Below are 56,207 nucleotides of genomic sequence, written 5' to 3'. Positions count from 1 at the left end.
GTTGGGGATTGTTAATCAGAAATGCCTAATGTAAATCTTAGCGTGCACAAGTTGTGTGGGAGTCAAACTGCTACAATATCTGGTTAGGACATTCAGCAAGGGAGAGCCTCGGACATGCGGAAAATTCGTGCGGCCCACTCGGCCCTCGGAAAAACAGAGGCAGAGGCTTCGAGTTCGATCGACCGACTTTTGTTCTTTGACCGCGATCTCAATCCCGTCGAGAATTTGCTGGGCAATGAGCTGCCTGCTTCTGTCAAACCAGCAGCGTCCTTTTGGGAGCATTTTCCGGAACTGGACCAGTCGGCGATTACGCTTGCGTTACGTTCCCTGGGTGACAGTGCACAGCCTTTGCGAATATCGGGCGATCTTGGCGAGCCGGGATCGCGCGGACTGACGATCTATCGGATCGGAGATCTGTTTGCCGTGGTGCGCTCCGAGGAAAGTCTCGATGATGAGCGTGCAACCCTTCTGCACCTGGCGACCCATGATCCCCTGACCGGACTGCCGAACCGACGACAGTTCAGCGAGGACCTCACAGTATTGCTGCAGGAGGCCGCAGGCGCGAACGAGACCCTGTCTTTGATGCAGCTCGACCTCGACGATTTCAAGCCCGTGAACGACACGCTTGGGCATCCGGCCGGCGACAAGGTTCTTCAATTTGCGGCAAGGCGTATTCAAGGCTGCCTGACCAGCGATGACAGAGCCTATCGACTTGCGGGTGACGAATTCACCGTTATTTCCATGGGCTCGGGACATCCGGCCAAGGGGCAGTGGCTAGCAGAAGTTCTGGTTGCCGAATTCAAAAAGCCCTTCACGATAGATGGCATTGCCGTATTTGTTGGTACCAGCATCGGCATTTCCACCGCGCCATCGGACGGTGCAAGTCCGGAGCAACTGATGAAGGCGTCCGATCTCGCGCTCTATGCCGCGAAGAAAGACGGGCGCGGCCGGGCAAAAGCATTTGATCCCTCGATGCTTGAATCGCTGGAGCAACGCGAACTGCTGCGCCGCAGCCTTCGCATGGCCTTGGCCCAGCAGCAGTTCTCTGTCGAATACCAACCCATCTCAGAGGGCGGCTGCGTTGTCGGCTTTGAAGCATTGCTGAGATGGCACCATCCCCTGCTTGGAAAAATTTCACCGGCGGCATTTATTCCGATGGCCGAGGCCGATGGAATGATGCCGGAAATAGGAGCGTGGGTTTTAGAGCAGGCATGCCGCGAGGCGATGAAGTGGCCGCAGAACTACATCGTTGCCGTCAATTTATCGGCGGCCGAATTCCTGACCAGCGGCCTTACCGATCGGGTCTCCCAGACGCTCGACCTGGTCGGCTTGCCGCCCGACCGTCTGGAGCTTGAGATAACCGAAAGCGTGCTGCTCGAGCGGACCGTCAACAACATCGACACCCTGAATACGCTCAACGTGCTGGGGATACGAATCTCGCTTGATGACTTCGGCACCGAATATTCTTCGCTCAGCTATCTGAAGACATTCCCTTTCGACACGATCAAAATCGACAAATACTTCATCACCGATCTCGAAAGCGATCTGAAAAGCCAGGCAATCGTCCGCTGCATCGTGAACCTCGCCCATGACCTCGACATGCAGGTGACAGCGGAAGGGGTCGAGACGCCAGGTCAGGCGGAATGGTTGCGCGGCGTGGGCTGCGACAGGCTTCAAGGCTACTTGGTCAGCAGGCCGCTTCCGATCGAGGCAATTGGCGAGTTCCTCGCCAGAGCCGAAACATCCCTGAGCCACGCGCTATCATAGTGAACAATCGATTTTCGGAATCAACCTGACGCCCCGGACAAACGAATGGAGGGTGTAGTGGAAAAGGAAGCATCTCGCTTCGATGACCATGCATTTGCGCCGATGGTATCGCTGGAAATGAATACCGCCATGTTCAAATCGCGATGGCAGTTTTGCGACAGGATCACGGAATATCTCTCCGACATTCTCGGCCAGGGTCACAACGATCCCGCTCGATATTCGAACTTTCTTTCCGTCGCAGCCAACGAGCTCATTGAACTCGCTTTCCGTTCAACGGGTGAGCTGGGAAGGATACGTTTCAGTCTCTATCGGAGCGCAGCATTCAATCGGCTGAGAATTGCGTTTCCCAACGAGGAAGCATTTGGCCGCAAACAAACGGGTGCGAGATCAGGCGAATATCTGCCTGTCCCCGATACCGAGTCTGGATACTTGGTCATGAAATCCGATGGGACGGTTTTGCTCAGCGATTTGGCAACAATATTCCGCGCCGCTATCCGAATTGAGAAAGACGGCGGACAAGGGATTCAAATCATTGCGGATTTCCCCTCGGCCGAGGACTTCCGATGAACCTGCTGCTACGACCCTTCACGGTTTATTTTGATCCGACAAATCAGGAGCTGGTGCTGTCTGGCAAGATGCGGCCCGAAAGTGCCGCTGAGATTGGCGATGCTCTCGAACTGGTGCAGCAAAGTTTGGAAAAATACGGCGGGGTCGTTTACCTCAACGTCAAACGTCTGACGCATATCAACATGACTGCCTTCTCTGCCCTGTCGGATGTCCTCGCGGCAACCTGCCGGGCCAGGCCGGAACGGAAGATCGTCATCATTACGTCAAGCGTGGTGGCATGGTCGACCTCGTTATTCCAAACGCTTGCGGCGTCACAACCAAACTTGTCGGTCGAGGTCTACGATTCGGCATTCTATCCGGGCCAGAGCTTTGTCGAGGATGAGACTTTCATTCCCATTCTCCGCACCCAGACGAAAATGACATGGCGACATGAACGCGAACTGCTGCCGCGCCACGGCCTGCGTAACGGTCTTGCCATCGCCGATATCTGTTGTGGAATAGGTGATTTCGCGGCCTTGGTTCAACGGGAATTCAAACCGGCACGCCTTGTCGCGCTGGATCATTCGGTGCGCAGCCTCGAATATGCGCGCAGGGTCGCTACCGACTTCGATCTACAGGGAATCGAGTACACCTATGGCGACGCCTCGCAAATGTTGCTGCGAGACAATCAATTCGACTTTGTGACCTGCCGTCATTCGCTGCAGATTTTCAACCGTCCCGAGATGCTCCTGCGGGAGCTTTACCGCATCTGTAAGCCTGGCGGCCGCGTCTACATCACCAACGAAAAAAATTCTCATTGCCTTGGGGAGCCACATGCTGACACGATAAAATGGACTTACGAGGAGGTCGCCAAACTGTTCAGCCACTTCGACATGGATGTCGAGATGGGGCCGAAAAGCCGCCATCTCCTTGCCGATGCAGGCTTCGACAACATCAAGGTGGATTGTTTTATGGTGACGAACCTCGACGGCGATCCCCAAGACTTCGCAGACGTCATCGAAGCTTGGGAAAATGTCTACGCCGGTGAGATGGCCGTCCGGCGGGGCGACTCAATAGATTTCATTCGCAGGTTCCGGCAGGGATTCAAGGATCATGTCTTTGCCGCTCTTCACCCCAAGGGTTATGCGGGCTGGCCCATCTGGGCGGCCTCCGGGCGAAAGCCGCTGTGATGGACGCACGCTCATCGAAAAGACCGGCAAGACTGGGCTCATTTCGGGCAAAGTTCATCCTGGTCGTCGGTGGAGCCGTTCTCTTTGACTTGCTGGTCAGCGGTGGACTGGCGCTTTGGAACGTTCAGAGACTGTCGCGCGACGCAACCCTCGAAGTCGGCCAAGGTCTTGAAGCGGCAAGCCAGGAATACATTCGCACATATGCTGATTCGACCGCGGCGCAGGTAAGTTTGCTCCTGCGGCAGGTTCATAACGACGTCGGCACCTTGGCAGGGGTGCTCCAGGCGCAGATCGACGATCCCGCGCGCAATTCCGACGTCGGCGCGGCGATCGCTCGCACATCTCCCGGCAGCGTCAGCCTGTCCTACGATCAGAAGACGAACTGGTCTCAGAACGCTCCGGGCTCCGCCTCGGTTGTGAGCGTTTGGGGTTACTTGCTCGGACAAGACCATCAGCCAAGGCCCGACGTCCAGAGCGATATCCAGACCAGCGCGGTTCTCGACCTTGTTGCGCCGAGCCTGCTGCAGCGCGGTGCTTCGAAGCTGCAGATGTATTTCATCGGCTCGAAAGAACGCCCAATCTTCAGGACGGCGCCCTACACCGACCAGGCTCAGACCTTCGACCGCCTTTATCCCGGACACAACGAGGCCAATTTCTGGGACTTCTTTTTTCCCGGACTTTACGAGTCCTGGCAGGGCTGGGCCAAGGACATGAAAACGCGGCCGGTCGCGGACGATATAACACAGACGGCGCCATATACGGACGCCATTACCGGGAAACTGATCGTTTCTTTCTTTCAGCCATTGTGGACCGCCGACAGGAAGGATGTCGCCGGGACGGCCGGTGCTGACATCACACTCGACCAGCTCGCGCAAACTGTTGAAAATGTGAAAGTGGCCCAGTCCGGCTTTGGATTTCTCGCAATGTCCGACGGAAATGTTGTGGCGATCAACAGCACAGGCGAAAAAACTCTCGGTCTGCGTTCTGCGAGCGATGCGAGCGGAGCCGGAGTGACTGGACTGGAGCGCTCCCTGAAGGGAAGCGCCCAGCCTGCGATCGCAAAACTGGCCCTTGACCGCGAACAGGGCATCCAACATTTGATGTTGCAGCAGGACGGTAACGAGGTCCCCTATATCGTTATCGTCAAAAGGCTCCCTGCGACCAATCTCTGGGTCAGCGGCCCGGTGCGGCAAGAGGCGATGTCTCTTGGAGTCGTTGTGCCCGAACGAGAAATCGAAGCCTCGCTCTATGCGGCCCAGGCCAAGATTTCAGAGGCTACGAACCGGATCGTGCTCTACCAAATTCTCGCGATCTTACTGTCGCTGCTGGTTGTGACGATCGCGGTATTTGCGGCTTCGAAACGAATAACGGGCGGGATCAGTGCACTTGCAGATGCCGCCAAGCGGATTCAGGCGAAAGACTATTCGGTCAGGGTGGCCATAGCGAGCAAAGATGAGGTCGGTGAGGCTGGCGAAGCATTCAATCGGATGGCTGAGCAGATCAGCTATCACACCGAAAATCTCGAGCAACTCGTCGAAGAGCGAACTGCTCAAATCGAAGATGCAAAGGAAGAGATTTCGACGCTGAACGCACAGCTCGAGCGAGAAAATCGACGTCTTGGAACCGAGCTCGCCGTCGCCGAGAGAATCCAGCTCATGGTCCTTCCGCTGCATCAGGAGCTCGAGGAGTTTCAAGCCCTCGAGATCGCCGCCTATATGAGGCCGGCCGAAGAAGTCGGCGGCGATTATTACGACGTATTGAAGAACGGAAATCGGTTGAAGATCGGCATCGGCGACGTCACCGGACACGGGCTCGAAAGCGGCGTGCTGATGCTGATGGTTCAGTCCGTTGCCCGCGCCCTGCAGGAAGCCGGAAACACCGATGCCGTCAAATTTCTCACAGACCTGAACAGCGCCCTGTTTAAAAATATCGTCAGGACCAAAATCGACAAGCATCTCACTCTGGCGTTTCTTGACTACGACGGTAAAGAGATGATTCTATCAGGACAACACGAGGAAGTTGTGATTGTGCGGGCGAACGGCGATGTCGAGCGCATAGACACCATGGATCTGGGCATGCCGATCGGGCTGGAAGCCGATATTTCTGCGTTCATCAAAACCCGTGAGATAGCGTTCGCGACGGGGGATCTCATACTCTTGCATACGGACGGCGTAACAGAAGCAGCAAACGACGGGGGAGAACTCTTTGGCATTGAACGTCTCTGCCGCGAAGCACGTCGCTTGAAGGATCAGAGTGCTGAGAAAGTCGTTTCCGGAATTGTAGCGGCATTGATGCGCTTTGTCGGATCGCAGAAGATTTACGACGACATCACGCTTCTCGCAGTGCGGCATAGGTGAGACAATGACGCCAACGGTATACGGCAAGGAATCTCTGGCGGGCATAAGCTTAGGTTCGGCCACTCGCCTCACGTTGAGCGATGGACCTCTTCAGCTTGGATGGAAGCACTCGGGAATGACGGCGGACTTCATAGCGGAAGTCATGGCTCTGCCCTATTCACGTTCAAGGAAAGATTACACGCAGGCGCATCATGACATCGGATATCTCAGCAATGAGCTGATTGAAAATGCCGTCAAGTTTCGACAACCTGGGGAGATCCTCATTGAAGCCGGCATATTCGACGGAGCCTTTTTGATAAGGGTGAAGAACACGATCGATGGCGTGACATCGTCCCGCTTCCAGCAATTGCTGCATCGCCTCCAATCGAAAGATCCCGGGGAACTTCTTCTTGAGCAAATCGAAACCAACGCCATATCGGCAACGAGCGGTTCGGGCTTGGGATTGCTCACCCTGCTGAGCGACTACGACGCAAAAATGGCTTGGGCATTCGAAGAGAACAATGACCAGCGTATCATACTGACGACGACTGCAGCTGTGGCGATGCCGCCCTCCTCCAATCTGTGAGCGAAGAATGGAAATCAGCGACGAAAACTTCCGCGTATGGGCGGAAAGAAACCAGGTATATTTCGACGGCGTATTCCGGCTGGCCGGACCGGACGCCTATGCGCCCATTTATTCATTGATTTCGGGTCTGCTCCATGAGGGGCACAAACAGGTGACGTTCAACCTGACGGGTCTCGAGTTCCTCAATTCCTCCGGCATAAATCTGTTGGCCAAGCTGACGATCGAAGCCAGAAAGATGGGCGATCTCCTGCTCGTCATCAAAGGCACCAATCAATATCCCTGGCAAGCTAAGTCTCTGCCGAACCTGAAGAAGTTACATCCGCTTATTGATTTACGCCTGGGGTGATTGCGCCGCCGCCTCTCGTTCGGGATCTGCCTGTCGATCATTTCGACGGCGCGGACACGTTTGAAGACCCTCCATCCAAAGGACGCTGCGTACGCAATCCTTGGTTCTGACAATCTGCGATGTCTCAGCTTCCGGCCGACTGCGAAAAATCGACCGGCGGCGGATCGCCGGCTCCAAGGTTCCGGTAAAAGATCGTCCGGTGTTCAGCTGCTTCAGCCACGCCGAGCACCTACTCCCTTTTCACGGCGTGTCGCCACATCAGCCCAACCTGGCTGACGATGTCGATTTATCAAATATTTCAACTTGTTTAGGACCATAGTCCCGACCGACGTCGGACCTCGTGCCGATGTGCGATACGCAATCAGCGTCTAACCTCTCACATCTCCCTATGCAGTGCAGTTGCACCGCACTTGATGATCTGACTCGGAGGAAAATGATGCGGATAGCAACCTTAGCGTCCTTGGCCGTGCTCTCGCTGGCTCTTGCAGCAAGCCCGGCTACGATTGCCGGGATCGACATTGCCGCGCTGGCAAAAGACGGTGGGAACGGCGGGGGCAATGGTGGTGGCAACGGGGGCGGTCATGGCGGCGGCAACGGAAATAGCGGCAGTCACGGCAACGGCAACCAGGGTAGCGGTTCAACCCATGGCAGCTCTAAATCCTCAGGCGTGAAAGGCAAATCCACCGACGCAGGAAGCAAGTCCAAATCCACGAAGGCTGATGGGACCAAAACCGTCACGAAAGAAAAGAACCTGTCGGCGCAGATGGCAGGCCTGAACTCCCTGAAGCGAAATTACAGGGCGCTGATGCATACGTCGGACCCGCGCATGACCGCCATCGCGGCCTATGCCATGGCTTATGCCCAGTATGAACTCGACAATGGCATCGAGCCCGCCGCCGATGACCCTCTATTGGGGGACGAGGCGCTGGAGGACGCATTGGCTTCCGCAACGAAAACCGGCCAGGTCAGCCCGGCGGTTTTGGCCGAAGCCAAGTCCATCCTCGGGGTTGGCGAGGCGAACGGGAAGATCGATCAAATCCGCGTTTCGCTGGAGAACGCCGCGCCGGAGACATCCGAGGAATAGCCTATAAACAGGTGCGAGCAGTGTGGAGCTGACAAGTATGGCTCCGCACTAAACTACGAGAGAGCATTTCCGTTTTGTTTCAGTACGGAGATGCTCTTTTTTTCTCATGAAACACTACGCCGTGGCGATGCCTCAAGCCGCCTTCTCAGCCACCGCCTCGCGCATCGCCTGCGGCCTTCCGAGCAGGTAACCCTGCGCCTCGTCGCATTGCTCTTCGAAAAGCGTATCGAGCTGCGCCTGCGTTTCCACGCCTTCGGCGAGCACCGGAACCTCCAGGCTGCGGCCGAGCGCCAGGATGGCCCGGACAATCGCCTTGGATTGCGCGTTGCTCTCGACCTCGGCCATGAAGCTCTTGTCGAGCTTGATCTTGTCGAAGGGGAAGGCGCGCAGCGTCTCCAACGACGAGTAGCCGGTGCCAAAATCGTCGATCGCGATCGAGACGCCGAGCGCCTTGATCTCCCGCATGGTGCGCAGGGCCTTGTCCTTGTCGATGATGATAGAGCTTTCGGTGATCTCGATTTCGAGGCGTCGCGGATCGAGGCCGGTCTCCAGGAGGATGCTTGAGATGACGGCCGCCATGTCGGCATGGCCGAGCTGGATCGGCGAGAGGTTGACGGCGATCTTGTGGCCGCTGTTCCAGCCCGCGGCCGCCCGGCAGGCTTCCCGCAGCACCCATTCGCCGATCGGCAGGATCGCGCCGCATTCCTCGGCAAGGCCAATGAAATCCATGGGCGGGATGTTGCCGCGTTCGTGATGGCGCCAGCGCAGCAGCACTTCATAGCCGGTGATCTCTCCCGTCCGCACCGATTTCTGCACCTGATAATGCAGATGAAGCTCGTCGCGGTCGATGCAGGCCCAGAGATCGTTGGCGAGCGCGCGACGGCGGCGCGCGGTCTCGTCCATGGCAGCCTCGTAGAAGCAGACTTTCTGCAGCAGCGATTGCTTGGCCCGGTACATGGCTAGGTCGGCATTGGCGAGAAGCCCGTCCACGCTCTCCGCATCGCCGGGATAGATGGCGAGGCCGAGGCTGGCGCCGGTCTTGATCTCGAAGCCGTCGACGGAAACCATTCCGGTCAGCGCGCCTTCCAGGCGGCCGATGAAATCGTGGAGCGCGCTCAGATCGTCGAAGCGCTTGGTCGCGGCGAACTCGTCGCCGCCGAAGCGGGCGATGAATTCGCCCTCCTGCTGTGCCTCGCCGAGACGGCGCGTCAATTCGACAAGCACCAAGTCGCCGGTGCCGTGCCCATGCTGGTCGTTGACCTCCTTGAACTTGTCGAGATCGATACCGATGACCGCAACCCTGCCCCTCAGCCGGTCGGCGACCATCATTTCCTCGGAGACGCGCTCGCCGAACTCCAGCCGGTTCGGCAGGCCCGTCAGCGCGTCGTGCTTGGCCAGGAAGGCGACCTGCTCCTCGGACTTTACGCGATCGCTGATATCCTCGAAGGTCACGACCCAGCCGCCGTTTGGCAGGATGTTGACATTCTGCTGGATAGAGATGCCGCTTGCATATTTGTGAACCGCACTGCCGGCCCCGCCCCGGATCAGCGCCATGTTCCTGATGTAATGGGCCTCGGCCCGCGCCGCCGCTTCCGCAGGGGTCTCGGCGTGGGCGGCATAACCGACCTCGACGATCTCCCTGTAGTACATTCCCGGACGCACCGACCCTTCGGGAAATTTGAAGATTTCGAGATAGCGCTTGTTGCACAGCACCAGGCGCTCATCCGCATCGAACATGCAGATGCCCTGCCCCATGTTTTCGAGCGCGACATCGAGATTGCGGCTGACCTCCTCGATCCGGTCGGCATCCGTCTTCTGCTTGCTGTTGTCCTTGGTGATCTTCGCATAGCCGATCAGCGCTCCGATCTCGTCGTAGATCGGGTCGATGACGACATAGGCCCAGAAGGAGGAGCCGTCCTTGCGATAGCGCCAGCCCTGCGCCTCGAACTTGCCCTCGGTGCGGGCGGTCGCGAGCGCCCGCTGCGGCAGGCCGTTCCGGCAATCTTCCGCCGAATAGAACAGCGAGAAATCCTTGCCGACTATCTCCTCGGCGCGATAGCCCTTGGCGCGCTCGGCCCCGGCATTCCAGTTGCTGACCTTGCCGTCGGGATCGAGCATATAGATGGCGTAGTCGGTGACGCCCTGCACCAGCAGCTTGAAATTGCGCTCCGCCTTGGCGGTCTTGGCCTCCGAGCGCACGGCGAAAATGGCCGCCGCAAAACCCGCCGCCAGCAGCGAAAAGGTGACGGCGGCGATCGTCACCACCATGATCGCAGGCGAAAGCAGCGTCGCGGGATCGAGCGCCACAATGCCAGGCGTGACGGTGACACCCGCCATCGCGGTGAAATGCAGCGCGACGACACCTGATGTCAACAGAAGCGTCGGCGCGAGCCCGCCGAGAAGCGACCGCTCGCCCCTGACCGCAAACCGAAAGGCCGCGACCGAAAAGACGATGCCGAGAGCGAACGAGGCCGTCACGAACCCGCTATCCCATGAGATCGCTCCCGGGAATTCGATGGCGAGCATTCCGGAAAAATGCATCGACCCGATGCCGGCGCCGAAGAGCACGCCCGCCAGAATATTCGCCGTCCACCTGGTATAGGCGATCTTGGCCGCGATCGCGCCCGTCGTCGCGACGATCGCGACCAGCAGCGAAATCAGCGTCAAGCCAGCATGATAACCCACGACGACGCCGGGGTCATAAGCCAGCATCGCAACGAAATGCGTCGCCCAGATCCCAAAACCCCCAGCCGCCCCCGCCGTCCCGATCCACACCCACCGGGCAGCGCCATCGGAAGACATCGCCCGATCGAGCAGAACCATCGCGCAAAGGCTGGCGAGAAAGCAGATCAAACCCGCGAGACCGACCAGCGTGAGATTATGCTGCTCGGTGACGCACGTCAGAACGGTGAACATGGAATAGGCCCTCGATTTGAGGGGCACGCTATGGGGCGGGCGCTTAAGGAAGGTTGAAGTGGAGTGGGCGGCTGGCGGGAAAGGCGGGTGTTTGGGCGGGTTGGAGGTGGGGTTGTGGGATTAGGGTTTATCGCGGGTGTCTTGGTATGGTGAATGGATTTTCGACTGGCGCGGAGGGCGAGGCCCCGCGAAATTGGTCTTGCCCTGCCCCACCACGACCGGGTGCAGGTAGATGATATTCGTCGATCAGGCCAAGTTCGGTCAGGTTGTGGGCAAGGTCCGGGCCGGCGACTTCGATCTCCCCAATTTCACCCAAGCACCATGGTAGCGGACTTGGATGAGTTGGAATCTGGGATGTCGATCTTGCTAAGAAGTTTGTCGCTACTGGTTGGAATAATATTGGCGGCACCAGCCTTTGGCAATTGCTTAACCGCCAATCAGACCAAACAGGGCGTACTGCTAACCAGAGAAGTGCCTTTCCTTTCCGTATTCTACAAGCCGAACGGTCCAGGTCTCACCGAACAAAAGCTGGTGGAGCGTAACCGTTCACTGCAGCCGGTGTCGGCCGTATATTTACATCCCCTGCTCGTCGAAAAGAGAGTTGGTCCCAATGGGACGCATGAGCTGAAATACGCGAATGCGGTTGCGTTGGACGACCTACCACAGAAGAAGAACTGGCAATCCGACACTACGCTTTTCATCAATGGCAAAAAATCCGTTTCGGGCACTACTTTTATGAGATTCGACGGCTTGGGAGAGGAAACGATTGCATCTTGTTCCTACAAAGTTTGGGCCATCAATAGCCGTCTGGAACTGACGGGATTGCCTCCGATTATTTTCGAACAATACTATTCCCCCGAGCTTCATCTCGTTCTTCGTTCAGTACGGCTAGGCCCCTCCGGCCAGCCGTTGAGCGAGGTTCGATTTGATCGGTTCCAAATTGGCTGGGGCAACTGATTGATCGTGAGGTCAAGCTGCCAGCACCCCGCATGCCTGGGTTGATGAGATGACGAAATACTGGAAACTTCAGGGCTGAAGTGAGTACCAGGCGGAGCATCAGCAAGATCAAGAACCATATCCTGACGATTGGGTAGCTATCCAACGCGCCTTTATAGATAGCCTGTAATTTTGCGGATTGACCACGATCGATGGTCAGTTGCCTTAGTTTTCAAGGCAACTGGTCTTTCGAACGAGATTCTGCACTTGTGCCCAGGTGCGGTCAGGTACACCGCCTGTTGAACACGCGGGTCCACTTTCCGTCACCGCCATTCAATATGCCGCAACCTCACCCCTCCAACTCCACAATCGCACACCCATACCCGTCAAGCTCCAGCCCCCCCGTCACCCTCTTCTCCCCATCCAGCAGATCCCGCCCGGCAGGCACCCCACCCACAGTCACCGCCTGATCCGTATAATTCTGCACAAACAGCAGCCGCCGCTCCTCGTTCATCCGCATCGTCACCTCCACGCCCTCGGGCAGGCCGCCGACCAGCGGTTCGATGCCGGCGGGGGCGAACAGGCGTTCGGTCAGCGCTTCGGTCAGATCAGGCGTGAGATAGGTGCCGAGATAGACGACCTGCCCCTTGCCGAGCTTGCGGGAGGTCGCCATCGGCTGGCCCTCGGCGTAGCGGTTGGACCAGGCAGCGATCACCTCGACGTCGGGGTCGATGGTGAGGTTTTCGTAGAAATGGCCGGCCGTCATTTCGCGATTGCCGATCTTGAAGCGGCGCTGGCGGCGGTTGCTTTCGGCCGGTTTGTTTGGGGGAATGACAAGGCCGCCCGAGCGCTCCATCACGTCGAAGAGGCCATTGGCGCCGGGGGCTGTCAGACGGCCGAAATCTTCGACGCGCACGCCCGTCAGTCTGGAAAGCGCAGTGCCGGGAGCCGTTTCGCGGATGACGTGGTTGTCTTCGTTGCGGGTGCCGGTGCGCGCGCCGATGACGACGGTGCCGCCTGCTTCGGCGAAGGCTTCGAGCCTGGCCGTCCATTCGTCCTTCCACATCACCCAGTGCGGAACATAGAAGAGCTTCAGCCTGGAAAGATCGTCCTCGGGATGAATGAAGCCGCAGGCAATGCCGCGGTCATAGCAGTATTGGTGCAGCAGGATCGCATCGTCCTGCGGGCTCGGCAGGCCGATCGGATAGGTCTTGTGGGCTTCCTGATTATCGAAGTCCGATCCGGCAATGCCGACATCCATACGCACATAGGTGCCGAGGATCTTGGGCGCTAGTGCCGTCATCTCGGTGGCGAAGCGCTTGGCCTCCTCATAGCGATGGCGGCCGATATCGTCATGGTCGATGATGCCCATCCAATAGATCTCGGCGCCGAAATGGGCCGGCCGCCAGCGGAAGAACATCAGGCCGTCAGCACCATGAGCAACCGAGGAAAGCGCCATGCGACGCAGCTCGCCCGGCTCCGGCGTCAGCGTGCAGAAGCCCGGCTGGCTGCCGAAACCCGACTGCTGCTCGGGCACGATGTAATTGCCGGAGAAGCCTCGGCAGATATCGAGGTGCAGCGCCTGAACCTTGGCGTGATTGCCGAGCCGCTGGAACTCGTCATAGAGCATCGGATAGATGTCGTAGCCGACGAAATCGAGATCGGTCGAGAACTGGCCGCGAAAGTCGATATCCCGCAAGCCGCCGAGATTGTGGAAGACGAACCAGGAGGGTTTGACGGCACGCAGGATCTCCACCTGGTCATGCTGGAAGCGCGCCGTCGAGAAGGCGAGGAAGCGGTGATAATCCTGCAGGTGGCCAGGGCTCGGGAAGGTCGGGCCGAACTCGATCGGCAGCACCACCTGGTCGAAACTGTCATAGGCCGTCGCCCAGAAATCACCGCCCCAGGCCGTATTGAGCTTGGCAATCTCGCCATATTTGCCGGCAAGGAAGGCCTGGAATTCGGTGAGCGTCGCTTGGGAAAAGCTCTCCGGCATGCTGGTGTTCAGCTCGTTATCGGTCTGCCAGCCGACAACAAAGGGATTGTCGCGATAGTGCTCGGCCATCGCCCTGGTGATGCGCTTGCTGTGTTCGCGGAAAACCGGGCTTGCCGTGTCGCAGTGCTGGCGCGAGCCATGGCTCATCGGCCGGCCCTTGCCGTCGACCCTTAGAATTTCAGGGTGTGCCGCCGTCAGCCAGCGCGGAGGGGTCGCCGTCGGCGTGCACATGATCGTGTCGATGCCGTAGCGCCCGAGCATGGCGATCGCGCGGTCGAACAGATCGAAGTCGAAGGTGCCGAGCTTCGGTTCGAGAATGTGCCAGGCGAATTCGGCCATTCTGACCACGTTGAAGCCGGCTTTCGCCATGCGCTCGGCGTCGCGCTCCCAATAGCTTTCATCGACATGCTCGGGATAATGCGGAGCGCCGACTAGGAAGCGGTCAGTCTGGACGGGGTTCCATACGGAGAGGGTCTTGTCGGACACGGTGGTCTTTCCTGTGTTTATCGGTCGAGGATGGTCTTGCGGGCGCTGATCGTGCGTCCGCCGTCGGGCGAGAAGAGATAGAGTTCGCTGGCGTCGAGCTTCAGCGCGACGTTCTGATCGGCGGCAAAAGGCGCGACATAGCTGAGCTGCACCGTGATGTTGCCGGTGCCGCTCTCCGAGGCGACGGTCCTGAGATTGCCGGCGTCGATATAGAGAATGGTCTCGCGGCCGAGATGCTCGACGAGCCGGACCTGACCGTTGATCGCCCCGCTTTGGCTGCCGTCGGCGACCACCGAGATGTTCTCCGGCCGCACACCCAGCGTCAGGTTGGCGCCTTTCGCCAGCGCTGTCGCCTCCGCCAGTTCCACCGTCACCGGCACAAGGCCGGGCGCCGAAACCGTGACATTGCGGCCGGACACCTCATCGACGGTGACGCCGAGGAAGTTCATTCTGGGCGCGCCTAGGAAGCCCGCGACGAAGAGGTTGTCGGGGTTGCGGTAGAGCTGCAGCGGCGAGCCGACCTGCTCGATCACCCCCTGGTTCAAGACGACGATCCGGCTTGCCATGGTCATGGCCTCCACCTGGTCGTGGGTGACATAGACCATGGTGGCGCCGAGTTCCGCATGCAGGCTGCTGAGCTCGACACGCATCTGGGTTCTGAGCGCGGCGTCGAGGTTCGACAGCGGCTCGTCGAAGAGGAAAACGTCGGGCGAACGGGTGATCGCCCGGCCGATCGCTACGCGCTGCCGCTGGCCGCCGGAGAGCTGCTTCGGCCGCTTCTCCAGCTGGTCGGTGATCCTCAGGATCCGGGCGGCGCGTGCCACGGCCGCCTCGATCTCGGCCTTCGGCCGTTTGGCCATCCGCAGGCCGAAGCCCATGTTCTCCGCTACCGTCATGTGCGGATATAGCGCGTAGGACTGGAAGACCATGGCGATGCCGCGGTCGCCCGGTTCCTGCTTGGTGACGTCGCGGCCGTTGATCAGGATCTGGCCGGAGGAGATCGCCTCCAGGCCGGCGATCGACTTCAAAAGCGTGGACTTGCCGCAGCCGGACGGGCCGACCATGACGATGAACTCGCCTTGCGCGACGGAAAGATCGATACCGCGCAACGCATGATAAGCGCCGTAATTCTTGTTGATCTCACGGAGTTCGAGACTGGTCATGCGTCCTGGCTCTCTGCTGTTGAAACTGGAAAATCGAAGTGCTGGATCATCCCTTCACCGCTCCCATGGTCAGGCCGGCGATGAAGTGCCGCTGCATCAGGAAGAACATGATGACCGGCGGCACGGCGACGACGATCGTGCCTGCCGAAATCAGGTTCCAGGCCGAGACCCATTCGCCGCGCAGATTGGCAAGGCCTGCCGTGACCGGCTTGACGTTGTCGCTGACGGTCAGCACCACGGCCCAGAAGTAGTCGTTCCAGATGAAGGTGAAGATCAGGATGGCAAGTGCCGCCAGCGCCGGCCGCACCAGCGGGATCGCCACGTGCACGAGCGTCTGGAAGGGAGAGGCGCCTTCGGCGCGGGCCGCCTGGAACAGTTCGTCGGGAAGTGCCGCAATGAAATTGCGCATGAAGAGTGTCGCAAAGCCTGTCTGGAAGGCGACGTGGAAGATGATCAGCGCCGCCGTCGTGTCGATCAGATCGAGCTGCACCATCAGGTCGCGCACCGGGATCATCATGATCTGATGCGGCAGGAAATTGCCGCCGACGAACAGCGCAAAGATCAGCATGTTGCCGGGAAAGCGGTACCGCGACAGCACGTAGCCGGCGAGCGTGCTGAGCGCCAGCACGCCGATCACCGAGGGAACGGTGATGATCAAGCTGTTGAGGAAGTAGCGGGCCATCGGCGTCTGCGTGAAGACATCAGTATAATTGTCGATCACGCCGATGCCGGTCGGCCATCCCCACAGATTGCCGCCCATGACATCCTCGGTCGTGCGGAAGGAGGTCAGGATGATCGCAAACAGCGGGCAGAGCCAGAGCAGCAGCACGATGACGACGGCGAGCACATAAAAGCGTCGCTGCCAGACTGCGGCTTCGGGAATAGGACGAGGATACATCAGCCTCCCCTTTCTTCGGTGCGGATGATGCGGCTGAGGTACCACGCGATGAAGGCGGCCATGATCACGAAGAGCACGGAGGCGATCGCGGCGCCGTAGCCGAAGCGATAGGAGAAGATCGACTGCTCGAACATCTGGTAGGCGAGAACCGAGGACGAGCCGAACGGACCACCGTTTGTCATCACCGACACCATGTCGAAGGATCTGAGCGCGCCGACGACGGTGACGGCAATGGCGATGAAGGTGACCTGGGTCAGTTGCGGCAGCACGATGTGCCACAGCATGTTCCAGCCCCTCGCCCCGTCGACACGGCCGGCCCCGATCAGCTCTTCGCTGAGATTGTTGAGACCTGCGAGATAAAGCACCATGCAGAAGGTGATCTGCGGCCAGAGTGCTGCAATCACGATGGCGAAGGTGACGAAATGCTCGTCGGAGAGAACCGCCGGCGCCGTCGCTCCAAAGGCCTTGAAGATCAGCGCGAGCAGCCCGAATTCCGGCGTATAGACCCAGGTGAAGACGACGCCGACGGTGACCGAGGCGAGCACCAGCGGGATGAAGAACAGCGATTTCAGAAAGCGCATGCCGCGGATTTTCTGATTGACCAGCAGCGCGATGGCGAGGCCGAGCGGCGGTGCCGCCATGAACATGACAAGCCAGATCAGGTTGTTCTTCAGCGACACGTAGAATTGCGGATCGTCGTAGAGCTCGACGTAATTGCCAAAGCCGATCCACACCATCGGGCCGAAGCCGTCCCAGTCGTGCAGGCTGATCCAAAGGCTCCGGGCGGCCGACAGCAGGATGACGGTGAAAAACAGCAATATCGCCGGCGCGATGAGCAAAGTCGGGGTAAGCCACCAACGCTGGCGGCGCCATAATGTCTGCATTTCAGGAGCCTCGTTTACGACAAAAGCAAGCGGCGAACTGCCCCTCATCGGGCTGCGCTGGTCGGGCTGCCCCTCATCCGGCTGCCGCCACCGACCGGGGTCGAGCCACGGGTCTCGACCCGTCCTTCGGACCCACGCTCGCGGGGCGAAGGGACGAAGCCACAACCTCTCCGCCGCCCGCACACGTCTCGCAGGGCACGTCCCCTCTCCCCGTCAAAACGGGGAGAGGCTAGGGTGAGGGGCAACCATGAACGCCAGGACGAGCGGCCGACGTCAGATCTTGTAAATCCGCTTACGCGTGCCCTCGAGGCGCGTCAGGATCGCCTTGCGCCGTTCGGGTTTGGCCATGAATTCCTGGAAGCCGACGAGGCCGGCCTGCGCCATGTCGGGGTCGCTGTCACGGTCGTAATATTGCGACGTGCCCTCTACCGTTTTCATCGTCTCGACGGCAATGTTGACCAGCGGGTCCTTGCTGGGCGGCAGGTCGTGGCGCGGCGGCACGTTGCCGCCCGGCTCCAGATAGGCCGCCAGATTCTCAGGCTTGTAGAAATAGGCGAGGAATTCGCGCGCGCCCTGCTTGTTCTTGGCCTTCGCCGGAATATGGATCGAATTGACCGAAAACTCTTCGAAGTGGCCGACCTTGGAATCGAGCACCGGGAAGGTCGCATAGGAGAGCTGCGGCAGATCGTCGGCGGTGAAGGCCGAGCGCAGGAAGGCGCCCAAGTTCATCATGCCGGCCTTCTTCTGCGCCAGCAGCGCCGCGGCCTCCTGCCAGCCGAAGGACGTGTGGTTGGCCGTGAAGAAGTCCTTTGATATCATCGCTTCCCACTGGTCGAACACGGCCGTCAGCGACGGATCGAGATAGCTCATCTCGCCATTCATCAGCGCCATGTGCTTGTCGAGGCCGTTGATGCGCAGGTTCATCTGATCGAACCAGCCGGCAGCCGGCCACAATTCCTTGGTACCGATCGCAACCGGCGTAATGCCCGCCGCCTTGCACTTGTCGCCATAGGCCATGAATTCCTCGGCGGTCTTCGGCACGGTCAGCCCATGCTGCTCGAACACATCCTTCCGGTAGAACATGCCCCAGAGCGTGCCGCCTGTGGGAAGGCCGTACTGCTTGCCGTCTTCGGTAACGGCCCCCGCCGTCGCGCCGAGCACGTCCTTGTACTTCTCTTTCTCGAAAAGATCGGAGATGTCGTCGAATAGGCCGCGCTTGACGAAGGCGCGCATGCGATTTCCCGAAAACCAGGAGCAGACATCAGGCGCGCCGGCGACGAGATAGTTGCGGATGGCCGTCTTATGGGCCTCGTGATCCATATTGTTGATGACGACGTTGACGCCGGCTTCCTTGCTGAAGCCCGCGGCGATTGCCTTCAGCGCATCGAGCGCGGCCCCATTGTTTTCGGCCGAGATCATCGTGACCTCTTGGGCCTGCGCGATCGCGGGAATTGGAAAACTGCCGGTGACCGCAGCGGCAGACACGATGCCCGCACCCTTCAGGAAGCTCCTGCGGGTGGCTGACGGAAATTGCTTCGAAAATGCCATTGAATTCCTCCCAGTTGATCGATCGACATCTCCCGACCGCCGCCTCCTCCATGAAACGACCGACCAGGCTTTCAACGCTGCGATCCACCCCAATTCCAGCGATAATCCGCCTGGCTGAGTTGATCCGCGGCCGAACTTATGCATAGATCTTTGCAGCCCGCAATAATTAATTTACAAAATTAAGGAATGCAAAGTGAAGCTCAAAGGCGACCAGACCACGGCGAGAGCCATGAACCGACGCCTCATCCTCAACCTCCTCAGGCGCGAGGGACCGAGGAGTCGCGCCGACATCGCCACCGTCATCGGCTTGAGCCCGGCGGCCGTGACCTTCGTTGTTTCAGACCTGCTGGAGGAAGGCATCGTCGTCGAAGGCAAGACCGTACCCGGCCTCACCGGCCGCCGACCGATCCCCGTGGATATCAACTACGAACACGCGCTTGCCGTCGGCTTCAAGCTGATGGTGGATTCGGTGGAATGCGTGGCGACCGACCTCGCCACCAACCCCATCGCCGCCATGCGCGTAAGCCTCGACGGCCATGAGCCCGAGAAGGTCGCCGACCTGTTGGCGGGTACCGTGCCAGAACTGGTGAAGCTCGCCGGCCGTCCCAACGCCAAGCTCGCCGGCATCGGCATCTCCATGCCGGGCGTCTTCAACCACGAACAGACCGCCTGCGTGCGCAGCCACCGCTTCAGCTGGGACAACGTCCCCCTCGCCTCGCTGGTCGCAAACCGCGTGCATGTCCCGGTCTGGCTGGAAGACGATACCAACGCCTATGCCATCGCCCAGCAACTCTTCGGGCTCGGCCGCCAACATCGCAACATGGCTGTCCTCGCCGTCGGCGTCGGCATCAGCTGCGCGCTCGTCATCGACGGCAAGCTCTATCGCGGCGCAAATGGAGCGGCCGGCAAGTTCGGCCATACCCTCTTCGAAGAGAACGGCCGGCTCTGCGAATGCGGCAAGCGCGGCTGCCTGATGGCCTATCACTCCGAAGCTTCGATGCTAAGGCGCTGGCGGGAAGCAACTGGCCGAGACGAGCTCGATCTGCCAGAACTCTGCAAGGCGCTCACATCAGGCGACCCCACCGCCCTCGCCCTCGTCGCCGATTCCGGCCGCGGCATCGGCACCGCCCTTGCCAATCTCGTCAACATCACCGATCCCGAAGTCATCGTCGCCGGCGGCGAAGCCGTCTCCCTCGGCGATCCTTTCCTGGCGCCGCTGCGCGAGGCGCTGGCCGCCCGAACCTTCAGGACCGCGCCACCGCTTTTGCCCGACTGGGAAGACAATTCCTGGGCAAGGGGTGCCGCCGCCCTGGTGACGCAGAAGATCTTCGACTTTGAATCGTCGGGTGGGGTGACTGATATTGCGACGCTGGGAGGGGTTAGGTTGAAAGCGCCGGGGTCTTCGTCGGCGGCTTGAGCGATGAGGTCATTGCTGCTGGCGAACGTGTGGCTTCGGCAGCTTACGAATACAGTGAAGGGATCACTGGGTGGGAAGTTCCCGTGGTCGATTGCAATTCGCGCTCGCGCGACTAGTTTTTATACTGGGCCACGCTCCCCTCGGTGGCAAAGAGAAATGACCGTGAGCAAGCCATGTGCCGAAATATAAAACCACTGTTCAATTTCGATCCGCCAGCGACGGATGAGGAGATTCATGATGCCGCGCTGCAGTTCGTACGCAAGCTGAGCGGAGCGACCAAGCCGTCGAAGCGCAACGAGGTTGCGTTCGAACGCGCGGTCGGTTCGATCGCTGCTTGCGCCCGCGAACTGCTCGATTCACTGGAGACGTCTCAACCGCCTCGCGACCGCGAGGAAGTAGCGGCGAAGGCCCGCGCGAGAATCGCGATCCGCTTCGCGTAAGAAAAGTCCCGTCCTCGCAGGAGGTAGGCCTGCAGATACACTGTCTTACAAAAATGGGGGTTTCCAGACACATCCCTGGTTCAATCATCGACTGAAATACCGATGCGGCCGATGAGCCGAAAATGGTCAATTCAGAAGGATGCAACGATGAAAATGATCCAGGCTATCGCACTCGCCCTTGTTCTCGGCGGCGCAGCAGCAGCACAGGCAGAACAGCCGCTGCAGCGCACTGATCTCATAAGGAACGATATTGACGTGCCCGGCCACGAGGCTATTCAGGTCCGCGTCGATTTTGCTCCCGGCGTTCTCGCCCCCAAGCACTCGCATCCCGGCGAAGAGATCGCATTCGTCATCGAAGGAACATTGGAATACCAGCTCGAAGGCGCAGAGCCGGTGACCCTGAAAGCCGGCCAATCCTTGTTCATTCCATCAGGCGTCGTTCACTCGGCGAAGAACATCGGCAGCGGCAAGGCGTCGGAATTGGCGACCTACGTCGTCCGCAAGGGAGAGACCCTCGTCGTGCCTGCGAAGTGAGACCACATCAGCATTGAACCGCCGGCACGTAAAGCGCTCACGCTCGGACCTTTGGTCCGAGCGCCCGCTAGGTGACGATCTCAGAACTCGTCCCACTGGCCGCTCGCCAGCGCCGCGTTGCCCTGTGTCTGATACGCCTTGGCGACCCTGGCCTTGAGTTCGCGCGCGGGAGACCCCGCATCCGTCGGCTTCGCCGGCGCCAGCCTTGGGGGAGCGGAAGATGCGGACCTCTTGCCGATATGGAATTGGCTGAGCATTTCCGCGATCCGTCCGATCTCCCGGACAAGAGCATGGCTTGCGGCCGTGGATTCCTCCACCACGGCGGCATTTTGCTGCGTGCCCTGATCCATGGCATTGACGGCCATGTTGATCTCGGCAAGCGCGGTCGCCTGTTCGCGCGCCGCCTCGACGATCGAGCCGATATGATGGTCGATCTCCTTGACCTCATCGACGATGACAGCCAGCGCTTCTCCCGTTTCCCCAACCAGCGAAACGCCTGTCTTGACCTGCTCGCCGGAGGTATTGATCAATTCCTTGATCTCTTTTGCCGCCTTGGCCGAACGCTGGGCCAGCTCGCGGACTTCCTGGGCGACGACGGCAAATCCCTTGCCGGCCTCACCGGCGCGCGCGGCCTCGACGCCGGCGTTCAGCGCCAGCAGGTTCGTCTGGAAAGCAATCTCGTCGATCACGCCGATGATGCTGGAAATCTCACGCGATGAACTGTCAATCGCGCCCATCGCGGTAACCGCCCGCTGGACGATCTGGCCGGATTTTTCCGCACCGGCGCGCGCCTTTGAAACCAGCTGCCCCGCCTCCTCCGCGCGCCTGCTGGAATCCTTGACGGTCGTGGTGATCTCTTCGAGCGCGGCCGCAGTCTCCTCGATGGAAGCGGCCTGTTGCTCGGTGCGCTTGGCAAGCGCGTCGGCGGCGGAGCGAATCTCCTGCGATCCGGCATGGATCTGCGACGCGGCGGAATCGATCTCGCTGATCGTGCTCGTCAATTGATCCAGCGCGTGGTTGAAATCGTCACGCAGTTGGTGATAGGCGGCGGGCAGGTCATCGGTGATGCGATAGCTGACATCCTTGGCGACGATGGCGGACATCGCCTTGCCGAAACAGTCACTCACAAGCTTCTGCTCGCTCGCAATCGCTTCCGCCTGAGCCTTCTGCTTGGCGATTTCCGCTTCGTCGATATAGACCGAAATGGCCAGATCCATATCGAGCATCACGGCCTTGACCAGACTTGCCAACGCCTTCGCGAAGTCCGCCGGCTTCATGGTTTTCTTGGAAAACATTCTGCCTTTTGGAAACATCTCCTCGACAGCGCTCTTGATCAGGTGGTCGACAAGGATGGCGTAGCCGCCGATATACCATCTGGGTTCCAAGCCGATACGCGCGTGAACGGTGCCGATGGTACGGACCTTGGCGACGTAGTCCTCATTGAAGTTGCCATCGGATATATTCGCCCAATGCCCCACCTGGGCGCCCTTGGCTCTGGCAATATGCTCATCCGACGAAAAGAAGCGCTTGACCTCGGGGCTGTTGCGCAACTGCGCATAGAATTTGTCGAGACCATGCGGCAATTCCCGCTCGATCAGCGCTTTCAGCGAACGGATCCCGGCACGCCCTTGCTGGTCGAGCCCCATGAATTCGAGGCGACGTTCGATATTCCGGTTTTGCGACCCGGCATCGGCCTGTCCGGGTGTCGGGTGCCCATGAGCCTGATGACCAGTGGGGGCATGGAAATAGTTCGACATTGGCACCTCTTAGAGACAAAACTTCGGTAACCGATGTGGCGCGGGAATCCGTCTCCGAAACCCTTATTCATAGCAGCTTTTCGTGCAGACCCCGCCCATCGGACAACCGCGAATTGACGGCCGGCATGGTTTGGAAAGAGTAAATTCCCTTGATAAAACACAATTATTCAACGCCCTTTGGATACACACGCGGATTTTGGATGTTCTTGCGCAAAGCGGGCATTATCGAGAGGAACGGGGACCGACGGTCCGCACAGACTGTGGATGCCAAGCCCTTTCAATGATACCCGTTCGCCTCGGCCAGCCGCAGCAGCTCGTCATTTTCGTCTGCGACGCCTTCCGTCAGGCGGGCAGCGGCAATTACGGGAAGCCAGGCCAGGATGGCACCGACCTCCACCTCGGCCACGGTGGACGAAAACAGGTGAGCGAAATTGTCGAAACACGCATAGGACGAACGGATCGCTGATGCCTGTTATAGAGAACTTGTCGGGCCACGATGGAGGGTATTCAGTCCGAAGCTCCAACTACGAGGGGAACGTCGGCCATGAAGACCGCCATCATATTCGACTGTGAATTTCTTTGCCTCGAAGGCTCGCAGCGCAGATTTTGGTGCGCGGCCCACGATCCCGATCCTGTCATTGCGCAGATCGGAGCCGTCAAGCTCGGACTCGAAGGCGAGTTTCCGATCCTTGGCACGTACAAGTCCTACGTCCGGCCCGTCGACCGCTTCGGCAAGCGGTATCCGCTCGATCCATACTTCACCCATCTGACCGGCATCACCGAAGAGGATATCGACGCCCATGGCGTGGCGCTGGAGGATGCGCTTTCCGGTGTCGACAGCTTCTCGGGCGGCGCCCGGTTCTGGTCCTGGGGTAAGGATGAGATGAACATGGTGGCCATCAGCTGCTATGTCGCAGGCATTCAGCCTTCCATCCCGGCCCGCCGGTTCGACAACGCCGTCAAGCTTCTCATCGCAGCGGGCATGCCGATCGAGGATTTGGCAAAGACGCCCAGCAACAAGCTGGCCGACTACTACAACGTCGACCATCCTGCCTTGCAGGCGCATGACGGGCTCGACGACGCTCTGTCGCTATCGTACACGCTGCAGCATCTGATGAAGATCCGGAAATTGCAGCCCGAGGTTTTCGATCGGCTCTGAAGGCACGAGACACCAAGGGCTTGAAGCAGCGCCCGGCCAAACGGCGGGCACTGCTTTCTTAGGGCGGGCAGCTTATTGCTGCTGTTGCGCTGGCGCTGCCGGCGGCGTACCGATCTTTTCCAGAACCTTCTTGGCCAGGGCCGGGTCGCTCTGCGCGGCGGTCAGGATCGAGGAATATTCCTCGACGGAGATGCCGTTGGAGGCTTCGACGGTATCGACCATCTGCTTCTTGGCTTCATCCTGTAGCTTTTGCTTGGCAGCCTCGTCCTTCGTCGCGCCGATCTTGGCCGAATATTCCTGGCGGACCTTGTCGACCTGCAGATAAGCAACGGCAAAGGCCTCGATTTTCTGATCGCTGACGGGTGCGGCCGCGCCGTTGCCACCGGTCTGTCCCTGCATCGGCGCCTGGCCTTGTGCCGGCGGCTGCTGTTGCGCCTGGGCCATATCAACAGCGAATGCCGGGCTGAAAGCAAGCAGGCTGAAGACCGCAGCGGTCATCGTTGCGACGGGTGTGTAACGAGTGATCATATTCGTTCCTTTTCACGTGCATGATTTGAGCGGCAGCAGAACCGCCTCGGTCGATCGCTCAGCCGTTGGGGCTGGCGAGGTCGCGACGATGGAACCTTTAAGAGGGCACGGTGCGGCGGCAACGGGGCGATTTGCTGACGATTGAGCGGCGGCTTTGTGACCGTCGACATGTCGGCTGGTGGTCACCGCACCGTCACTTCCAACCACTTGCCGTGACCGGAGCAACCGCTACCGCGCAAACCTGCGGGCGCCGGCCACGCACAGAATGACGGCGACCGTGACGGCGAGCATGGCCCAGGTCACGGGCTCGTGCAGCAGGGTGGCAGCAAGCGCCAGGCCGAAGAATGGCTGGAGCAGCTGCAGTTGGCCGACGGCGGCGATGCCGCCCTGCGACAGGCCGCGATACCAGAAGATGAAGCCGATCAGCATTGAGAACAGCGAGACATAGGCAAGGCCGAGCAGAGCCGGCGTTTCGATGCCGGAGAAGCTCGCCGGCCTGTAGAAAACCGCGACCGCGACCATCACCGGCAGCGACAGAACCAGCGCCCAGGAAATCACCTGCCAGCCGCCGAGTGTGCGCGAAAGCCTGCCGCCTTCGGCGTAACCGAGGCCGCAGACGATGATCGCCGCCAGCATCAAGAGGTCGCCGACCGGTGACGCCGTTAACCCTTGCGCCAGCGCGAAGCCCGCCACCAGCGCGCTGCCCAGGATGGAAAACAGCCAGAATGCCGGCTTCGGCCGCTCTCCGCCGCGGATCACGCCGAAGATCGCCGTCGCCAGCGGCAGCAGGCCGATGAAAACGATCGAATGGGCCGATGTGACATGCTGCAGCGCCAGCGCCGTCAGCAAGGGGAAGCCGACCACGACGCCGAGCGCGACGACGGCAAGGGAGAGGATATCGCGCCCGCTCGGCCGTTTCTCTCTGAAAGCGATCAACAGGCCGAGGGCGAGAATGCCGGCGATCGCCGCGCGCACCACGGTAAGAAAGACGGGATCGAACTGCATCACCGCCACGCGCGTCGCCGGCAGCGATCCGCTGAAGATCACCACCCCGATAAAACCATTGATCCATCCCGATGCCATGCGGTCCATGATGCGCTGCACTCCTTCTTTTCCCAGCTCTTATCGGCCAACGGCGATGGTCACGACAGTGACAGTCTGATACGATTTCGTGAAACTGTAATGGTGCGGAAAGCAATACAGATGAATGAAGGACGCACGCGCGTGGAGATGGTCGTCGCGACGATCAGGCAACGTATTGCCGGGCGCAGCCTGACGCCGGGCGCAAGGCTGCCGTCCGTCCGGGGGCTGGCGGCGACGTTGAAGCTGTCGACATCGACGGTCGTCGACGCCTATGAGCGGTTGGTCGCCGAAGGCGCGATCCTGGCAAGACCGGGTTCGGGGTTCTATGTCGCCAACCAGGCAGCCCCATTTGCGCTTGCGGAGAGCGGACCGAAGCTCGACCGCGCCGTTGACCCGTTTTGGATATCGCGGCAATCGCTGGAGGCTGATGAAACGGACCTGAAGCCCGGCTGCGGCTGGCTGCCACCCTCCTGGCTGCCGGGGGAAGGCATGCGCCGCGGGCTGAGGACGCTTGCCCGCGCCGACGGGCCGGCCCTCGCCGACTACGGCTCGCCGCTCGGCCTGCCGCAACTGCGCCAGCTGATTTCGCGGCGCATGGGTGAACGGGGGATCGAAGCCTCCCCTGAGCAAATCATGCTGGCTGATTCCGGCACGCAGGCAATCGATCTGCTCTGCCGTTTCCTGCTGGAACCCGGCGACACGGTGCTGGTCGACGATCCCTGCTATTTCAACTTCCATGCGCTGTTGCGCGCCCATCGGGCAAAAATCGTCGGCGTCCCCTACACCCCGTCCGGTCCCGATATCGAACTGTTCGCGCAAATCGTCGCCGAAGAGCGGCCGCGGCTCTACATCACCAACTCCGCCATCCACAATCCCACAGGCGCAACGCTTTCCCCCGTGACGGCCCACCGGCTTCTGAAATTCGCCGATCAGTTCGACCTGACCATCATCGAGGACGATATCTTTGCCGATTTCGAATATACGCCGGCGCCCCGCCTTGCCGCCTTCGACGGGCTCGAGCGGGTCATTCACATCGGCAGCTTCTCGAAGACCCTGTCGGCCTCGGCGCGCTGCGGTTTCGTCGTGGCGAAACCGGAATGGATCGACGGCCTGACAGATCTGAAGATCGCCACTTTCTTCGGCGGCGGCCGGCTGACGGCGGAACTGGTGCTGAACGTCTTGAGCGACGGCAGCTATCGCAAACACATGGAGACGCTGCGACATCGGCTCTCCCGGGCGATGAGCGAGGCCTCGGCCAGGCTGAAGGGCTTAGGCATAACGCCCTGGCTGGAGCCCCAGGCCGGAATGTTCCTCTGGTGCCGGCTGCCCGAGGGCATCAATGCGGCTGATGTGGCGCGCGCCGCACTGGAAAGGAGGATCGTTTTGGCTCCCGGAAACGCGTTCAGCCTGTCGCAAACGGCAACCAATTTCATGCGCTTCAACGTGTCTCAGACGCTCGATCCGCGGGTGTTCGAGGTGCTGGGTGATGCACTGGCGGGACGAGGATAATGGAGGTAGGAGGCACAGGCTCAAGCGCCTTCTTCTCACTGCGTCCAGGCCCTCTGGAGAGCAGCCCCCCCCAACGCTTACTACTAGGGAGTGGCATTCACCAACGCCCTCATCATTGAGGCGCGGAGTCCGCAGGGCGGAGCCTCCTGCAGAGCACCACTGAGTGAGGCTCTCTCGGTCTCCGCCCGCAACCATCAAAACGACCGATGAACTGCCTTGTCGTTGGCAAGGCGCGTCACGCAGCCTTCGAGCTTGGCGAGCAGCAGATCGAAGTCGAGCGGCTTCGTCAGATAGTCCGCCGCTCCGCCGCGCAAGCCGGCAAGCGTGTTTTCCCGGTCAGTGAGCGCCGTCAGCAGGATAAAGGGAATGTTGGAGAGCTCGGGGTGGTTGATCTGAATTTCCGCCAGAAGCTGGTGCCCATCCATGACAGGCATCGAAATATCGCTGATGACGATGTCGGGCCATTTCGACAGGATCATTTCCAGCCCTTCGGCGCCGTTCGAGGCCTCGAGCGTCTTGTAACCGGCTTCGCTCAACTCTTCGACGAGGAGGTTCCGGATCTCGACTTCGTCTTCTATGCACAGGACTGTAACCATGAGCTCTTCCTTAAGCTGCGACTTGTTGATCCGACAATAGGAACTCTATTGGCAGAAGAATGGTAAATGTTGTGCCCTTGCCGAGTTCGCTCGTCACCTCGACCGTGCCGCCATGTAGTTCGACGACCTGCTTGACGACGTTGAGACCGATGCCGGTTCCGGCAATGCCCGTCGCGCTGCGGGCGCGGTAATAGGGCTGGAACAGCTTCGGCAGATCCTCCGCATCCATGCCGATGCCGCTGTCGGAGATAGCGATCTCCACCGTTTTCTCGTCGGCCCGGGCGCGAACATGAATGTCGGGCGCGTTGGGCGAATATTTGACGGCGTTCGAAATCAGGTTGGTGAAGACCTGTTCCATGGCGCTGCGGTCGAATGTCAATACATCGGGTATCGGCTCGAGATCGAGATGGAACACATGCGAGCGGCTGAGCTGACGCTGTCTGTCGCAGCAGGTGACGAGCAGGGCTTTCAGATCGCCTTCGCTGCGCTTCAGTGTGATCTGTCCGGTTTCGAGCCGGCCGCTGGCGAGAATGCTCTCCATCAGATCGACCATGCGCACCACCGCACTGCGGATCACCCCGGCTTTTTCGTGAACGTAATCACCGCTGACATTGGTAATCGAGCGGCAGAGCCGCTGGGCAGCGGCGTCGATGATGGCAAGCGGCGTGCGAAACTCGTGCGACGCCATGGCGACGAACTGGCGCTGGAGCGCATTCACCTGGCGTTCGTGCACCAGCAGGCGGTCCAGTTCCTCTCTCTGCCTTTCGATCTCGGCCGTTCGATCGGCCACCATCTCTTCCAGATGGTTGCGGTGGTGGGTGAGCTCTGCCTGGCTGTCCAGCAGGGTCAGCGAGGTGCGATGCAGACCTCGTCCGAGCCAGAACACGACGGTGATCAGCAGCGCCAAGCAAGCGAGCCCTGCCGGCGCAATCTGTTTGAGCAGCATGAATCCGGGCAGGATGGGCGGCCACACGAGATAGCCGATCGTGCCGCCGTCATGCGATGACACAGGCACTTGCGCCCGCTCGTCCTCACCTTTCGAAGGCGCGAAATGCAAACCTTCGAGCCGCGCATGATGGGCGATGCTTTCGGCAACTTTTCCATCGATGAACTTGACCGAGACGGCAATGAACTCCTGGCCGGCCTCGATCTGCATCCTGGCCGAGCTCGGCAGAATCGGACGCGCGCTGGCAATTGCCGGCCTATCGCCGATCATGATCGTGCGAACCGTAGCCAGTTGACCGAGCGCTTCAGCGCCGGGCTTTGCAGCTCGATCGACGAGAACGGCGCGCATCTCTCCGGCAAGAGCGGTCATTTCCTGGCCGTCGTCGCTCGCGTACCGGGGCGGCATGGCATCCGCGCCGTCGCGAAACGCAAACATCAGGCGATTGGTATCGTCGAAAATATAGGTCCTGTCGTGCCCGAAATACCGGCTCGTCCACTGGCCGACATTGTCGAGCAGCCATTCGTGGTTCCGCTGTTTGGCATAAAGAAAGGCGTCATCCCATTTGGTGACGCTTTCCTGTTCCCGGGGAAGCGCTGCGATCTGCTCTTCCAGTCCTTGGCCAACGAAGTCGGCCTGCCGGCGCAGCGAGAGATCATCGACCTTCATTGCGGCGAGCCACGCAAAACCGCACAGCAACACGGCCGCAGCGCAGGTGAGCGTCACCAGGACAAACGTAATGTGCGATGTGAGTCTGACCTTCAATACCTGCAACCTTTTGATGGCGACTGCCGCCGAGAAATTGACACGCAAAGGTTGACGGACCGTGAATTATGCGCTCCCGTGCAGGTCCGCAACATGTCTCCTATAGGCATTTCACAATCTTCGAAGGAGAAGCGTATGAATGCTCCCGCATCGCTGGAAACGTCGGATATCAGGATCGAACCGATCGCTGCCGCCCACATCGATAGCTTTCATCACGCACTCGACGTGGTCGCGCGGGAGAAAAAATACCTCTCCATGCTGGAAGCAACTCCCCTGCCGCAGACGCGGGAGTTCGTCATGGGCATGATTGCAAAAGGCAATCCGCAATTCGTCGCCACCGCTCACGACCAAGTCATCGGTTGGTGCGACATCAGCCGGCATTTTTTCCCGTCGCACGCCCATCGCGGAAACTTGGGAATGGGGATCCTTCCCGCCTATCGCGGCAAGGGTCTGGGACGAAGGCTCATCGAGACGACATTGAAAGCGGCTGAAGAAACCGGTTTTGCGCGTGTTGAACTCGATGTTTACGAGGACAATGCCCGTGCTATCGCTCTCTACGAAAAGGTCGGATTTGCACGCGAAGGCATCGTCCGGCGTGCGGCGTGCATCGATGGACGGTTCGTCGATGCGATCAGCATGGCGCTTTTGTTCGACGGCCGCGACTTCTCATAGATCCGGGTATCGCCGTCGATTTCTGAACAAATTCGCGCGAGCCCGGCTGACCATCATTTCGGCCTGGCGTCGGAACAAATGCCGTTCCGCGAATGAGCCCGGTCCACTCCCGCTATCTGGCGAAAGCCTCGAACGGATTCTCGTGGGTCAGGCGCATCAAGGTCCCGTCGTCTACGCCCCGCCGTTTCAACTCGGGCAGCAAGACCGTGGAAAGATGGGTGTACGGCTTGGGTGTCCCGCCCATCGGCAGTGCCGGATCGAACCAGCCCCGGTCATGGCTCAACAACAGGCGGTCGCCGCAGCCGGCCTCCAGCACCTTGATGACCAGATCCGCCACCTCGTTATCTTCGGACCGGCCGACATGGTCATACTCGATCCAGGCGCCTCGCTCGGCCACGGCGACGTTATAGGCGAAGTCCTTTTCTTCCTGCGTATGGATCGAGATGAATCTGTCGGCCCTGTAGCCCTCCGCCTCGATGACATCGAGCTGATCCATGACGACCCGTCCCCTGATCGTATGACTGCCGATGACGGCGTCTGTCTGCGCCGCGGCGCGCGCGGCCGCCCGCAGGATTTTTGTCTCGAGCGCCGTCATGCCGTCATCGCCGGCACTGAGCTTGATCCAGCCTGCCTGGAACCCGGTCTCGTCGATCTGCTCTGTCAGCTCGCGAAGCATCCATACCTCCAGTTCCTTCTCGGAAGCATGGCGGACCCATTCGGGAATCCAGGGTTCACGGTAATTGCCGGTGGGAACGACAATCGGAAAATCCGTCGCGAGCGACACGGCAAGATCGATATCCGCACGGCGTCCGACGCCGCCCGTCGAGCATTCGACCAGTGCCGTCACCCCGAGTTTCTTGATCCGTTCGATTTCGGGGGCCATCAGCCGAACGACGTCTTCAATGTCTGCTTCGGCATAACCGGGCTGGTCCGGCGTCCTGAGGTCGACGAAGACGTGCTCGTGCGGGAGGATCATCCCAAGTTCGGATTTGCTCTTAGGCCCAAGTGTCGTGCGCAGATATTTCAAAGTCTCTCCCCGCGGTCATGCCGCTTGCGTCGAGCCCTCGACCGCCCCCGAAGCTTCGACACTGCCGCGAAAGTAGATCGTCCCATGACGAAATCAATCGCTCACTCGACCGAAATTCTTCCGGGCTTCACGCCGGCCGGCGCACCGCGCGGATCTTGCCACTGCCGCCTCCGCCACAGAAGAAGCGGTCGGCACCGTCGGATTCGAGGCCGGAGACGCCGGTGCCTTCGGGCATGTCGAGCCGTTCCAGCACCTCTCCCGTTTCCGGGTCGATGCGCCTGACGTCGCTGTCGTCGCCCTCCCAGGTGCCGTGCCAGAGCTGACCGTCGACCCAGGTGACGCCTGTCACGACGCGGTTGGATTCGATGGTGCGGAGGATCTTGCCGGTCTCGGGATCGATCTGGTGGATCCTGCGGCCGCGATGCTGGCCGACCCAGAGCGTGCCCTCGGCCCAGGCAAGGCCGGAATCGCCGCCATTGCCAGGCGCCGGGATGGTGGCGAGGATACGGCCGGTCTTCGGCTCGATCTTGTGAATGACATCCTCGGCGATCTGATAGAGGAATTCACCGTCGAAGGCCGTCCCGGCATGGGATGCAACCTCGATCGAGCGCACCACCTCGCCGCTTTCGGGATCGAGCGCGTTCAGGCGGTCGCCCGAGGCAAACCAGACGTGCTCGCCGTCGAAGGTGACGCCATTGACGCGCTCAGCGCCGGGAAAAGGTCCATATTCACGCAGGATATTCGCAGCCGATTTCTTCATCTCTTCCATCCCTATGGTTCGGGCATCACAATCAGTCAGCCCACACTAATCGCTGGGCAGCGGTCCGGGGAGTAACAAGATCGTCGGGAAACCCGGCAGCGGCGGGCTCATCCAGCGCCGCGCCCGCCCGCGCCCCAGCGATTGCACCTTGCCTTCGCCCGCAAGGGAATCCAGTGCCCGCTGCACGGTGCGGGGGCTGGCGGCGAGCGCGATCGCCAAGGCCGAGCTCGACCAAGCCTCGCCATCGGAGAGGAATGCGAGCACTGCCCCATGCTGACCTTCGACGAGCGGCGCCAGCACCGCGATATCCCGGGCGCCACGCGGCGAAAGCGCAAAGCCGCGCTTCGTCGCTGACACCTCCGCCAGTCCTCGCAGTTCGGCCCGCAGCCGGCCAATCTCGACCCGCAGCCTGGCGCGATGCGATTCATCGGCGTGTTTGCCGCGGAAGGCGCGCGCGATGAGCGTTCCCCGTGTCACATCGCCCGGCCAGGCTTCGGCCAGCGTACGGGCAAGCGCAAACAGCACCGGCCGCGTCGCCAGCGAGACGGCGGCGCCCGCATTCCACACCACATGGCGGCAGGCATCGACGACGAGCGTGCCCGAACCGAGCAGCGCTTCCACCTCGCCGAGCAGCAGCAAGCGCTCCTGGCCGCGCGACATCAGCCGCGCCGCTGGCGTGTCGAGCACGAGGGCCGCAGTTTCGACCTCCGCCGTCAAAGCCTGAATATCGGCCGCACGCGCCGCAAGCCTTGCCCGGGCGAGCGCCGCACGCGCCGCCTGCGTCTGCAGGCGCCGGACGGCGATGCCGGCGGCCACCAGCTCGTGGGCAGTCCGCAGGGCCGGCGGCAGCGGCGTCGGATCGAGTGCTGCAAGCGCGCGTTCGGCCTCGTCGAGACGCCCGATCAGCACCAGCCTGCGAATGGCGACATTGCCCGCATGCGCGGCATTGACCCTGTCGCCATGCGCTTCCAGCACTTTGCGCGCCGCTTCCAGCGCCTTCGGCGGCCAGAGAAGATCGCGCGAGACGAGCGCGATCTCGGCCTCGGCAACCACGCAACGCGCCCGCGCCACCGCCTCCCGCGGGCCGAAGGCGCGCGCAGCACTCTTCAGCAGCGCCTTGGCGCGGACGAGATCGCCGAGCTGCGCCATCGCGATGCCGCGCAGCGCCAGCGCCGGCGCGTCGTCACGCAACGCCACCCGCTTCAGCGCGCCGAGCGCATCACCCGATGCCAGCGCCTGCGCCGCGGCTGTGATCAGCGAGTCCATTCAAATCCCGTCACACTTGTCACTCCCGCCATTCCCCGGCCCAGCCGTAATCTGTTCAGGACCCGGCAACCAATTCGCGCCGGATGCTACGACGACAGACAGGCAAAGGAGAAGACCCATGACGACACAGCTGAACGCAACACGGCAGCAATGGCTGACGGCAAGGCTCGACCTGCTCGAAGAGGAAAAGGCGCTGACCCGGCAGAGCGACGCGCTGGCGCTCAAGCGCCAGCAATTGCCGCGTGTGAGAATCGATAAGGAATACCGCTTCGATACGGACGACGGCAACGTCTCACTGAAGGACCTCTTCGGCGGCCGCTCGCAGCTTCTCGTCTATCACTTCATGTTCGGGCCCGATTATAGCGCGGGATGCCCCTCCTGCTCCTCGATCGCCGACGGTTTCAACGGTTTCTTCGTCCACCTCGAAAACCACGACGTCGCCTTCTGGGTGGTTTCGCGTGCGCGACTGCCCAAACTTCAGGCCTTCAAGCAACGCATGGACTGGAGTTTTCCCTGGGCCTCCTCCTTCGGCAGCGATTTCAACGGCGATTTCAGCGTCTGGTTCTCTGCCGAGCAGCAGCACCAGGGCGGCATAGAATACAACTACCGCCGCGAGCTCCCCGCTCCCGAACCGCTCGCCGGCAAGACCGTGCAAGAATGGCAGTCGCCCGGCAGCGAGGGCCCGGTCGCTCAGATCGCCGCCATAACCGGCACCGATGTCGCGACCTACACCCGCGACCGGCCGGGCGTCAGCGCCTTCGAGCTCATCGATGGCACGGTCTACCACAGCTATTCCAGCTATGCCCGCGGGCTGGATGGGCTCTGGGGCATGTACCAATGGCTCGACCGCGCCCCCAAGGGCCGCAACGAAACCGGCATCTGGTGGCGCCATCACGACCGCTACGGCAAGGAGTGACTGCGATGCTGCTTTCCACCCCCACCCCGGAGAGAGGCGACGGCAACGCCGAATGGCTCTCGCTGGCCGCCGCCGCAGTCGGATCAACTGATAAGCCGAGCAGCAGTGTGGCTAGCGCCGGCGGCCGGCTCGCCGCCCACGCCGCCGACTGGCTGGCATTCGCCGCCGCCCCAACATTCGCGATCATGGCGCTGCTGACGGCAGCAACCGGCAGCACCGACATGATGTGTATGACAACGCCTGATGCCTTCCCGATCGGGGGAATGGTGCCGATGTACCTGCTGATGGGCGGTTTCCATCTAACGCCCTGGCTGCGGCTCGTCGCCGGCCGGCAGGGCCGGAAGTGAGGATTCTGCCGCACCCCATGGAAAAGAGAGATGGGGTAGCGCTCTCGCCAAACTTCTGCTGACGGAGCGCGGCGGAGCGGAAAGGATTCCTTGCTCCGCGCTGCAAGTTCATGCCCTCACCTCGATAAAGTCGATCGGCCCGCCGGCAACCTCGTCGTCGAAGACCGCGCAGGAAAGCTTGCCGCCGAAGACACAGCCGCTGTCGATGTTGGTGCGGTTTCCTGTCGTCACCGGGTTGGACAGTGACGGCGTATGGCCGTGGACCAGGTGCTTGCCCCAATAGTCGCTGGATTCACCGGGAGGGAACCGCAACCACAGAAGATCGTCCTCGCTCTGCCGTTCCAGCGGAAACGCCGGATCGACGCCGGCATGGACGAAGATGCGATGCCGGTCGACATGCATGAGCGGACGATCAGCCGCCCATTGCAGATGCTGGGGCGGAACTCTGCCGCCATAGGATATTTCGGTCTCGAGCCCGCCATTGCCGAGCCATACGGCTCGGCTGCCGCTGTCGGCATAGGCAGCGACCATCATGTCCTCATGATTGCCTTTCAGGCATATCCATCGCCATGGGTCGGCCGTGCCGGCAATGATGCGGTCGAGGACGTTTTTGCTGTCAAACCCGCGATCGATATAGTCGCCAAGGAAGACGACTGTCCCTTCAGGCGCATAGGTTTCGACCCGATCGATCATCCTGTTCAGCGGATCGATGCAGCCATGGATATCGCCTATGGCGAATGTGTAGCGCATGTCGCATTCTTAACGCCTGTCGAGAGCCAGGTGAAGTCCGCACCACCGATGCCGACAGAAAATCCGACTCCCTCTCAGCCGCTTACCGCAATTCCTTCTGCTTCCGCTTGAAGAAAGCGGCCGGCGAGATCGGTCATGCAGCACGCGTCCAGCCCGGCTGGCGCGAAAGCGTCATCAGAGCGGCGGACGATTGCGGCTTACCGAAGAAGTAGCCCTGGCCCTCCTCACAGCCCATCTGCGCCAGCATCTGCCATTCCGTCTCGGTCTCTATCCCCTCTGCCACGACCTTGAGCCCCAGCCCGTGGGCAAGCGAGCCGACCGTCGCGACGATCGCCAGGATCTTGGGATCGTCCGCGATCTTCCTGACGAAGGACTGGTCGATCTTGAGCTTGTCGAGGGGAAAGCCGGCCATATAGCTCAGCGACGAATAGCCGGTTCCGAAATCGTCGAGCGCGACGGCAATGCCGAGCGCTCTGAGCTCCGAGATGACCGACATGATCTGCTCGCTGCCGTCGACAAAGGCGGATTCGGTAATTTCGAGATGCAGGCGCGAGGCCGCCAGGCCGCTTGTCGCCAATGCAGCCTTGACCTCTGCAACCAGATCCGGCCGGGAAAACTGGATCGGCGATACGTTGACGGCGAGATTGAGTCGATCCGGCCATTCGGTCGCCGCCCGGCATGCTTCGGCAAGCGCCCAGCAGCCGAGATCGCAGATGAAACCGCTGGCTTCGGCGACCGGAATGAAATCTGCCGGCGAAACCAGCCCGAACTCCGGATGCTTCCACCGCAAAAGAGCTTCAGCGCCAACCAATTTGCCCGTCTTGAGGTCCACCTGCGGCTGATACAACAGGAAGAATTCGAGACGATCGAGAGCAGCGCGCATCTGCCGCTCGAGCAACCGCGATTGATGCTGCCGCAGGGCGGTTACCGGATCATGAGCGCGCCATCCGCTGCCAGCCACCCGCTTGGCGTCGTCGAGCGCAATCTCGGCATGCTGAATCCAAATGTCGGCGTCACCGTTGCGCGCCGCGCTGGTGCAGATCCCGAGCCGGGCGGCGACATGGATCATCGTACCGCCAAGCGCGAACGGCTCTCGGAAAAGATCAAGGATGAACTGCGCACACCGCTCCTGACCGCACTCCACGGACGCCGGGATGACGGCCGTGAAGACATCGCCCCCCAGCCGCCCGACGAGGCTGATTGCACCCTCCGCCTCCATCCGCGCGGCGACGGCCCGCAAAAGCTCATCCCCGACATCCCGTCCCATCGCCGTATTCAGGACGGAGAAACGGTGTAGCCCCAGCGCGATCACATGGCATTCACCCTCGAGCCGATCGAGGCGACGGCGGAATTCGCGCCTGTTCATCAGACCGGTCAACTCGTCGAATTCGGATAGACGCTGAAGCTTGTCCTCGTACCGCCGGCGGGCGGTCATATCCCTGACGATCAGGCTGCCGATGAAGGATTTCGCGGCGACGATGCCGGATTCGCCGGGCCGTTCGACAGGCGAAATGGTGATCGCGGCCTCGAGATGCTTTGTCCCTCTCTCGGTTTGAAGCGAAAAACGCGCGTTGCAGGCGTGGATTGTGCCCGGCTGCGCCATATAATCCGAAGCAAGCTTGACGATGCGATGAACGAGAGGGGGCGGGATCATCGCATCAAGCGTTCTGCGCCTGTCAGCCTGTGGCTCCAAACCCAGCATCGCCGCGGCCGAGGCGCTTTCGTTCAGAATGCGGAACTGGTCGTCGAAGGCGATGACGGCGTCGACGCTGTCAGCCACGATCCTCTCGAGCAGCCGGCGCGTGTTGCGCTGCTCGGCCTTGGCAAGCTCGACCAGAAACCGGCCGAAATCGACCTTCTCGTTCAACAACAGCACGAGACCGGCAAGAAGAATGATCCACGGCCGCACCGTGTGAAGGATGAGAGCGTGATCCTTCTGAAGAAGGAAGGCCGTCACTTCACCGGCGGCGACGATGGCAAGGGCAAACGCGACGGCATGGGCTGCGGGCCGGCCGCGCATGCCAAGGGCGAGCGCAATAATGGCTGCGGCAAAGAGAAGCTCCAGCGGCATCTGGTCGATGTCCTCGAGCAGCCGCTTCTGCAGGATCGTTTCGGAAGCGAGAATATGCAGCATTGCCCCGGGCAGTGCGCCATAGACCGGGACGGGGAAAATATCCTTCAGCTCGCTCGCATAGGCGCCGACAACCACCGAACGCCCTTCCAGATCGGGCCTACCGACCTTCCCGGCAAGAACATCCGACAGCGAGAATGTCGGGACGCTCGCCGGGGCGATCGAATAGTCGATCGGATAGGAGCCTGCCGCCCTGTCGAATTTCGCCAGCACTGCGGCAACGCTTTGCGTCGGCTGATTGTCGAGAGTATCGCCAAGTGCAAACCGCCTGACCGTGCCGTCGCCGTCGAGGCCGACATTGGCGAGGGAAAGCCAGGCATTGTCGGCGAGATCCGGAATCGGCCGCGTCACCACCGTCTGCGATCCGGCCTCGGCGCCGAGATATTGCTTGAAGACCGGCAGGATCACGCCGCCTCCGGCTTCAGTCAGAGCCTTGGCCAGCCGGCCATCCTCGGCAAAGTTCGACGGCGTGCTGAAATCGACGTCGATAAAGACGTCGCCTGCGCCTACCGCAATCAGCTTGTCAATGAGCTCGGCATAGAGGCTGCGGGGCCACGGCCAGGTGCCGACCGCATCGAGGCTGCGCTTATCGATCGCGACATAGACAATATTTCCGGACGCCGCCCGTGGCGCCGCGCTGAAGCGCCAGCTCACCAGGGCATTGTCGAGATAATTCACAAAGGGCAGGATTTGCCCCGAGAGCGGCAGGCCGATCATCATCAGGATGAATAACAGCCTGACTGGGCGCAAGCGCGACAGCCGAAAGCCACGACCGCCCTTCATCAACGATGGAAACCTCTCACACCGGCCGACGGGGAAACTTCAGTCGTCATCGTTTCCCTTGCCTTTGTTCTTGTCCTTTTTGTCGCTTTTGTCTTTCTTATCTTTCTTGTCCTTATCCTTGCCGCTCCCGATTCCATTGTTGTCGCCGTTGTCGCTGTCATTCCCGACAGCGTTTCCTTGGCCGTCATCGTTGCCGGCTGCATTCTCATTGCCATTGCTGGAGCCATTATCGGCGCCGTAGCGATTGCCATTGCGGCCTTCATTGCCGAAGGAGTGGGAAGCGCTATCTCGGTCGCCGGAGCCGACGCTATTGGAAACGGATGAAGATGCGCCGGATGCCTTCGAACTCTCTGTCTCCGCCTGCCCGTTGAGGGTCGTCGCGCCGACGGCAGGCACTCGCGCCACCGACGGGGCGACCGCGGTCACCACAGGCGTCGAAACGTCGCCCGAAACCGTCATCCCTTTCACACCGTCGACGGATGCGCCCTGCCCCGGCCCGACATTCGCCCTTTGACCGCTCGCAAACGAGGTCACCTGCACCAGGCCGCGGTTGACCGTAACCTCAGCCGCGGATTTCGAGACGGAAACGCGGAAATTCGTCCCCTTCACAACGGCCGCCAGGAAAGGCGTCTGGACTGTTGTATGCGGCTTGCTGCGTTTCTCGATCTCCAGATCGAGCACACCCGCCTGCTCGACGACCTCCGTCTTCCTCTCGCCAAAGCTCGAGGTGAAGATGCCGGCGACGGTGTTGGGTTGAAACGAAATGCTTTCGACGCCGCGCACCAGCTGAACGCGTCCCCTCGGCCCGGTCGCGATCCAGGCGGTGTTGGGGATGATGTCTCCCGCTCGAACCGCTACCCAGTTCCGCTTGTCGACGGTGAAATTCACCTGCTGGCTGGCCTTGGCCACTTGCCAGTCACCCTCAGCGGCATTCGCGGACACTATCGAAGAAAAGAAAAGCACCAGAAAAAACGAAAAAGCGCGAAACATATAATCTCCCAAATACCAACCGATAAAACCACTATCTCCTTAATTTCATTTGAATGATTCCAGAAAAACTCTCGCGAATCCGGCGATTCCCGACCTTCGCCGGCGAAGTGCGGGTGGGCGGCGTATTTTTTCCAGAGACAATGTGGGTGATTTTACGTCACCATGGTCTCGAATGATAGGACGCAGGCCGACACTGCATAGCAAACAAGCCACCCCGCTCAAACCGAGCAAAGTCTCTTCTCAGATCGGCTTAATTTCACCCCAGACAATTCTGGTAGCGACAACGAAACTCAACTGATCATCATCCGAATAGAAGCGCAGCAGGTCGGAGAGTTCGGCGTCAAAGCTTGCGATGCGGTCGCCAAGTTTAGACGGCGCGAAAGTATCCCGCGAATGCTGGCAGGAGACGAAATCCGCGACGCTCTGCTGAAAGGGATGCTCCGATACGAAGCGTTCGCTGCCATAGAGATTGAGATAGTTCTGGTAGCTTCGCACGCCCTCGGACCTTTTGTCGTGATCGAAAGGCTGACCCGTAACCTCTGGGACCCACTTCCCCAGGAAAGAATGCCAGTCCGATTGCCACGGAGGCTCGAACGGGTCGTCTCCGGAAATCACGGCCATGACATGGCCTGGCGCGGCATTTGCCAAAAGATGCGGAAACAACCTGCTATGATCCATCCAGTGGATGCTTGCCGCTGCGACCGTCAAATCGAAAGGACCACCTTTGACCGGAAAGTCCTCGGCAAAACTTTCTATCCAGCGGATATTCTGCGCGTTGCCACCCGGCAGCGACCGGCCGAGAGCGATCATATTCTCGGAAGGATCGACGGCCGTGATGGTCGCAAACGAACCTGTCAGCGGGCGGGAGATTTTTCCCGGCCCGCAGCCGATATCCAGGAGATGCCCTGTCCGCGGGGCGATTGCCAGAAGCTTTCGAAAGACGGCATCGGGGTAAGGTGGACGATACCGATAATTTGCGACAACGTCGGTTTCCGAAAAGGAGGAGCTTCTGTGCTGATCCATCAAAACTCCAGGCTCTCCCCACGGTGAGTGGTGTGTAGCACATGTTTATGTCGAGGATTTAGCGCTAGGTAGTGATCCACCCTAGTGGTCAACCGGGTGAGTTTCTGCTTGGCGCAGACACATCTGATCAAGGTGCGCACATCACCCCATCCTCCGTCATTCCTGTGCTTGTCACAGGAATCCAGCGCGCCCAGGTCCCTGGGCGCGAGAGACTTTCTTGCTTGGATGAGAGTCATTCACGGCGCAGACGCGCCGTGGCTGGATTCCTGTGACGAGCGCAGGAATGACGGAGGAAAGGGCACGCGACACTCTGTAGAGATAGCGGAAGATAGCGCGTCAAATGCCGGATAAGTGATACGCCACATCCCCCCGCTTCCGATTGTCTTCCGGCCCGAAACTATGCCATGACCCATCCACCATGAGATGCAACGGAAAAGGCGCGGCATGAAGAAGATCGGTTTCCTCTCGTTCGGGCACTGGACGCCCTCGCCCCAATCGCAGACGCGCTCGGCAGGCGACGCGCTGCTGCAGTCGATCGATCTTGCCGTAGCGGCCGAAGAGCTCGGGGCGGACGGGGCGTATTTTCGCGTGCATCATTTCGCCCGCCAGCTGGCCGCGCCCTTCCCGCTGCTATCGGCCGTCGGCGCCAGAACCAACCGGATCGAGATTGGCACCGCCGTCATCGACATGCGCTACGAGAACCCGCTCTATATGGCCGAAGATGCCGGTGCGGCCGACCTCATTGCCGGCGGCCGTCTGCAGCTCGGCATCAGCCGCGGTTCGCCCGAGCAGGTGATCGATGGCTGGCGCCATTTCGGCTATGCCCCGCCGGAAGGCCAGAGCGAGGCCGACATGGCCCGGCACCATGCCGAAGTCTTCCTCGAAGTGCTGCGCGGCGAAGGTTTTGCCAAACCGAATCCGCGGCCGATGTTTCCGAACCCGCCCGGCCAGCTGCGCCTCGAGCCGCATTCCGAGGGCCTGCGCGAACGCATCTGGTGGGGCGCGAGTTCCAACGCCACTGCCGTCTGGGCAGCCAAGCTCGGCATGAACCTGCAGAGCTCGACGCTGAAGGACGACGAAACGGGAGAGCCGTTCCACGTCCAGCAGGCCGACCAGATCCGCGCCTATCGCGCGGCCTGGAAAGAAGCCGGCCACACACGCCAGCCGCGCGTCTCGGTCAGCCGCAGCATCTTCGCGCTGGTCGATGACCGCGACCGCGCCTATTTCGGCTACGGCAACGACGAGGGTGACAAGATCGGCTTCATCGACGAGAAGACCCGGGCGATCTTCGGCCGCAGCTATGCTGCCGAGCCTGACGCCCTGATCAAGCAGCTCGCCGAGGACGAGGCAATCGCCGAAGCCGACACGCTGCTGCTGACCGTCCCCAACCAGCTCGGCGTCGCCTACAACACCCATGTCATCGAAGCGATCCTCACCCATGTTGCCCCGGCGCTCGGCTGGCGCTGACGTTCAAACCCGCCTGTATCTCGTGCGGAATTCACGAGGACTGCAGCCCTCGCGTTCGTGAAAGACACGCGAAAAATAAAACGGGTCATCCAGGCCGATCATGGCAGCAACCGTTTCGATCTTCTCGTCGGTAGTTGCCAGTAGCTGTTTGGCGTGATCCATGCGCGCCCGAAGCTGAAACGCCTTGGGAGGCAGCCCCGTCTCGAGCGTGAACCGCCGGCGCAGGGTGGCCGGCGAGATGCCGTGCTCGGCGGCGAAGGCAGCGAGATCCAACGGCTGCATCGCTCGCTGCCGCAGCGTTTCCACGATTGCGGCCATGTCGGGCCTTTCCTGTCGTCGATCGCCCGCGACACTTGCCGCCTGTCTGGCGGCTGAGATGACGATGCGATGCAGCATCAATGCCGCCGACGCCTGTCCGAGGTTGGTATCGTCAAGCAGATCGGTATGAAGCTTGGCGAAGAGCCGCGCGACGTCATCGAGATGATGCAAAGCGACGACCGGGTGCCGCTCGGCGATGAGCCTCAGCCGCACGAAGTCCCGCGTGAAGGACCCTTCGAAAAGCGCCCAGCGCTCGTCCCAGCCTGCTTCATCGGGGCCATAGGAATGGGCGCGGTTGGGAAACAGCCAGAAGAGGGCCGGCCCCGCCAAGCTCAAGCGGCCGCTGGCGGAGGTTTCCAGCCAGCCCTGCCCGCGCTCCACCAGCACGATGGCGAAACTCGGCAGTTTCCGATCCCTCACCGCATGATGGGCATGCTGCCGGCCACTGCCGGTGACCGCAAGTCCGCCGGCCGCGCCGAGCGGTGACCGATAGATGGCCTCGACGTCTTTCATGGTGAGCGAAAAGTCCAGCTATGATTTTCCTCTATGTCGGTTGTCCCAACAGATCAGCTAACGAATGGCGAGCCAACTCAAGCGATGGAAGGCTGAAATGTCAATTACCGCCGAAACGATGCAAGCCCGAAAGCCGGAATTTCCCCTTGCCGCCCACGGCAAGACCTTGCCTGCGGAGCGGACGGGCTGGCTCGCGCCGACCGATCCCGCCATCGGCGTCGACGCCATCCGCCGCCGCTACCAGGACGATGGTTATGTCTGGCTGAAACGCCTTCTGCCGCGGACCGATGTCCTCGATTTTCGCCGCTGGGTCTTCGAACGGCTTGCCGAAACCGGGCTGGTCGAGCCCGGCAGCGATTTTTCGCTGGGCATCGCGTCTGCCGCCGGCTTCGACAGGAGCCTGGCGGACCGGCGCCTGATGTCGCTGGTCCGCTCTGCCGCCTATGAAGGCTTCTGCGCGCAGCCGCCGCTTGCCCGTTTCATGGACGATTTCCTGCAGGGCATCTCTTATCTGCACAAGCGCAAGATCATGCGTTTCGTTCAGCCGGGATCGCCAACGGCCACACCGGCTCACTATGATCTCGTCTATCTCCGCGGCGGCACCAGACGCCTGGTGACGGCCTGGATTCCGATCGGCGACATCCCCGCCGAGATGGGTGGCCTGGTCTACCTCGAAGGCTCGCACGCGCTGGGCATCAAGATGGAGGCCGAGTTCCGGGCCGCAAGCGGTGATCTTTCTCCGGAAGAGCGGATCAGCGCCTATAACCGCCACATGGCCGAAGGCGGCTGGGTCTCGAAGGATCTCCCTGATATGGCGGAGCGCTTCGATACTCGCTGGCTCGCCGCCGATTATGAGGCCGGTGATGTGATGCTCCACTCGCCCTACATGATCCATGCCTCGACCACCAACCAGGACTGCAGCCGACGGCTGCGCCTCTCCACCGACATAAGATATCAGAATGTCGACGACGAGATCGACGTCCGATGGAACAACCATTGGAGTCTCGGCGACATGCTGTAGCGCGGTTCGACGGCCTCATTGGGCACAGCCCCGGCTCTGCCGGCGTATCATCCGGTATAGGCGACGGCGCTGCTGCGGAAAGGCGAGGCCAAAAACGCCCGTCAGCGTGGTCGCGGCGGCCGTTGTTGACCGGCAATCCGGTGTGATGGCCGCTATGGCAGGTTGATTGACGAACGGACGTCGACACAGAAGCGAAGCGCCCGGACCTTACTGCCGCGTCGGACGTTGATGCTGCGAACCTTGAATCTGTCGCATGACTGACCGAGGTATGCTGTAGCCGAACCGCTCGAGTGACCTGATGCCGCGTACGAACCTGAACGATATCCTGATCTTCATGGCAGTCGTCGATGCCGGAAGCTTTATCGCCGGCGGCCAGGCCATGGGCCTATCCCGTTCGGCGGCAGGAAAGGCCGTCATCCGCCTCGAAGACCGGCTTGGCGCGCGCCTGCTCAACCGTACGACGAGAACGCTGGGCCTGACCGATGAAGGCCGGATGTTTTACCAGCGCGGGCTGCAGATCCTCGCATCGGTCGACGAGGCGGAGGCGAGCGTGGCGGGGCAGAGCGGCACGCCGCAAGGTGTTCTCAGGCTCACCGTTCCCGATGCCTTGGGGCGGCTCGTCGTGCTGCCCCTGCTTGAAAAATATCTTCGGGCCTGGCCCGACATCCAGGTCGAAGTGAGCTTCACCGATCGCCCGGCCGACATCGTCGAAGAAGGCTCCGATCTGGCGATCCGGATCGACGCGACGGCGTCGGATACCCGCCTGGTCTCGCGCGTGATCGCCACCTATAAGGCGCGGCTCTGCGCGTCGCCGTCCTACCTGACTGAGCGCGGGGAACCGCGCAATATCGACGACCTTGCGGCCCACGATTGCCTGATCTTCGCCAGCCGCCATCAAAGGCAGGGCTGGCGCTTTCGCGGCGAAGGCGGCTCCTGGGTCAAGGCGCAGGGCCGCAGTCGCCTGAGGCTCGACAGCGGAGAGGCGATCCGCGACGCCGCGCTCGCGGGGCTTGGCATCGCGCTGCTTCCCGATTTTCTCGTCGCCGACGATCTTACCGCCGGTCGCCTCCGGCAGATCCTGCCCGACCTCGAAACCGACGACGCAAAAATCGTCGCCCTCTATCCCGACAAACGCCTGCTGGAACCGCGTGTCAGCCGCTTCATCGATCTGATGGTCGAGGAGCTTGGGGGCCAGGTACGCGACCATGACGCTAGCTCTCGGTGACAGCCTTGTCGAAGCCGCGGAAACTTTTCAGCGCCAGAGGAAAGAGGGTTGCGGCGAGATAGGCGAACCCGGTGAGCGAGAGCGCTGCGGCAAGGCCGATCATGCTGATCAGGGCGCCGCCGAAGAGGCCGCCGAACGGGATGAGGGCAAAGCAAAGGGCGGCGTTCATTGCGGTGACGCGGCCGATCAGCGGCTTGGGGATGCGCTCGAAGATCACCGCCGACAGGATCGGATTGAGGAAGCCCGAGGCAAATCCAGCGATTGCCAGGGTGAGGAAGATGATGGGGAGCGGCGCGTCCAGCGCAAGAACGAGAAAACGCGGAAATCCGGTCAGCAGGAAGGCCACCGTATAGACCATCAGGCGCGGCATCCGCTCGCCGATCGCAGCGGCAATCGCCGCGCCGGCGATCGAAGCGCCGGTGAAGGCCGCAAACATCGCCCCCAGCAATTCCGGGCCATGGCCCGAACTCTGCGTCCAGACGGGCAGCAGCACCGCCCCATAGGCCTGGTCCAGCAGATTGGTGGTCGCCACCATGATGACGATGCTGACGAGCACCGCATCGCCGCGCAGAAAGCACCAGCCTTCCCTGAGATCGCCGAGATAGGAGGACATTCCGCCCGGCCGAGTCTCGGGCGTGCCTCGCGGCGCGGGCATGCATTGCAGCCTTGGCATGCGTTGCAGCCTGGGCATACTTTTCAGCCCGGGGATGCCTACCCCCACAATCAGCGCGGCGGCGGCGAAGGTGACGGCATTGACGACCAGCGCCTGGCCCGGGCCGATCAGGCTGATCAACGCACCGGCGCCGGCCGCACCTACCGTGGAGGCCAGCCGCTCGATGGCGCCAACGACACCGGTCACCCGCTCAAGCGGCACGGCCGCCAATTCGGCGATATCAGGCACCATCGCCTGCTTGGCGGCATCGGACGGACCGCGTAGCACACCCATGGCAAAAACGATCGGTAGCAGTACCTGCATACCAAGCAGCCCGAGCCGGTCGAGCAGCGGCACCAGCATCACCACGGCCACCGAGGCGGCGTCGCAGACGACAGCGATGCGCTTCGTGCCGACGCGGTCGATCAGCGGCCCACTGAGCGCCTTGGCGGCGACATAGGGCAGCATTTCCATCATCGCCGTCAGCCCCGTTAGAACCGGGTTGCCCGTAGCGACCAGCACCAACCAGGGAATGGCGATGGTCGACAGCCGTGTGCCGGAAAGCGAAAGCGTCTCGGCGGCGGCAAGCGCCAGGAAAGGCCCACCCCTTCTCATGACCCGCCATCCTCCTCGCTATGCGGGAGCCGGCCCGGATAGGGAAAGGCGTGTAGCATGATCGAGAAAGGCACCATGCCCGGAGCGGTCGCCTCGCCCAAAGGCGGAGCCACCCGCATTGCTTCGAGGATGATGTCGGTCAGCTGCCTGGTCAGGACCTCGGCCTGTTCCGCCGTCATCGGGATGATGACGTCGTTGGCAGCGCTCGCCTTGCGCCATTCCGCCGGCAGTTCGGCATACTCCTCCAGCGCCTGCTGCATCTGGCCGACCTGCAGGGAGAGTACCGCCTGGTTGAAGGCGAGGTCGAGGTCAAGCGCTTCGCCCTCGGCCTCGCTTGCCGGCACCGAGGTGAGTTCGTGGCTGGCGCGCCACCAGCGGTCGCGCCGCGAAGCATGCGGCGCTTCCTCGATGAAGCCGTATTGGGCGAGCTGGCGCAGGTGATAGCTGGTCGCGCCGCTGTTCAGCCCAAGCCGCGCTGCAAGCTGTGTCGCCGTGGCAGGCCCGTCGATCCGCAGCATGCCGAGCATGCGCAGCCGAACCGGATGCGCCAGCGCCTTCAAGGCGGTCGGATCCGGCACGACGCGACTGACGGTGCGCGGTGCGGTGACGGATTGAACAGGCTGTGGGCGCGGTTTTTTCATGCGCGAAGCCTACTATTGCAAAGACATCTTTGCAAAGCTTTCTTTGCAATAATAGATGCCTTGCGCGTGGCTCAATCCGTCGGCAGCGTGAACACCGCACAAGGGTCGGCAATGCCCCGCAAGGTATGCTCTCCCAGCGGCATCAGCGCGGTCGTCGTATTCGCTGCCACGGCACCCGAGATCAGCACGCTTCGGCCGAGCGGCTTGCACAGCCCCTCCAATCGACTGACCAGATTGACGGCGGGGCCGATGGCGGTGAAGTCCAGCCGGTCGGCCGCGCCGATATTGCCCCACAGGATCTCGCCGAAATGCAGCGCCGCGCCGAAGGGCAGCGGCGCCAGCCCCTGCGCCTGCCGCAGTTGGTCGAGATGGGCCATGCCCGCCCGGCTGGCGGCGACCGCGCGAAGGGCGGCCTCGCAGGCTTCGCGATCCCCTTGGGCTGCATCGCCTTCGCCCGACGCAACAGTGACCGGAAAGATCGCCAGCACGCCGTCGCCGATGAACTTCAGCACCTCACCGCCGAAGGCATGCACTGCGCCGGCGACGCGGTCGAACCAGGCATCCAGCGCTGATATCATCACGTGAGGTTCGGTTACCTCGGAGAGCGCGGTGAAGTCGCGCAGATCGGCGCAGAGAAGCGCCGCGCGGATGGTCTCGCCGGTGCCGCGGGCAAGCGCGCCGGCCTGCACCCGGGCGGCACTGCGCCGGCCGAGATAGGCTTCGAGCAGCGCGGCCCGCGCCTCCCGCGCCGCCAAAGCGGCGAGCGGCGCTGCGGCAAAACGCGCGACCTCGCAGAGCAGGCTGGCTTCGGCCGGAGCGAATGCACCGCCCCCTGCCCCGTCGGCAATCCCTGCCCAGCCGAGTAGCGGGCTGTCCGATGCCTGTTTGTCCCGCGGCGGCCCGATCCTTGCCTCCCATACCGGCCCCAACCCGGCGAGCCACTCGCGCCCGGCCTCACTTTGCGGGGCCGCGGCGAAGGCCAATGCCTCGATGACGGCGCCGGTCTCGGCCCGCCACAGCCAGGTGCGCCGCGCGATGATCGGATGCGGCACCGAAAGCGTCAGCGCCCCGCCGGAAAGCGGCAGGCCATCGGCCAGCAACCGTCGCCCGAGCTCGGCCAGAAACCGTTCGGGACCAGGCGAGGCCCCGGCCTCGTCAACCAGCCAGGCAAGGGGAGACGGCAGATCCATCGCTCAACATCGCATGCCGACGTGGACGTCCGCAAGGATATCGCCGGGGTGATCGCGGAGACGTTTTTCAGCGACCAGTCCGACGCCTGTAAAAGGCGTCCGCATCGCCTGTCGAAAACCGTCCAGCGCGGTGGAAAACAAAAAATAAACACTTTAAACTTGCGCGACTTTGATTCCATTATAGGATCGTTCGTCATCGTGTGATTGAGGGGTACGATGGGCACGATATTCTGGCCGAAAGATCCGCTGGATGGGGATGACATGACGCTGCTGACGTCGATCCTCCGGCGATGGTGCGAAAGATATCAGGTCGAGCTGACGGCGGAGGAGAGCAGCCGCAAGGCGAAGGAACTCGTCGAATGGTTCGAATTCGGCGTCAAGGATCCTGTTGAGCTTGAAGAACTGATCGACGGCAAGTACTGGCTCGTCAGCAGTATTTGACCATATCGGACAAATCCAGAGAACGCTGCCTGTCAGCGTCGGCGAAGCCGTTTCATCAGAAAAGGCCGGGCGAAAATCGCTCCGGCCTTCGTCCATCTCGATCTCATGCATGTCGCCCAAAAGCGTGCAGCGGTTTTGGGACAACCACATGCATAAATCAAAGACTTAAAGCGCGTCGCATGACTCCGGTTTGACGCGACGCGCTTTAAGCGAGACGTTTAGTCATCATCCCGCCAACGACGGTCGCGATCCCAGCGCCTCTCATGGCGCCAGCGCGGGCCATCCCAATCCCGGTGACGCCGCTCCCAGCCCCAGCGGGGCGGACCACCGTAGAAAGCGACTGGCGGCGGGCGGCGCCAGTTTCGCCGGCATTCGCCCCAGCGGGTCAGGTGCCAGCCGCGACCGCAGGCATAGTCGACCTTCGTCACATTGCTCTGCACATTGATTGTTCCAATCGGCATCGCCTCAGCTGTACCGATCGAGAGGCTGCCGGCAAGCAAGGCAGCCGCGATAGAAAGTGCCTTCATCGAGAACTCCATTTCAATCCAGCCGCAATCACTTTAGGAGCGCCAAATTGAACTGGAGATGAACTGCGCGTTCATGTTTGCGGGAGCAAAAGAAGCGCTTTCGGACAGCCGATCGCAGCGCCGGCCGGCAGTATTCCCCGCTGCGGCAAACGCTTCCGGGCACCCTGCTGCCGGCGCAAAACCGTTCATGTCCTGCCGTAAAAAGGATCGGGACCCGGATCACGCCCGGCGGCGACCTCGGTCAGCCGCCCGAGATAATGGGCCCAGCCTTCCGCATGGCCGGCGCATTGATCGGCGCTGGGCAGGCCGCTATGGGTGAGCCGCAGCAGCGTTCCGCCGCCCTGCTCGATCAGGTCGATCTCGACCAGGCTCGATCCCGGCGGTACCACTTCGCTGCCGTCCCAGCCGAAACTGTAGGCAAGGCGATGAACCGGCACCACCTCGCGAAACGAGCCGCGCGCAAAGCGGGCGCCGGTGACATTGACGAGATAGAGCCCGCCCGGTTGCGGCTCTACCTGCGCTTCCGTTCCCATCCAGCGCAGGATCTTCTCCGGATCGGTCATCAGCGCAAACACCGCAGCCGGCGGCGCCGCGATATGCGCCTCGCGGTGAACGACGAAAGATTCTGGCATCACTCCCTCCCATGGTGGCTGTCGCCTGCCCCGCCTCGGGCGAAGACGGCGTATCCTGTTCCGTTATGTTGTTCCGACGTGGATGTCCTCACCCGAGCATGTAGGGGCAAGCCCATCCTCAGCAAGAGGCATCGGCTGTTCGCCATCGACGGAGAAACGAAACCGCCACTTTGCGAGCCTTGATCCGCATCGACAGATTCATCGATCACGAAAGCATTTCCGACCTATTGCCAGCCCGCCGCCTTCCCCCTATTGTCGCCGCCGTTCTCAGGGCGGGGTGAAAGTCCCTACCGGCGGTATGCAGTTTCGATTGCGAGCCCGCGAGCGCCTTCTTAAGGAAGGGTCAGCAGATCAGGTGAGATGCCTGAGCCGACGGTCATAGTCCGGATGAAAGAGAACGTGCGTTCCTGCCGCCCTTGCGGCTGTCGGGAACGTTCGTGATCGCCTTGGGTGATGTGTCTGTTCGCCAAAGGAGATTACCATGACACCCACCCGCTACGCCTTCGTCAAAGCGAGCTGGCACGCCGACATCGTCGACCGCGCCCTTGATGGCTTCTATCAGCTCGTTCCGCCCGAGCAGGTCGATGTGTTCGATGTTCCCGGCGCATTCGAGATGCCGCTGCTGTCGCGCGATCTCGCCGCAACCGGGCGTTATGGCGCCGTCATTGCCGCCGCCTTCGTCGTCGACGGCGGCATTTACCGCCACGAATTCGTCGCGCAGGCCGTCGTCGATGGGCTGATGCGCGCCGGCATGGATACCGGCGTGCCGGTGCTGTCGGTTTCGCTGACGCCGCATCAGTATCAGGAAACCGAACACCACAAGCAGATCTACCGTGCGCACTTCATCGAAAAAGGGCGCGAGGCAGCAAAGGCAGCCCTGACGATCGGCAAAACCCGCGCCGCTCTCGCCGCGTAGTAGGATCCATCTTCCCGAACGCGGCTCGATGAGCCGCAACACAAGAGCGAAGACGGCGGGAACTAACCCGCCGCCTCACTGGATCGACTGACCTTGCCACCCCGCGGGTCGGAAACGACACGCCCAAGGGTGGGGAACGACACGCCCAAGGGTGGGGAACGACACGTCCGCGGATCGGAGCAACAGGCCTTGTGTCGCAGCGGAATCCGCCAATACCGGCCAAATCCGACAGAATAATTGATTCGACGGCCCGACCGCGCTGTGGTCCACTGACCGCTGACATGTATCGCCATTCTTAACGCATCCCAAACCCCATGGAGCTGAAGATGAGCAATGCACTGCGCAGCGAAACCCCCATGCAAACCCCAAAATCACAGCCTGTCGACACCAAGCTCGAGGTGGTCGTCATCCCCGTTTCCGATGTCGACCGCGCCAAACGTTTTTACGACGGCTTGGGTTGGCGGCTCGACGCCGACTTTGCAAATGACGCCGATTTCCGTGTGATCCAGTTTACCCCGCCCGGCTCCGGCTGCGCGATCATCTTCGGCAAGAATGTCACTGCCGCAGCCCCGGGTTCCGCCCAGGGACTCTACCTGGTCGTCTCCGATATCGAGGCTGCCCGTCGCGATCTGATCGCCCGCGGCGTCGAGGTCAGCGACGTGTTTCATGACGCTGCCGGCGTCTATGCCGGCAGGGACGAGCCCTATCTGTTCGGGCGGCTGCGCATCGCCGGCCGCGATCCCGAACATCGCAGCTACCGCTCCTTCGCCTCGTTCAAGGATCCGGACGGCAACGGCTGGCTGTTCCAGGAAGTCACCACGCGGCTGCCCGGACGCATCGACGCCGACGAAACGAAATTCACGACTTCCACCGAGCTTGCGGCAGCACTGCGCCGCGCGGCAACCGCCCACGGCGAACACGAGAAGCGAAACGGCGGCAAGCACGACGAAGGCTGGCCGGACTGGTACGCCGAATACATGGTCAGCGAACAGGCCGGCAAGCAGTTGCCGCTATAGGCACGGGCTCCAGCGTCATCGCAGACGGCAACATCGTTTGACAAGCGTCTCGGCACGCATCGCGCCGAGACGTTTTATCGTGTCTGCCTTCCTCGTAGCGGCTCTCGGTTCAGACACCCTCGCCGCCTCGTCAGCCGACCTCAGCCGCCATACCACATCCGCCGCAGCAGGTGATCGCCGCGGACGAGTTGGTGAAAGAGCGCAGCGCCGGCATGGAAGACCAGCAGGCCGACAAGCAGCAAGGCGCCTAACCCATGCGGGCCACGCGGCGGATAGGCAGTGAAATCAGGCAGCATGGCGCCGGGTGTCCCGAAGACGGCGGGGGCGGCACCGCTGAGGATCATCATCCCGATGCCGCTGGCGACCATGCCGAGAATGAAGACGTAAAAGGCGACGTGGACAAAGCGCGCGAGGCGCGCCTGCCAGCGAGGCGATGCCTTAACCGGCGCAGGCTTGCGATCAAAACGCCACCACCAGACAAGGCGAAGAGCCGTGAGAAGCAGGACGATGACCGCCACCGGAATGTGGAAGCGCAGCAGCCCAGCCTTGGTCGCCGCGTCCACGGCGTTGGCGGCCCGGAAGCCGGAGCCGAGCAGCGCCAGGATCAGAACCGCGCTCAGCCAGTGGATCGAGATCGCTATTGCGCCATAGCGATCAGGCCTGCTCTTCAACATCTCCATTTCCTTCCAGTTTGCTGCGCAGCGCCTTCATGACGGCGTGCGTGGTTTTGAGATCCTCGACCTGAAGCCCTTCGGAGAGCATATCGACCCACGGCGCCTGCAGGTGCATGGCGGTTTCATATGCCTGTTTTCCCTTGTCCGTCAGCACGACGAGCTGTGCCCGCCGGTGATGCGGATTGGGCTGGAACGCCAGAAGCCCTTCCTTGTCCAGATCGTTGACGATGCGCTGGACGTTCTGGCGGTTGGCCCCCATGTCGCGCGCCAGCCACGCGACTGGCTGCGGCCGATCTGCCGTGGCCACAGTGCCGAGGACATGCCATCGGGCGCTCGTCAGACCGAGCCCCTCGACGAGCTTGTCGCCCGCGTTGATCATCCGGTTGTTGAGCCGGAAGAGATCCAGAATGAGGTCGGTCAAGGCTGTTCCAGCCGGGCTTCGCTGAGGTCTTTGCATTTGTCACCATGTACCTATATTGACATTATGGTGTCAAAGGAAATATGTATCCTTATCACCAGATTGACATCATGTAACCAATTCAGATGGAGCCGACCATGTCACTCATGCGTCCGATGGACCCCGCCTTCCCGATCGATCGTCAAATCGCGCTCGATGCTTCCGCGATCGTCCTCATCAATCTCTTCACGCTCGACAAGGCCGACGAGCAGGCCTTCCTTGAAGCCTGGCAGGCCGATGCGGCCTTCATGAAACGCCAGCCGGGCTTCATCTCGACCCAGCTTCACCGGGCTATCGGCGAAAGTCCTGCCTATCTCAACTATGCCGTCTGGGAATCGACCGCCGACTTCAGGGCGGCATTCTCGCATCCAGAGTTCAGGGCAAAGCTCTCCTCCTACCCGTCCTCGGCCGTTGCCTCCCCGCACCTCTTCCAGAAGGTCGCCGTGCCGGGCATCTGCGTCGCCTAGGAAGCCCGTTCCCTGAGAGCGGGCACATGGATCTTCGCGGTCCGGTCCCTCGACTCCGCGCCAGAAGGTCTCATTGAGATGTGGAAGACATCTGCGACATTATCCAATCGGAAAATGCGAGCATGGCTGCCGTTGGCGGCCTTGATTGAAGTCGGGTCAGCCAATAGCTCCCCAATGATATCGTCGTGGGAAAGGGTTGGTTTAGAGCCCCTGACGACAGGTGCCTGGAAAACATCGACGGCGGCGCCAGAGCGATTCCCAATCCTTGCAGCGCCGCCTCCGTCATGGCGACGGAAGAGTCGAAAACGATGCCTGCGTTGACCTGCGCCGCCGGAGGAACATCCGCTGCCGCAAACCAGGTGCTCCACTCGTCGGCCCTGTAACTGCGCAAAAGCGTCGCCTCGAGTAGGTCTGCGGGCGACCTTAAACGCTCCGCCAATTTGGGGGTGCAGAGTGGAGAGAGCGGAGCGTCGAACAGACGCGAGGCTTCCGTGCCGTGCCAGGAGCCGCTGCCAAAGCGAATGGCGAGATCCAGTCCTTCAGCGGCCATGTCGACGCGATTATTGTTTGTCGAAATGCGCACGTCGATGAAGGGATGACGCTGTTGAAAATCCGGAAGCCTTGGCAATAACCAGCCGACAGCAAAGGTTCCGACGACGCCCAAAAACAGCAATTCCCGAACCTGACCGGCTTCAATCCTGTCCAGCGTGATTGCCATTTGATCGAAGGAAGTGGTCAACGTCGGCAAAAGAGCTTCACCTTCTGCGGTGATTTTCAGGCCCCTTGGAAGGCGCTGGAAAAGGGCAACGCCCAATCGCTTCTCCAGGCTTTTGACCTGCTGGCTGACAGCGGCCTGGGTAACACAAAGCTCGATCGCGGCGCGGGTGAAGCTGAGATGTCTCGCCGAAGCTTCAAAGGCCCTCAAGCCATTCAAAGGAAGGAATTGCCGAACCATTTTAGCCATAGATTTTCTTGTGTTTCCTCCGAGATATCATCGTTTGCCGCCACAAAACAGTGCCGCTAAATGCCATGCTCATGCGCCCTTTGGCGCTGAGAAAGCTGCTTCCAGAGGATGAAAAAATGAAGTGTGACTGGCTAGGAATTCTATCGGCCGCATTGGTCTCGACATGCGTTTCTACAAGTGGCTTTGCGGCCGACGAGATGAAGCTCAAAGCCATCTCGGACGCTGCGATCAAACCGGTCATGGACAAATACGGCATCCCCGGCATGGCCGTTGCCATCACCGTCGACGGCGAGAACCACATCTTCAATTACGGTGTCGTCTCGAAGGACACCGGCAGGCCGGTCACTGCGACCACCATGTTCGAACTGGGATCGATCAGCAAAACATTTACGGTGACCCTGACATCCTACGCGGAAGCGATCGGCCGACTTTCACTGTCGGATCAGGTCAGCAAATATCTTCCGTCGATGAAGGGAAAGCCTTTCGGCGAAGTCGCGCTGATGAATTTGGCCACGCATACGGCTGGTGGGTTTCCGCTGCAGGTTCCCGATGACATCAAAACCGAAAAACAACTGATCGACTATTTTAAAACCTGGCGCCCCTCATACGAGGCTGGGACCCATCGAACTTACGCCAATCCAAGCATTGGAATGCTTGGATATATAACGGCGAAAAGCATGGATGAGGGTTTCGTCGCTTTGATGGAAGGCAAATTGTTTCCCTCCCTTGGATTGAAAAGCACGTTCATCGATGTGCCGAAATCGCGAATGGCGGACTATGCCCAAGGCTACAAGCGGAGCGGCGATCCCGCCCGGATGGCGTCGGCATCTCTTTCATCGGAAGCCTATGGTGTCAAATCGACAGCGAGCGACATGATCCGGTTCGTCGACGCGAACATGGGCCTGGTCAAGCTGGACGAGACGTTCCAGCGGGCGATCACGAATACGCATCGGGAATACTTCGATGTCGGCGCGATGACCCAAGACCTTATTTGGGAGCAGTATTCCTATCCCACCACGCTGACGACGTTGATGGACAACAATTCCAGCGCGATGCTGAAGACCATTCCCGTCAAGCAACTGACGCCTGCAGCGGAGCCGCGCGACGATCAATGGATCAACAAAACCGGCTCGACGAATGGTTTCGGCGCCTATGTGGCCTTCATCCCGAAAGAGCGGATTGGCATCGTCATCCTGGCCAACAAAAACTATCCCAACGAGGATCGCGTCTCTGCCGCTTACCGAATACTGACTGATATAATTTCGGCGCCCTGACCCGGTAGAGCATGATGCCGAAAAGTGTGCGCGGTTTTCGGACGACATCCGGTTCTGGCATCAGCGGTCGAACATGTCCCGCCATTGCTTCTCACCGATCAGGCAGTCGGCACCCGTCTCGCCGCCGGCGGTTTTCTGCACCGTCGCCGGCGGGGAAAGGCCGCTGATCTCCAGCACCAACTTGCGGCGCACGGCAACGGCAAAATCCTCGATCTTGCGGACCGGCAGCACGAAGGCGCCGGGCCCGCCGATCACGCAGTCCGCATAATATTTGTCGAGCCCGTTGGGCGCATCGGAAGGTCGCAGCATGATGGCCAGGCCGTTGATGATCATGCCTGCTTCCACCGCCTTGTCGCGGGCGGGGCTGACGGGATTGCCCGAATTGTTCGGCCCGTCGCCGGAGACATCGATCACCTGTCGTCTGGACTGAAAGGGACTGGAAACGATCATGCTGGCGCCCTGGGCGATCGCGGTGGAGATCGATGTGCGCCGCTGCGTGGCAATCGGCCGGGCTTCGAGCTTGTCGGCAAAAGCGATCGCATCCTCTTCCGTCTCGATCACCTGCCAGTCGATCACCGAATCCTGGACGACATAACCGGCCCATTCGAAATAGCTGATGGCGATGCGGCCGGTCAGCCCGCCCTTCACCGCGTCGATGAATTCCTTGTGCTTGAGCGCTTCGACATAACCCTCGCGCTGGATGCCGATCTCCTCGAAATCCATCGACCGCGAGGTGTCGACGGCGAGCACCAGCGTCGCGTCGACCTCGCTTCCCCCCGCCTGCGCGGCCGGGACGAGGCCGGAAAGACCCATAAGCACCGCAAGTGTCGTCAGCATTGGCAATCCAATCCCCGCACCATCCAGGCCAGCGAACTCTAACACAGCTTGGCCGACGCAGGATGCCCGGCCGTGCGCCCAGCTTCAATTTTCGGTGATGGAATCGAAAGCCGTCAATGCAAGGGAAGCCACAAGGGGCTCTTCCATGTTTTCAGCGCCTCGAGAAAGACCTGCAACCGGGAGGGCAGGAAGCGGCGCGTGGGATAGACGGCATGCACGAAAATTTCTTCGGACGACCAGTCCGGCAGCAGGCGGATAAGCTCGCCGCTTTTGATCTGCTCG

The 56,207-nt window shown here is 61.1% G+C and carries 53 protein-coding genes, 2 pseudogenes and 1 riboswitch (1 of these 56 running past the window's edge); of the genes and pseudogenes, 25 read left to right on the top strand and 30 right to left on the bottom strand.

What is annotated here, in order from left to right; genetic code table 11:
• The first annotated feature begins 114 nt into the window (after positions 1 to 114).
• From EEQ99_RS09125 to EEQ99_RS09090, 8 genes and pseudogenes are all read left to right on the top strand, one after another.
• Positions 115 to 1,767: a putative bifunctional diguanylate cyclase/phosphodiesterase gene (locus tag EEQ99_RS09125; protein ID WP_047610640.1), complete on the top strand. Its 1,653-nt coding sequence runs from the start codon at positions 115 to 117 to the stop codon at positions 1,765 to 1,767.
• 57 nt (positions 1,768 to 1,824) lie between these two features.
• Positions 1,825 to 2,334, top strand: a complete 510-nt coding sequence (locus tag EEQ99_RS09120) for a hypothetical protein (RefSeq protein WP_127430260.1) — start codon at positions 1,825 to 1,827, stop codon at positions 2,332 to 2,334.
• Positions 2,331 to 3,503 (top strand): class I SAM-dependent methyltransferase, encoded by a 1,173-nt coding sequence (locus EEQ99_RS09115; RefSeq protein WP_047610642.1) that lies wholly within the window; start codon positions 2,331 to 2,333, stop codon positions 3,501 to 3,503. The genes EEQ99_RS09120 and EEQ99_RS09115 overlap by 4 nt, the downstream gene beginning before the upstream one ends.
• Entirely contained in the window at positions 3,503 to 5,860 is a 2,358-nt protein-coding gene (locus EEQ99_RS09110; protein WP_047610644.1) for a SpoIIE family protein phosphatase, read from the top strand. The genes EEQ99_RS09115 and EEQ99_RS09110 overlap by 1 nt, the downstream gene beginning before the upstream one ends.
• Before the next feature lie 4 nt (positions 5,861 to 5,864).
• A complete protein-coding gene (locus EEQ99_RS09105; RefSeq protein WP_028758184.1) occupies positions 5,865 to 6,425 on the top strand; it encodes a slr1658 superfamily regulator in 561 nt (186 codons plus the stop codon).
• Between the two features lie 7 nt (positions 6,426 to 6,432).
• On the top strand, positions 6,433 to 6,771 hold the full coding sequence (locus tag EEQ99_RS09100) for a slr1659 superfamily regulator (protein ID WP_028756789.1): 339 nt from the start codon (positions 6,433 to 6,435) through the stop codon (positions 6,769 to 6,771).
• A pseudogene (locus EEQ99_RS09095) lies at positions 6,771 to 6,881 on the top strand (GFA family protein); the annotation flags it as partial. The gene EEQ99_RS09100 and the pseudogene EEQ99_RS09095, both read left to right, overlap by 1 nt.
• Positions 6,882 to 7,207: 326 nt before the next feature.
• Complete coding sequence (locus EEQ99_RS09090; protein ID WP_097542240.1) at positions 7,208 to 7,855, top strand: hypothetical protein; 648 nt, start codon at positions 7,208 to 7,210, stop codon at positions 7,853 to 7,855.
• A 132-nt stretch (positions 7,856 to 7,987) separates the two neighbouring features.
• Here the strand turns inward: EEQ99_RS09090 and EEQ99_RS09085 are convergent, their stop codons facing one another.
• Positions 7,988 to 10,771, bottom strand: coding sequence for a bifunctional diguanylate cyclase/phosphodiesterase (locus EEQ99_RS09085; protein ID WP_127430259.1), 2,784 nt, complete (start codon positions 10,769 to 10,771; stop codon positions 7,988 to 7,990).
• Between the two features lie 120 nt (positions 10,772 to 10,891).
• Positions 10,892 to 11,075: pseudogene (locus EEQ99_RS09080) on the bottom strand (dihydrofolate reductase family protein); the annotation flags it as partial.
• A gap of 50 nt (positions 11,076 to 11,125) precedes the next feature.
• Here EEQ99_RS09080 and EEQ99_RS09075 point away from each other — a divergent pair.
• Complete coding sequence (locus tag EEQ99_RS09075; protein WP_127430258.1) at positions 11,126 to 11,728, top strand: hypothetical protein; 603 nt, start codon at positions 11,126 to 11,128, stop codon at positions 11,726 to 11,728.
• A gap of 328 nt (positions 11,729 to 12,056) precedes the next feature.
• On the opposite strand, the gene EEQ99_RS09070 is transcribed toward EEQ99_RS09075, so the two are convergent.
• The 5 genes from EEQ99_RS09070 to EEQ99_RS09045 all read right to left on the bottom strand — a co-directional run bounded on the left by EEQ99_RS09070 (position 12,057) and on the right by EEQ99_RS09045 (position 18,682).
• Positions 12,057 to 14,189: a beta-galactosidase gene (locus tag EEQ99_RS09070; protein WP_127430257.1), complete on the bottom strand. Its 2,133-nt coding sequence runs from the start codon at positions 14,187 to 14,189 to the stop codon at positions 12,057 to 12,059.
• Between the two features lie 17 nt (positions 14,190 to 14,206).
• Positions 14,207 to 15,352, bottom strand: a complete 1,146-nt coding sequence (locus tag EEQ99_RS09065; protein ID WP_127430256.1) for an ABC transporter ATP-binding protein — start codon at positions 15,350 to 15,352, stop codon at positions 14,207 to 14,209.
• A gap of 46 nt (positions 15,353 to 15,398) precedes the next feature.
• Entirely contained in the window at positions 15,399 to 16,250 is an 852-nt protein-coding gene (locus EEQ99_RS09060; protein ID WP_127430255.1) for a carbohydrate ABC transporter permease, read from the bottom strand.
• A complete protein-coding gene (locus tag EEQ99_RS09055) occupies positions 16,250 to 17,134 on the bottom strand; it encodes a carbohydrate ABC transporter permease (RefSeq protein WP_127430254.1) in 885 nt (294 codons plus the stop codon). Before EEQ99_RS09055 ends, EEQ99_RS09060 begins: the two co-directional genes overlap by 1 nt.
• A gap of 273 nt (positions 17,135 to 17,407) precedes the next feature.
• Positions 17,408 to 18,682, bottom strand: coding sequence for an ABC transporter substrate-binding protein (locus tag EEQ99_RS09045; RefSeq protein ID WP_127430252.1), 1,275 nt, complete (start codon positions 18,680 to 18,682; stop codon positions 17,408 to 17,410).
• A gap of 193 nt (positions 18,683 to 18,875) precedes the next feature.
• Between EEQ99_RS09045 and EEQ99_RS09040 the strand changes: the two genes are divergently transcribed.
• The 3 genes from EEQ99_RS09040 (at position 18,876) to EEQ99_RS09030 (ending at position 21,073) form a co-directional block, all read left to right on the top strand.
• Complete coding sequence (locus EEQ99_RS09040; protein ID WP_127430251.1) at positions 18,876 to 20,099, top strand: ROK family transcriptional regulator; 1,224 nt, start codon at positions 18,876 to 18,878, stop codon at positions 20,097 to 20,099.
• A 173-nt stretch (positions 20,100 to 20,272) separates the two neighbouring features.
• The gene (locus EEQ99_RS09035) at positions 20,273 to 20,539 is read left to right on the top strand and encodes a DUF2277 domain-containing protein (RefSeq protein WP_127430362.1); all 267 of its coding nucleotides are present in this window, start codon (positions 20,273 to 20,275) and stop codon (positions 20,537 to 20,539) included.
• Positions 20,540 to 20,686: 147 nt separating this feature from the next.
• Positions 20,687 to 21,073 carry a cupin domain-containing protein gene (locus EEQ99_RS09030; RefSeq protein ID WP_063475218.1) on the top strand — a complete coding sequence of 129 codons (387 nt, stop codon included), beginning with the start codon at positions 20,687 to 20,689 and terminating at the stop codon, positions 21,071 to 21,073.
• An 80-nt stretch (positions 21,074 to 21,153) separates the two neighbouring features.
• On the opposite strand, the gene EEQ99_RS09025 is transcribed toward EEQ99_RS09030, so the two are convergent.
• Positions 21,154 to 22,830 carry a globin-coupled sensor protein gene (locus EEQ99_RS09025; RefSeq protein WP_127430250.1) on the bottom strand — a complete coding sequence of 559 codons (1,677 nt, stop codon included), beginning with the start codon at positions 22,828 to 22,830 and terminating at the stop codon, positions 21,154 to 21,156.
• A gap of 544 nt (positions 22,831 to 23,374) precedes the next feature.
• Here EEQ99_RS09025 and EEQ99_RS09015 point away from each other — a divergent pair.
• Entirely contained in the window at positions 23,375 to 23,989 is a 615-nt protein-coding gene (locus EEQ99_RS09015; protein WP_028756802.1) for a 3'-5' exonuclease, read from the top strand.
• A gap of 72 nt (positions 23,990 to 24,061) precedes the next feature.
• Here the strand turns inward: EEQ99_RS09015 and EEQ99_RS09010 are convergent, their stop codons facing one another.
• A complete protein-coding gene (locus EEQ99_RS09010; RefSeq protein WP_028756803.1) occupies positions 24,062 to 24,517 on the bottom strand; it encodes a DUF4168 domain-containing protein in 456 nt (151 codons plus the stop codon).
• A gap of 228 nt (positions 24,518 to 24,745) precedes the next feature.
• Positions 24,746 to 25,609 carry a DMT family transporter gene (locus EEQ99_RS09005; RefSeq protein WP_127430361.1) on the bottom strand — a complete coding sequence of 288 codons (864 nt, stop codon included), beginning with the start codon at positions 25,607 to 25,609 and terminating at the stop codon, positions 24,746 to 24,748.
• A gap of 90 nt (positions 25,610 to 25,699) precedes the next feature.
• On the opposite strand from EEQ99_RS09005, the gene EEQ99_RS09000 reads away from it, so the two are divergent.
• Positions 25,700 to 27,109, top strand: a complete 1,410-nt coding sequence (locus EEQ99_RS09000) for an aminotransferase-like domain-containing protein (protein ID WP_127430249.1) — start codon at positions 25,700 to 25,702, stop codon at positions 27,107 to 27,109.
• A 194-nt stretch (positions 27,110 to 27,303) separates the two neighbouring features.
• Here EEQ99_RS09000 and EEQ99_RS08995 read toward each other — a convergent pair whose 3' ends face one another.
• Positions 27,304 to 27,705 (bottom strand): response regulator, encoded by a 402-nt coding sequence (locus EEQ99_RS08995; protein WP_003560657.1) that lies wholly within the window; start codon positions 27,703 to 27,705, stop codon positions 27,304 to 27,306.
• Positions 27,706 to 27,715: 10 nt separating this feature from the next.
• Complete coding sequence (locus EEQ99_RS08990; RefSeq protein ID WP_127430248.1) at positions 27,716 to 29,461, bottom strand: sensor histidine kinase; 1,746 nt, start codon at positions 29,459 to 29,461, stop codon at positions 27,716 to 27,718.
• Between the two features lie 87 nt (positions 29,462 to 29,548).
• Between EEQ99_RS08990 and EEQ99_RS08985 the strand changes: the two genes are divergently transcribed.
• Entirely contained in the window at positions 29,549 to 30,085 is a 537-nt protein-coding gene (locus EEQ99_RS08985) for a GNAT family N-acetyltransferase (protein WP_127430247.1), read from the top strand.
• Positions 30,086 to 30,197: 112 nt separating this feature from the next.
• Here EEQ99_RS08985 and EEQ99_RS08980 read toward each other — a convergent pair whose 3' ends face one another.
• From EEQ99_RS08980 to EEQ99_RS08970, 3 genes are all read right to left on the bottom strand, one after another.
• A complete protein-coding gene (locus EEQ99_RS08980) occupies positions 30,198 to 31,112 on the bottom strand; it encodes a phosphotriesterase family protein (protein WP_127430246.1) in 915 nt (304 codons plus the stop codon).
• Positions 31,113 to 31,239: 127 nt separating this feature from the next.
• Positions 31,240 to 31,872, bottom strand: coding sequence for a Vgb family protein (locus EEQ99_RS08975; RefSeq protein WP_028758212.1), 633 nt, complete (start codon positions 31,870 to 31,872; stop codon positions 31,240 to 31,242).
• 45 nt (positions 31,873 to 31,917) lie between these two features.
• A complete protein-coding gene (locus EEQ99_RS08970; protein WP_097542226.1) occupies positions 31,918 to 33,138 on the bottom strand; it encodes a helix-turn-helix domain-containing protein in 1,221 nt (406 codons plus the stop codon).
• A gap of 118 nt (positions 33,139 to 33,256) precedes the next feature.
• Between EEQ99_RS08970 and EEQ99_RS08965 the strand changes: the two genes are divergently transcribed.
• Together EEQ99_RS08965 and EEQ99_RS08960 are read left to right on the top strand one after the other, a co-directional pair.
• On the top strand, positions 33,257 to 34,054 hold the full coding sequence (locus EEQ99_RS08965) for a DUF899 domain-containing protein (protein WP_127430245.1): 798 nt from the start codon (positions 33,257 to 33,259) through the stop codon (positions 34,052 to 34,054).
• Between the two features lie 5 nt (positions 34,055 to 34,059).
• A complete protein-coding gene (locus EEQ99_RS08960; protein WP_047611722.1) occupies positions 34,060 to 34,401 on the top strand; it encodes a hypothetical protein in 342 nt (113 codons plus the stop codon).
• A gap of 108 nt (positions 34,402 to 34,509) precedes the next feature.
• Here EEQ99_RS08960 and EEQ99_RS08955 read toward each other — a convergent pair whose 3' ends face one another.
• The 4 genes from EEQ99_RS08955 to EEQ99_RS08940 form a co-directional block, all read right to left on the bottom strand.
• On the bottom strand, positions 34,510 to 35,151 hold the full coding sequence (locus EEQ99_RS08955) for a metallophosphoesterase family protein (RefSeq protein WP_063473335.1): 642 nt from the start codon (positions 35,149 to 35,151) through the stop codon (positions 34,510 to 34,512).
• A 133-nt stretch (positions 35,152 to 35,284) separates the two neighbouring features.
• Positions 35,285 to 38,032, bottom strand: a complete 2,748-nt coding sequence (locus tag EEQ99_RS08950; protein WP_244604777.1) for an EAL domain-containing protein — start codon at positions 38,030 to 38,032, stop codon at positions 35,285 to 35,287.
• Between the two features lie 72 nt (positions 38,033 to 38,104).
• Entirely contained in the window at positions 38,105 to 38,974 is an 870-nt protein-coding gene (locus EEQ99_RS08945) for a FecR domain-containing protein (protein ID WP_244604776.1), read from the bottom strand.
• A gap of 321 nt (positions 38,975 to 39,295) precedes the next feature.
• Entirely contained in the window at positions 39,296 to 40,078 is a 783-nt protein-coding gene (locus tag EEQ99_RS08940; RefSeq protein WP_097542221.1) for a class I SAM-dependent methyltransferase, read from the bottom strand.
• Between the two features lie 444 nt (positions 40,079 to 40,522).
• Here EEQ99_RS08940 and EEQ99_RS08935 point away from each other — a divergent pair, with 444 nt between their 5' ends.
• The gene (locus tag EEQ99_RS08935) at positions 40,523 to 41,545 is read left to right on the top strand and encodes an LLM class flavin-dependent oxidoreductase (RefSeq protein WP_063473338.1); all 1,023 of its coding nucleotides are present in this window, start codon (positions 40,523 to 40,525) and stop codon (positions 41,543 to 41,545) included.
• 3 nt (positions 41,546 to 41,548) lie between these two features.
• Here EEQ99_RS08935 and EEQ99_RS08930 read toward each other — a convergent pair whose 3' ends face one another.
• Positions 41,549 to 42,376 carry a helix-turn-helix transcriptional regulator gene (locus EEQ99_RS08930; RefSeq protein ID WP_097542220.1) on the bottom strand — a complete coding sequence of 276 codons (828 nt, stop codon included), beginning with the start codon at positions 42,374 to 42,376 and terminating at the stop codon, positions 41,549 to 41,551.
• A gap of 97 nt (positions 42,377 to 42,473) precedes the next feature.
• Here EEQ99_RS08930 and EEQ99_RS08925 point away from each other — a divergent pair, with 97 nt between their 5' ends.
• Entirely contained in the window at positions 42,474 to 43,397 is a 924-nt protein-coding gene (locus EEQ99_RS08925; RefSeq protein WP_097542219.1) for a phytanoyl-CoA dioxygenase family protein, read from the top strand.
• Positions 43,398 to 43,695: 298 nt separating this feature from the next.
• Positions 43,696 to 44,622, top strand: coding sequence for a LysR family transcriptional regulator (locus EEQ99_RS08920; protein WP_097542218.1), 927 nt, complete (start codon positions 43,696 to 43,698; stop codon positions 44,620 to 44,622).
• Here EEQ99_RS08920 and EEQ99_RS08915 read toward each other — a convergent pair.
• The 3 genes from EEQ99_RS08915 to EEQ99_RS08905 form a co-directional block, all read right to left on the bottom strand.
• Entirely contained in the window at positions 44,609 to 45,889 is a 1,281-nt protein-coding gene (locus EEQ99_RS08915; protein ID WP_097542217.1) for an MFS transporter, read from the bottom strand. The genes EEQ99_RS08920 and EEQ99_RS08915 overlap by 14 nt on opposite strands.
• Entirely contained in the window at positions 45,886 to 46,530 is a 645-nt protein-coding gene (locus EEQ99_RS08910) for a winged helix-turn-helix domain-containing protein (protein WP_063473342.1), read from the bottom strand. The genes EEQ99_RS08915 and EEQ99_RS08910 overlap by 4 nt, the downstream gene beginning before the upstream one ends.
• Positions 46,531 to 46,601: 71 nt before the next feature.
• Positions 46,602 to 47,720 (bottom strand): adenylate/guanylate cyclase domain-containing protein, encoded by a 1,119-nt coding sequence (locus EEQ99_RS08905; RefSeq protein ID WP_047610688.1) that lies wholly within the window; start codon positions 47,718 to 47,720, stop codon positions 46,602 to 46,604.
• Between the two features lie 216 nt (positions 47,721 to 47,936).
• On the opposite strand from EEQ99_RS08905, the gene EEQ99_RS08895 reads away from it, so the two are divergent.
• Complete coding sequence (locus tag EEQ99_RS08895; RefSeq protein WP_047610691.1) at positions 47,937 to 48,161, top strand: hypothetical protein; 225 nt, start codon at positions 47,937 to 47,939, stop codon at positions 48,159 to 48,161.
• Between the two features lie 218 nt (positions 48,162 to 48,379).
• On the opposite strand, the gene EEQ99_RS08890 is transcribed toward EEQ99_RS08895, so the two are convergent.
• Together EEQ99_RS08890 and EEQ99_RS08885 are read right to left on the bottom strand one after the other, a co-directional pair.
• Complete coding sequence (locus EEQ99_RS08890; RefSeq protein WP_018485640.1) at positions 48,380 to 48,688, bottom strand: GCG_CRPN prefix-to-repeats domain-containing protein; 309 nt, start codon at positions 48,686 to 48,688, stop codon at positions 48,380 to 48,382.
• A gap of 185 nt (positions 48,689 to 48,873) precedes the next feature.
• Positions 48,874 to 49,320, bottom strand: coding sequence for an SRPBCC family protein (locus EEQ99_RS08885; protein WP_018242718.1), 447 nt, complete (start codon positions 49,318 to 49,320; stop codon positions 48,874 to 48,876).
• A gap of 259 nt (positions 49,321 to 49,579) precedes the next feature.
• Positions 49,580 to 49,723: riboswitch (FMN riboswitch) on the top strand.
• Positions 49,724 to 49,801: 78 nt separating this feature from the next.
• On the opposite strand from EEQ99_RS08885, the gene EEQ99_RS08880 reads away from it, so the two are divergent.
• Both EEQ99_RS08880 and EEQ99_RS08875 read left to right on the top strand, forming a co-directional pair.
• Complete coding sequence (locus EEQ99_RS08880; RefSeq protein WP_047610695.1) at positions 49,802 to 50,236, top strand: 6,7-dimethyl-8-ribityllumazine synthase; 435 nt, start codon at positions 49,802 to 49,804, stop codon at positions 50,234 to 50,236.
• 326 nt (positions 50,237 to 50,562) lie between these two features.
• Positions 50,563 to 51,252, top strand: a complete 690-nt coding sequence (locus EEQ99_RS08875) for a VOC family protein (protein ID WP_063474706.1) — start codon at positions 50,563 to 50,565, stop codon at positions 51,250 to 51,252.
• Positions 51,253 to 51,392: 140 nt separating this feature from the next.
• On the opposite strand, the gene EEQ99_RS08870 is transcribed toward EEQ99_RS08875, so the two are convergent.
• Both EEQ99_RS08870 and EEQ99_RS08865 read right to left on the bottom strand, forming a co-directional pair.
• The gene (locus EEQ99_RS08870; protein WP_097542214.1) at positions 51,393 to 51,926 is read right to left on the bottom strand and encodes a cytochrome b; all 534 of its coding nucleotides are present in this window, start codon (positions 51,924 to 51,926) and stop codon (positions 51,393 to 51,395) included.
• Positions 51,907 to 52,383, bottom strand: coding sequence for a MarR family winged helix-turn-helix transcriptional regulator (locus tag EEQ99_RS08865; RefSeq protein ID WP_097542380.1), 477 nt, complete (start codon positions 52,381 to 52,383; stop codon positions 51,907 to 51,909). Before EEQ99_RS08865 ends, EEQ99_RS08870 begins: the two co-directional genes overlap by 20 nt.
• A 98-nt stretch (positions 52,384 to 52,481) precedes the next feature.
• Between EEQ99_RS08865 and EEQ99_RS08860 the strand changes: the two genes are divergently transcribed.
• A complete protein-coding gene (locus tag EEQ99_RS08860) occupies positions 52,482 to 52,850 on the top strand; it encodes an antibiotic biosynthesis monooxygenase family protein (protein WP_174824441.1) in 369 nt (122 codons plus the stop codon).
• Positions 52,851 to 52,920: 70 nt separating this feature from the next.
• On the opposite strand, the gene EEQ99_RS08855 is transcribed toward EEQ99_RS08860, so the two are convergent.
• Positions 52,921 to 53,805: a LysR family transcriptional regulator gene (locus tag EEQ99_RS08855; protein ID WP_063474677.1), complete on the bottom strand. Its 885-nt coding sequence runs from the start codon at positions 53,803 to 53,805 to the stop codon at positions 52,921 to 52,923.
• A gap of 125 nt (positions 53,806 to 53,930) precedes the next feature.
• Here EEQ99_RS08855 and ampC point away from each other — a divergent pair, with 125 nt between their 5' ends.
• The gene (gene ampC, locus EEQ99_RS08850) at positions 53,931 to 55,088 is read left to right on the top strand and encodes a class C beta-lactamase (RefSeq protein ID WP_127430360.1); all 1,158 of its coding nucleotides are present in this window, start codon (positions 53,931 to 53,933) and stop codon (positions 55,086 to 55,088) included.
• Positions 55,089 to 55,148: 60 nt separating this feature from the next.
• Here ampC and EEQ99_RS08845 read toward each other — a convergent pair whose 3' ends face one another.
• Both EEQ99_RS08845 and EEQ99_RS08840 read right to left on the bottom strand, forming a co-directional pair.
• On the bottom strand, positions 55,149 to 55,925 hold the full coding sequence (locus tag EEQ99_RS08845; protein WP_127430242.1) for a DUF1194 domain-containing protein: 777 nt from the start codon (positions 55,923 to 55,925) through the stop codon (positions 55,149 to 55,151).
• Between the two features lie 113 nt (positions 55,926 to 56,038).
• A protein-coding gene (locus EEQ99_RS08840) for a LysR family transcriptional regulator (RefSeq protein ID WP_047610706.1) crosses the window boundary here: on the bottom strand, positions 56,039 to 56,207 show its 3' portion. 734 nt of this gene lie beyond the right edge of the window; 169 of the gene's 903 nt are visible here — the last part of the coding sequence; its start codon lies beyond the right edge, outside the window; the stop codon is at positions 56,039 to 56,041.

It is taken from the genome of Rhizobium anhuiense (genome assembly GCF_003985145.1).
GTDB lineage: Bacteria > Pseudomonadota > Alphaproteobacteria > Rhizobiales > Rhizobiaceae > Rhizobium > Rhizobium anhuiense.
Note: the sequence above shows the minus strand (reverse complement) of the source record. Positions and strands in the feature narration are given on the sequence as shown.

Bases quoted from the DNA above. Each gene is read 5' to 3' on its own strand.
- EEQ99_RS09125 (WP_047610640.1), top strand. From the start codon at position 115: ATGCGGAAAATTCGTGCGGCCCACTCGGCCCTCGGAAAAACAGAGGCA.
- EEQ99_RS09115 (WP_047610642.1), top strand. From the start codon at position 2,331: ATGAACCTGCTGCTACGACCCTTCACGGTTTATTTTGATCCGACAAAT.
- EEQ99_RS09110 (WP_047610644.1), top strand. From the start codon at position 3,503: ATGGACGCACGCTCATCGAAAAGACCGGCAAGACTGGGCTCATTTCGG.
- EEQ99_RS09105 (WP_028758184.1), top strand. From the start codon at position 5,865: ATGACGCCAACGGTATACGGCAAGGAATCTCTGGCGGGCATAAGCTTA.
- EEQ99_RS09100 (WP_028756789.1), top strand. From the start codon at position 6,433: ATGGAAATCAGCGACGAAAACTTCCGCGTATGGGCGGAAAGAAACCAG.
- EEQ99_RS09090 (WP_097542240.1), top strand. From the start codon at position 7,208: ATGCGGATAGCAACCTTAGCGTCCTTGGCCGTGCTCTCGCTGGCTCTT.
- EEQ99_RS09085 (WP_127430259.1), bottom strand. From the start codon at position 10,771: ATGTTCACCGTTCTGACGTGCGTCACCGAGCAGCATAATCTCACGCTG.
- EEQ99_RS09075 (WP_127430258.1), top strand. From the start codon at position 11,126: ATGTCGATCTTGCTAAGAAGTTTGTCGCTACTGGTTGGAATAATATTG.
- EEQ99_RS09065 (WP_127430256.1), bottom strand. From the start codon at position 15,352: ATGACCAGTCTCGAACTCCGTGAGATCAACAAGAATTACGGCGCTTAT.
- EEQ99_RS09060 (WP_127430255.1), bottom strand. From the start codon at position 16,250: ATGTATCCTCGTCCTATTCCCGAAGCCGCAGTCTGGCAGCGACGCTTT.
- EEQ99_RS09055 (WP_127430254.1), bottom strand. From the start codon at position 17,134: ATGCAGACATTATGGCGCCGCCAGCGTTGGTGGCTTACCCCGACTTTG.
- EEQ99_RS09045 (WP_127430252.1), bottom strand. From the start codon at position 18,682: ATGGCATTTTCGAAGCAATTTCCGTCAGCCACCCGCAGGAGCTTCCTG.
- EEQ99_RS09035 (WP_127430362.1), top strand. From the start codon at position 20,273: ATGTGCCGAAATATAAAACCACTGTTCAATTTCGATCCGCCAGCGACG.
- EEQ99_RS09030 (WP_063475218.1), top strand. From the start codon at position 20,687: ATGAAAATGATCCAGGCTATCGCACTCGCCCTTGTTCTCGGCGGCGCA.
- EEQ99_RS09025 (WP_127430250.1), bottom strand. From the start codon at position 22,830: ATGTCGAACTATTTCCATGCCCCCACTGGTCATCAGGCTCATGGGCAC.
- EEQ99_RS09015 (WP_028756802.1), top strand. From the start codon at position 23,375: ATGAAGACCGCCATCATATTCGACTGTGAATTTCTTTGCCTCGAAGGC.
- EEQ99_RS09010 (WP_028756803.1), bottom strand. From the start codon at position 24,517: ATGATCACTCGTTACACACCCGTCGCAACGATGACCGCTGCGGTCTTC.
- EEQ99_RS09005 (WP_127430361.1), bottom strand. From the start codon at position 25,609: ATGGACCGCATGGCATCGGGATGGATCAATGGTTTTATCGGGGTGGTG.
- EEQ99_RS09000 (WP_127430249.1), top strand. From the start codon at position 25,700: ATGGTGCGGAAAGCAATACAGATGAATGAAGGACGCACGCGCGTGGAG.
- EEQ99_RS08995 (WP_003560657.1), bottom strand. From the start codon at position 27,705: ATGGTTACAGTCCTGTGCATAGAAGACGAAGTCGAGATCCGGAACCTC.
- EEQ99_RS08985 (WP_127430247.1), top strand. From the start codon at position 29,549: ATGAATGCTCCCGCATCGCTGGAAACGTCGGATATCAGGATCGAACCG.
- EEQ99_RS08975 (WP_028758212.1), bottom strand. From the start codon at position 31,872: ATGAAGAAATCGGCTGCGAATATCCTGCGTGAATATGGACCTTTTCCC.
- EEQ99_RS08970 (WP_097542226.1), bottom strand. From the start codon at position 33,138: ATGGACTCGCTGATCACAGCCGCGGCGCAGGCGCTGGCATCGGGTGAT.
- EEQ99_RS08965 (WP_127430245.1), top strand. From the start codon at position 33,257: ATGACGACACAGCTGAACGCAACACGGCAGCAATGGCTGACGGCAAGG.
- EEQ99_RS08960 (WP_047611722.1), top strand. From the start codon at position 34,060: ATGCTGCTTTCCACCCCCACCCCGGAGAGAGGCGACGGCAACGCCGAA.
- EEQ99_RS08955 (WP_063473335.1), bottom strand. From the start codon at position 35,151: ATGCGCTACACATTCGCCATAGGCGATATCCATGGCTGCATCGATCCG.
- EEQ99_RS08940 (WP_097542221.1), bottom strand. From the start codon at position 40,078: ATGGATCAGCACAGAAGCTCCTCCTTTTCGGAAACCGACGTTGTCGCA.
- EEQ99_RS08935 (WP_063473338.1), top strand. From the start codon at position 40,523: ATGAAGAAGATCGGTTTCCTCTCGTTCGGGCACTGGACGCCCTCGCCC.
- EEQ99_RS08930 (WP_097542220.1), bottom strand. From the start codon at position 42,376: ATGAAAGACGTCGAGGCCATCTATCGGTCACCGCTCGGCGCGGCCGGC.
- EEQ99_RS08925 (WP_097542219.1), top strand. From the start codon at position 42,474: ATGTCAATTACCGCCGAAACGATGCAAGCCCGAAAGCCGGAATTTCCC.
- EEQ99_RS08920 (WP_097542218.1), top strand. From the start codon at position 43,696: ATGCCGCGTACGAACCTGAACGATATCCTGATCTTCATGGCAGTCGTC.
- EEQ99_RS08915 (WP_097542217.1), bottom strand. From the start codon at position 45,889: ATGAGAAGGGGTGGGCCTTTCCTGGCGCTTGCCGCCGCCGAGACGCTT.
- EEQ99_RS08910 (WP_063473342.1), bottom strand. From the start codon at position 46,530: ATGAAAAAACCGCGCCCACAGCCTGTTCAATCCGTCACCGCACCGCGC.
- EEQ99_RS08905 (WP_047610688.1), bottom strand. From the start codon at position 47,720: ATGGATCTGCCGTCTCCCCTTGCCTGGCTGGTTGACGAGGCCGGGGCC.
- EEQ99_RS08895 (WP_047610691.1), top strand. From the start codon at position 47,937: ATGGGCACGATATTCTGGCCGAAAGATCCGCTGGATGGGGATGACATG.
- EEQ99_RS08890 (WP_018485640.1), bottom strand. From the start codon at position 48,688: ATGAAGGCACTTTCTATCGCGGCTGCCTTGCTTGCCGGCAGCCTCTCG.
- EEQ99_RS08885 (WP_018242718.1), bottom strand. From the start codon at position 49,320: ATGCCAGAATCTTTCGTCGTTCACCGCGAGGCGCATATCGCGGCGCCG.
- EEQ99_RS08880 (WP_047610695.1), top strand. From the start codon at position 49,802: ATGACACCCACCCGCTACGCCTTCGTCAAAGCGAGCTGGCACGCCGAC.
- EEQ99_RS08875 (WP_063474706.1), top strand. From the start codon at position 50,563: ATGAGCAATGCACTGCGCAGCGAAACCCCCATGCAAACCCCAAAATCA.
- EEQ99_RS08870 (WP_097542214.1), bottom strand. From the start codon at position 51,926: ATGTTGAAGAGCAGGCCTGATCGCTATGGCGCAATAGCGATCTCGATC.
- EEQ99_RS08865 (WP_097542380.1), bottom strand. From the start codon at position 52,383: ATGCAAAGACCTCAGCGAAGCCCGGCTGGAACAGCCTTGACCGACCTC.
- EEQ99_RS08860 (WP_174824441.1), top strand. From the start codon at position 52,482: ATGTCACTCATGCGTCCGATGGACCCCGCCTTCCCGATCGATCGTCAA.
- EEQ99_RS08855 (WP_063474677.1), bottom strand. From the start codon at position 53,805: ATGGTTCGGCAATTCCTTCCTTTGAATGGCTTGAGGGCCTTTGAAGCT.
- ampC (WP_127430360.1), top strand. From the start codon at position 53,931: ATGAAGTGTGACTGGCTAGGAATTCTATCGGCCGCATTGGTCTCGACA.
- EEQ99_RS08845 (WP_127430242.1), bottom strand. From the start codon at position 55,925: ATGCTGACGACACTTGCGGTGCTTATGGGTCTTTCCGGCCTCGTCCCG.